Raw genomic sequence first — 42,940 nt, 5'->3', positions numbered from 1 at the left:
CTCGGCAGTGGGTTCCGCAGTCGGGATTGGTGTTTCGGTCGGTTCCGCCGTCGGTTCGGCAGTAGGTTCCGAAGTCGGCTCGGCAGTAGGCTCAGCGGTCGGTTCGGCAGTGGGCTCGGCGGTCGGCTCTACGGTGGGTTCGGCAGTGGGCTCGGCGGTTGGTTCCACGGTTGCCTCGGCAGTCGGTTCTGCCGTCGTATCCGGAGTCGGTGCCTCAACCGGGGCGGTCGGCGCCGTTGACGTATCGCCCTCCTGTTCGTCAAGCACACCCCACAGACCGGGATCGCGGCATGTCACAAATGATATGAGTGAAATGATGACAAATAAACAAAAAACAGTCTTTTTCTTCATTGCTTTTATTTCATATCACATATTTTAAAACGCTTTTTACGCTTGATTAATTCTTTTACGCTTCCGCTTTGCTTCTGTTTATAATATAACATCAAAAAATGCGATTGTCAATTTCTTTGTTTCTATTTTTCACTTCCCTTTTTTACCGCTTTTCTGGTATAATAAACCATGAAACATACCGTGGCCGCCTGTTTTTTTCTTGTCGTATCCGTGTTTCCCCTCTTCTCTTCCGAAGAAGGGCTGCGGATTGCGGGAGATATCGAGGCGTCTCCCATGGTCTATGATCCTGTTTACGCTATCATCGGTCTGACCCTGAGAACATCCTGCATGGTCGGTTACATGTCGGGTTCATACACGGCGGGTGTCGAAGGGGCGTTCGATTATTCCTTCTTCGAAGGAGAGGTCGAAAGCGGCGGTTCTGTGGGCGGAAACTGGACGACATTACGGGTGTTGTTCGACCAGTACTTCGAACCGGATTCCTTCTACTCGATAAAATGGGGTACGGGATTTATCTGGCTCAACAATTCCCTCGAGACATCCGGTACCGGGTCCGAAACCCTGGATTGTTACGGTATTACCTTTCAATTCCACCTCAAGATTATACCGCCCTGGGATTTCATCGATATCGAAACAATCCATCGAATCGATCTTCTCTATTCGTTTAATGACCGGGGCGGGATAACGTCCATGGCCCCGCATTATTACGGCGGACTCAGAATCAACGCCCACCCCGGCCTGCCGTGGCTTACCGTCTATCTCGATTCCTATATTAAGTACTGGAGTTATTCCGGCGGCACACAGGATATCGATACCGGTATCGTGAACGCTGGAATCGGCGTCGCCTTCGATCTGCCCCTTGGCGGATCGCAAACCGAACAAACCGTTGTTCACGAAGGCGGAATCGAAACCGCTGCGGTCAATGAAGAAACGACCCCGCCCGCTCTGCTGCCTCTCAAAAACGGGAAAAAGGGGGATAAAATCCATATTCATAATATCCGGTTCAAGACAAATACCGACACCCTCATGGCAGAATCGATCCCGGTTCTGGAAGATATTATAAAAATTCTGGAAGAAAACCCTCACCTTGCCGTCTCCATATCGGCTTACACGGAATACATGGAAAATCCCGCCGAAGAATACAAATTATATACAAGCAGAGCGAAACGAATAAAGGATTTTTTTGTCGAGAGGGGTATCGGCGAACACCGATTAAAAATCAGTTCTATCGGCCAGATCGTTCTTTCGAATGAAGATAAATCCCCGACGGTCGTGTTCGAGATTATCGATAACGGGACACGGTAGCCCATTATTTTGGAAAAACCGATTGACCTCTTTATCGGTGTGTTATATCGTATTATAACGTGAAAACTTCCATAATTAGCGTAATAATTAAAAAATGGGTATTAATGTCCGGCTTTTTTCTGTCGATTCAGAAAGAAGGGGCTCATAAAAGGGTTCCTGTAATATGAGAAGTATAAGTCTAAAATTAAGCATACTCTACATTTTCCTTGCCATCGTCAACATCTCATTTTTTACCATCATCATATTCGAAAATCAGATTGACCTTATCACCGAAACCTCGAAATATCAGACACAGGAGTTCGCCAATACCATCTATTCCCAGATAGAATCGCTCCGTTGGGAGATCCTTCGAAGCGAGGAGGTTCTCACGGAAGACCGTGTTCTGGATAACATTATGGAAATTTGCGATAATATGCTTTCAGACTATATAATTTTTACGGAAACGGGAAGAATCCTCCACCAATCACGCAGCGATGTTACCCTTGACCAATCCAATATGATCGACGCGCAAAAGGCGCTCGCTAAAAAGGAGTTTATGGGACAGCTTTATTATTCGCGAATAGAAGAAGAAAAATACGAAATTCTTTTCTATATTCCTTTATATCTGGGCATTCAATATATCGAGGAACCGATACTTCTCTTCAAGCTCGAAATGAAAGATATTAAAAAACGGCTCAACACCCTCTACTCTCTCGTTATTCTTATCATCGTAACGATAGCGGTCTTTCATTTCCTTTTTGGTATTTTTCTCAACAGGATTATTATCGCACCGATAAAAACCTTGTCGAAAAAAAGCGAGGAAATATCAAACGGGAATCTGGCCGCGCGAGTATCGCTGAAAAGCCGGGATGAAATCGGCCGGCTTGGTCTGGCATTCAACACAATGGCGGATTCCATTCAGGATACCATTACAAAACTCGATGAACAAAACAAACAAATGCGATTCGAACTTGTCATGGCGAATGCGGTGCAAAAGTCCATCTACCCCAATCTGCGCCAGACTAAATATTTTGATATTGCGGTATATCATCAGCCTTATATGGAAGTCAGCGGGGATTACCATAATATTATCCCCCTCGGAAAAGATAAATACGGCGTTCTTGTCGCCGATGTTTCGGGGCATGGTGTGGCCGCGGCGCTGATTACAATGGTAATCAAAGACAAGTTTGTCGAGATAGCCCCCAAATACGCGGATCCGTCACAGCTTTTGACACGGATCAACCTCCTTTTCAAGGATCTCATGATCGAGTTCGAGAAATATTTTACCGCATTTTATTTCATCATCGACAGGAACAAGCAGGCGATATTTTCGAACGCCGCCCATCCGAAGGGCTATCTCCTCAGGTCTGGAAAAGTCTATCCCCTGACGACAAAAGGGGCCCTTATCGGTATGTCGCATGTTATCGAAAATGCATTTAATTCGAGGAGTATTGAAATTTACCCCGGAGATAGGATATTATTATATACGGATGGTATTATCGATTCGGTCAATTCGAAAGACGAAGATTATGGATTCGAGCGGTTGTTGCGGGCGGCACTGAGAAATGTTCATCTTCCATGCACCATGATGTTGAAAAATATCATCGCCGATTTCGAAGCGTTCCGGGACAATGCCGTACACACCGATGATGAGACCCTCATTATCATCGAACTAAAGGAGTAACGATAACCGGGAGTATCGATATACATTGATCGCTTTTTTTAAAAACAACAAATTTATTATTATCATCATCCTTTCGACGATCGTCATTATCGGGGGCATGTTTGTTCTCAACGAGGTCGTTGTCTCGATCAGAATGCATGAACTCAGGGTGTTTTTACGGGAAATCAACAAGGAAACCATGGAAATGGATGAACTCGGCATGGTGACAAAGTTTAAACTCCATAGAGGACTCTACGAAAACAGGATTGATGAAAACGAGTTGAGCATTGAAGAAATGAATATCGCCTACCTTATTACGGCATCGGAAGAACCCGAAGGATTTACGCTTTCACGCTACAGGGAAATAGCCGGGCCGATTCTCTATATCATCAACTTTCTGAGGATGTTCATACAAAAACCCCCGATTCAGTATGTCGCCGGTCCCGTGGAAAACATGGATCTGGCGATCGCATATTACTATGAACGCAGCAAATATTACCGGAAAGCCCTGGAAAAGTATGATGCGATACTCGCGCGGCAGAACATCGACGAAAGTGAGCTTCATATCGTCCTCCTTCACCAGGGATATTGTCTTTCCATTCTCGGTGAATACGAAGAGGCAAAAGAAAAATACCTGACGATAATCAGGAATTTTGAGAATGAGGCTGTGGCGATCACCGCCGCAATGCTGTTCCGGTATTTGGAGGAGATAATGGCGGAGGTAAAGCGCGTCAAGGAATCCGATGAAAGCCCTCTCCTGAAATCGGAAAAGCTGTATAAACTGATCGCTTTCGAAGAGGCAATCGACATACTCGACAAGGTAACGACAGAGGACAAGACGAGTTCTGAAAAAGTGGAATATCTCAAGGCCAGGTGTTATGAAGAATCGGGAAGGAAAGAGGAATCGGTAAAATTATATCAATCGATCATCCAGGATAATCATGAATCGGAAACCGCCAAGCTGGCAAACAGAAGAATCCTCGCGGTATCGGTATCGGAGGAAGAATCGGAAAAGCTGAGAGAATTGTCGATCAAGAACAACGCGTTGATCGGGGACGACTCGTTCGGCGACCTCCTCGATACGGCCGCGCGCATCTCGGAATATACGGAAAATGAACTGCAGGAAATATCGGAAACGCAAACCGGCACAACGGACCTACCGGAAGCGACCGAGATTGTCACGGCTGTGAGTATACAGCAGACACCGGAGCCGGATCTTGAGAAAAGCGATGTTGAAGCGGAGGAAAAATCCTTCGGGCAGTTTATCGAGGATTCGATCAAGATCATTGATACTGAAATCGAAAAAAAGGAAGAGGAGATCTCGAAAAAGGAAACAGAGGTAAGAACACCGGTACCGACGGCCGGACCGACACCGAAAAAACCGAGTGTGACAATGAACCCCGAGGAAGAAAAAAGGCCGTTTACCCGTTCGGTCAGGGACGCAGACGGCGATGTCGTACGAATCGAGTATTACAACGCAAGCGGGACGATCACCGGCATCAAACACAAAGATGCCGAAGGCAGGACGTACAAGGTGGAACAATACGATGAAAAAGGAAGCCTGTCGGGCTATTTTATCTATGAGTTTGACGAAAACGGCAATCCCGAAAAGGTCTATGCCTACGACTCAGACGGCAATCTTCTTTCAAGCGAATGAGAAGTCCCCTGTTAATCGACGACTTTGAACAGCTTCTCAAAGAGTGTATCCTGAAAAACCTTCCCGATTGTTTCCTTTATCGATTTGAGCGTTAAGGATCTTCCCGTCTTTTTCAACTGGTTTTTCAAGATAATAAGCATGCAGATTCCGGAGGAATCGATGGTTTTGGCTTCCGACATATCCAAAACAACCGATTTTACGTCATCGGTGAGGGATGCGAGTATTTCATTCTTGATACTTTTTTCGTTATAAATGTCAATGGCACCATTGATGACAAATGTGACTTCATTACCATTTTTATCCATCCGCACGGGAATTGCGTCCGCCATATCACGTATATGATAAGACAAATTATAAATATCTGCAAGTCTCCTTTTCAATTATTTTTTAAAAAGTGGACCATTCATCTAAAAAAACCCGGCTTAATTCACACGACACGAATATTTTGGTATATTTAAAGAAGGGTAATCATGAATACCAGATACTTTTTATACAAACTTCACTTTCCCGCCCGGGTTCGTGTTTCCGAATTCGGTGAAGAATCGATACGCTATTCGGATGAAACTGTTCTTGTCTATGATTTCGCCTGTTACTCCCTTGTTCTCAGACATTTTGTTTTTTACGACAAATGGTTCGATATCCACTGTTTTCTTTCAAGCCACGGATCACTCAGAACCCTTCCGGGACCGATCGATTTCTGTTTCGTCTGTGATATAAGCACCCCCGTCTTCAAGGTTAAAAATAAATTCTACAATATCGATTTGGCATATGATATTCTGGTCGGCTCGGACGGCAAAACCCATCTGATCAAGGATGAAGATGACTTTTTACGTGCGCTTACAAGGCACTGGATAACCGAAGATGAAAAAGAGGGGGCCCTGAAAGGGCTTTCGGAGATGACCTCAATCATTAATAATGAAGGAATAACCAGCTATTGTAATGCCATTGTTCCTTTTAACGGACATGCCAAAGGTCCGGAATCGCATAAATTTTATCACCTGCCGCTGAATGATGTCGCCGTTCTCAAAAAGGACCGGCGGCAAAAATACATTTTCGGAAAAGGATAATTCGGGTCTGCCATGGAAACGATAAACCGGCTCCCCCCCTATCCCGCCGACGCCCCGTTGGCCATGATAATTACCGATCTTGACGGCACATTACTGAATAAAGAAAGAAAATGTGCACCCGATGATTACGAAACGCTGACGGTCCTTGAAAAACGCGGGATTATCCGTGTCATCGCGACCGGACGCAACTTCTATTCGCTGTGCAAGGTTATCAAGCCGCCGTTTCCCGTCGATTATGTGATTTTTTCATCAGGCGCCGGTGTCTGGCATTTAGGCGATAACGCAATCATCAGAAAAATATCGTTTGATAAGGACGAGGTCGAGAAGGCGGCATCGACATTCACCTCCCTGAACCTTGATTTCTTTATTCATCATCCGATACCGGAGAATCATTTTTTTACCTATTACGGGATGACGAATGACAACCCGGATTTTAATAGGAGAATCTCGAATTACCGTGAATTCGCCGAAGCCGGCGATCCCGGCAATATCGCGAGCTGCCGGGCCGCCCAGCTTCTTGCGATTATCCCCACCCCCGATAATGAAACATGCCGCCGCATTTACATGAATGTTAAAGCCCGTCTCCCCGATTTCACGGTAATCCGGACCACATCCCCGCTTGACGGGGCTTCTTGCTGGATTGAGGTCTTTCCCGGTCATGTTTCAAAGGGCAAGACCGCCCAATGGCTGTGCCTGAAAACGGGCATTAAGCGCGAAAACGTCTGTGCGCTGGGCAATGATTATAACGATACGGATCTTCTCGCCTGGGCGGGAAGATCTTTTGTTGTCGGTAATGCCGCGGACGAATTGAAACGTCAATTCCCGCAGGTTTTGTCGCATAATGAATGCGGTTTTTCCGATGCCGTCTCGAAGTGGCTTTCCGGCGGAAACAAAAGCGTTTGAACAATACAACAAAACAATACATAATGAAAGACATACTGATCATCCTGAGCCGGGGGTAGGGTTGAAGTGAAAGAAAAACAGTATTATCTAATCTATCTCGATAAAAAAATGAAACTTGAAAAAAACCGGTCGTATACGATCGGAAGAAATGTCGATATGGACATATACCTCCCCCATACATCGGTTTCACGGCATCATTGCATTATTGAATGGACGGGCGAGGAGTTTTCACTCCGCGATTGCGATAGCACGAACGGAACCGAAGTGAACAGTAAAAAAATCGATACTATCCGGCTGCAGGATCATGACAAGATCAAAGCCGGTATTTTCAATCTGCTTTTCCGGTGCATCGACCGGATACATAAAAAGGAAGAAGAATATGTGTTGACGCCGGGAGATACCATGATTCTCGAAAGCAAGGTTGCCCAGATCGTTGAAGAAATTAATGAGCCGCAACTCAAGGAAAAAGTGCTCGGTCTCAAATATTATATCGATAAAAAAAAGATAAAACTCACCAATCTCGCCTACAGGGACCCCCTTACGGGCCTCTACAACAGACGGTTCCTCGATGAAAAAATTTTCGACGAAGTCGAACGGGCAAAACGATACAACCGCCATCTTTCAGTCATTCTTGCCGATCTCGACCACTTCAAACGGATCAACGACCGCCACGGCCATCAAAAGGGCGATCTCGTTTTACAGTCGGTCGCAGAGATTATCAAAAAAACATTGAGACACAATGACGTTGCGGCACGGTACGGGGGAGAGGAGTTCTGTATCATTCTTCCCGAAACATCGCTTGAAACGGCAAAACAGGTGGCTGAAAAACTGAAGGAGAATGTGGAAAATCAGGTAAAGAAAAAATGCGGGATCCCGATCACGATCAGCCTCGGCGTTGCGAGTATTAATAACAAGAACAATACCCCGATGAAACTCGTCCAGGCGGCGGATCATGCAATGTATTGCGCGAAAAACGCGGGAAGAAACAGGGTGGCGATCGATATTTCGGATTAGGCGATTCACGCGTATGAAAAACAAACACCGGCGGAATTTTAATAATTGATTTACATATCAATACAGTATATGATGAGAATGAGGAGGATGCATGATGGACGAAACACTTCATGCTGAAAGTAATATCGGGAAAAGGCTTAATAAATTGCGAAAACTTGAAAAAAGATGCCTGTTATTCAAGGGCAACGTCATCCCGATCGTTACGGAAATTACCATCGGCAGGGACCGGTCGAACTGTATCGTTGTCGAAGACAACATGGTGTCGCGTTTTCACGCGGTTATACAAAAAATAAAAAACGCTTATTTTATTAAAGACCTTAAGAGCACAAACGGAACAAAAGTGAACGGAGTCGACGTTCCAAAGGACAAGTATATCAAATTAAAAAAGTGTGACGTCATCCAGATCGGTCGTACGGATTTTACGTTTGAATAAAGCGGGATTCCGTAAGACGATCACCGTCACGGAGAAAGAGAAAGGAACAATGTTATGGATGAACGAGTAAAAAATCTGCCAGGAAATATACAGACCCATCTTCGAAGCGTGACCGCCTCTTCCGGTCTCCCCGACACGGATGAATCCTATGAGAAAATAGCGCTCAACTGGATTGAAAAGAAGAAGATGTTCGAGGACCAGATCAAATCCCTCGATATGATCGCGGCGGACTCGCTCGACAGGGATGATGAACACGCCGCACTCCTCTACACATACTCGGGGAGTCTTATCACCCTCGGCGGAAATACCGGAAAGGGCCGCTGGGTCGAGTACGCGAGCATCAAGCTGCGAAGCGACGTTCCCGATGTCGTCGCGGTCCCCGTAACGGAGCTTTCCGATAATATCAGAGTGGATGAGGAAATCTCATTTACCGGCGGTCCGATAAAAAAAACATCGGCATTGTTCCGTATCGCGATATGCAGGGAACCCCTGCCGATAGAAGAACAGGAAAAAAGGGTGAGGGAAGCGACGATATTTCTCACTTCCCGCTTTACAAAGGCAAACAGAAAGGTGATGGCACCGGAGGCCGGCGCCCCCCGCCACTTCACCATGAAATCCATTATCAGATACCTGGCATCCAAAAGCAATATCACTCAGAAACAGGCGGCACAGATTATCGAGGATTATCTCTATATTCTTGAATCCGGCATGCTGATCGGTGAGCGTATTCCCCTCGGACGTATCGGAAAACTCTCGATCAGAAAACGGGCCGCGCAAAAAGCCCGGGTGGGAATGAATCCGCATACCGGCAAGAAAATAACGATTCCGGCCAAACCGGAAATGTATGTACCGAAAATGTCATTCGGCAAGGGATTGAGGGAAAGGGTTTCGGAAATAACGATTCATGTTCCCGACCTTCCATGAAAATGTGTAGATTTTGTCGAATCGCATCTACATGCTTGCCGCATGTAAGGAATCCGGGCTCAGCCCCTCTTCATTCGGTCCCCGGGCCCGGTACCGTATACGAAAATGATTGGAAAAATCGAGTGGTATCTTCTTCTTCGAGTTTTTTAACGGAAGTGGCAACCACTTCGAGCTGAAAAAGCCTGTCCGCAATTACGGTAAAAAGTACATCGACATAACTTTTCATACCTTCGTAATCCTGACAAAGCCGGAGTGTGAGTGCGGCGAAACCGTCGATCTCTGTCTCGCCTTTGAAAAGAACCTCGCCGTTTGCCGCAAGGTCTTCCCTCGACTCGTGAACAAGAGCCGACTTCTGCTCGTTATCAAGGACCATACCCAGTTCGATCACACCGATGATGAATGCCTTGTCTTTGAGTGAAGCGATATAGCCCCGCATTTTTCTAGCCCCGCTGTCCGTCTGGATTTCCCGGGTTTGTTGTTCCATTTCACCGCTTTTTACCGGCAGGTCGACTGAAAAAGAATCTTCACTGTTTTGATATGTCCTGTATTGCTGATTTTGAGAATTATCGGATGTTTCCATAGAAACAACATGACAGATATTTCCCGTTCGGTCAAGACAGTGTATTGTTGCAGCTTTTCATTGACAACCCGGCTTATGACGTAGTATGATGTAAGATAAGTAATTAATCGTACGTATGAAGGAAAATTAAAAAGCGACGTTGAAATTCAGGCGGTCTCTCATTCGAAAAGCAAATGAATACGAAAATAATTATAAACGAAAAGGAAGATAGGCTATGGAAAAAACACTTCTCACGCTTTTCAAGGAACGGGCGAACCGTTATTCCGAACGGCCCGCGTTATACGCGAAAGACAAAGAAGGGAAATTTCAAGCGATTTCATTCACGTCCCTTTTTACCCGTTCGAGTTGTTTCGGACTCGGTCTGCTTGATATCGGTATAAAGCGCGGCGACCATATCGGCATCATTTCAAATAACCGGAAGGAATGGATCATCGCCGGCTTTGGAATCCTCGGAATCGGGGCGCTCGATATTCCCCGTGGATCGGACTCGATGGCGGAGGAGATTCTCTATATTCTCTCTCACGCCGATTGTCCCGCCTGTCTGGTCGAGGATAACGAGCAATTCGAAAAAGTGCTTTCCATAAGACGTAAACTGCCGCAATTAACCCGCCTTATCGTTATGGATGAAGGGTTTACGAAAACCGGAAATGTCGAAGAAGGGATAACGGTGTACACCTTTAATGAAATTTGCGCAATGGGAGAGGGACGACTGAAACGGGACGCCGGGGCATTCGACAGGGAGATCGCAAAAGGCAAAGGCGAAGACCTGGCGACAATCATCTATACGTCGGGGACGACCGGAGAACCGAAAGGCGTGATGCTTACCCATAATAATTTTCTCCATCAGTTGAGTGCGCCCCTGGAACATCTCGACGTTGTGGCGGGCGATATTTTCCTGTCTGTCCTCCCCGTATGGCATGCCTTTGAACGTTCCGCCGAGTACGTGGCGCTTTTCACCGGGTGTTCGCTCGCTTATTCAAAACTGATCGGAAAGGTCATTCTCGAAGACATGGAAGCGATACGCCCCACCATTTTCCCCTCCGTCCCCAGAATATGGGAATCGGTCCGGTCGGGCATTTATAAGAAAATACGGGAAGAAGGGGGAATAAAGAAGGTTCTCTTCGATTTTTTTGTGAAGGTGGGAACCGCCCATTCATACTTTCTCACGATGACAAGGGGATTGCTTCCCGGGTTCAAACGGCGCATCCTGTTGTTCGATATCCTGATCGGAATTATTCCGCTTATCCTCATCACCCCGTTGAAATTGCTGGGAGATCTTCTTGTTTTCGGCAAGATAAAGAAAAAGCTGGGGGGCAGGTTCAAGTTCGGAATCTCCGGGGCGGGCGCCCTCCCCCCGTATGTGGATAAATTTTTCGCGGCAACCGGCATCCTGCTCCTCGAGGGGTACGGCCTTACCGAAGCGGCGCCGATCGTCTCGGTTCGAAAAGACAAGGCCCCCGTTCCGAATACCATCGGTCCGCCCCTTCCGCAGGTGGAAGCCGAAATCAGGGATCCCGAAGGGAAAAAACTCGGGCCGGGAAAGAAGGGAATCCTCTTTGTCAGGGGGCCGAATGTCATGAAAGGGTATTATAAACGGCCGGAAGAAACGGAGAAGGTACTTTCCCCGGACGGATGGCTCAACACGGGCGACCTTGCCATGCAAACCTATAAGGGCGAACTGCGAATCATGGGAAGGGTCAAGGAAACGATCGTTCTGCGCGGAGGAGAAAATATCGAACCCGGCCCGATCGAGGATGTCATTCTGCAGTCGGAATATATCGATCAGGTGATGATCGTCGGCCAGGACCAGAAATACCTCGGGGCACTTGTCGTTCCCAATATCGAATCTCTTTCGCGGTATGCGGAAACCCATGGTATTTATTATTCGCAGGAACAAGAACTCCTTGAGGACAAAGCCGTTATCGGCCTCATAAAGAATGAAATAAACGAACGGGTGAACATAAAAAAGGGATTCAAGGTATTCGAGCAGGTATTCAGAATTTTACTGCTTAAAACCCCGTTCGAAACGGGCACGGAAGTAACCCACACCCTCAAGCTGAAAAGGGACGTCATTGTCGAAAGGTATGAAAAAGAGATTCAATCACTGTTTTCTTGAGGTATCGATCACGGCATCACGAAAGCGATGTTTGCTTTGCCATAAATATTATGATTATCGTCAACGATACGGCCGGATATACGAAAGGGGCTTTTTCAAGCCCCTTTTGTTTTTAATAGTTTTTGGAGCCTTTAGAGCCGCCTATTTTTCTCATCTTCTTAAGCTGTTTTCGTTTAAGCGACTTTTTCCTTCTGCTTCGTATGGTCGAGGGTTTTTCATAAAACTCCCTTCGCTTCCATTCGCGAATTATTCCCTCTTTCTCTACCTGCCGCTTAAATCGTTTGATCGCCCTTTCAAGTTCTTCCTCACTCTGTACAATAACGTAAGCGATGAAAATCACCTCCTTTCACAATCGTGGTCTCCTCTATAGAAATTGTTCTATTCTCGATCTTTATTGATCATAGAATATCAAGAATATACTATATTTGTCAAGCGCCGGTAGAGAGGAAGGAAAACACTTTATTGTCCGGCTGCTTGACTTTTAGTAATACATATGATACATTTGTATCATGGCAACGATCAATCTGCGTAATATTCCCGATAATATAAAAAACCGGTTCAAGGCAATCTGTGATTTGAAGAACAGCAACATGACCCAGGAATTGATCTCCCTGATGAAAAAGACGATCGATGAGGAGGTGAACGGCAGGCCGAAGGGAGGAAAATCTTGAGTCAACGGGAGATGTACCGGTAACGAACGGCCGTTTTGCCGCTCGATTATCAAGGTAATGTAAAATACCGATGCATCCGGCCGGCCTTCTCAATAATTACATAAGAAAGGAGGAAATGATGAATATCATCGACAGAGACGGATCGACATTGGAAGATATGCAAAAAAAACAGCCGGATAAGCGTCTTCTAAAAAACCTCGAAGAGAACGAAAAAGAAAAAAAGGGTATCGGCGCGCTGCTTAAAAAGATTTTCTCAAGGGATTCTTTAAAAAAGTAGAGAAAATCTCATGTGATTTCTTCCGAATGAGGGTGTATCGCATAAGCGAGAAGATCGAGGGTGTATCGGCTGAAGGCCTCTTCGTTTAATCCGAGATGGGCGGTAAAACTTTGTCCTGTCTCGGAGAGTTCATGGAAAAATCCGGTCAGGATAAACGCGATCGAATAGGCGGTTTTCAGCGGTTCGATATCGCCGCGTATGCTTCCGTCACGTATTCCCTGCCCGATTATCGCCGAGAGTTCCTGAAACATATAATTGTCAAACTGCCTGAATTCATCAAAACCGGGTCCGGCTTTTTTCCTGATTTGTCCGATACGATTCATAAGACGGAATAATTCCGGAAAATCGGTATAAAAATGAAAATATGCCATAAATGCATGCCTTATTTTATCGAATCCGTTTCCGCCTTTTTCAATGGCCTTTCCGCAATACGCAAAGAGGGTCCTGAAGCCTTTGAGTGTTACGGCAAAATAAAGGTCTTCCTTGCCGGAAAAGTATTGATACAGCGTTCGCTTAGTAAACTCGGCCTCCGCGGCAATCTGATCCATCGATACCCTGGAGAAGCCATACGTACAGAAGAGTTTTTCGGCGGCGTTAATGATTCCTTCTTTGCGTGCCTGTCTTTCTATATCACGTCGTGATTTTTTTTTCATAAAAAGCGCTTTACCCCCTTGACATTTAAGTATACCTTGAGTATACTTTATATACATAGGGTATACTTGTTATACATACAGTATACATTATCTTTTCATAAACGTCAAGAATGGAGTTGTCTCTATGCAAAGCAGGAAACGACATGGAATATTGTTTGGTATTTCACTTGTTCTGTCGGCCATTTTTGCAGGGTTCGTACTATCGGATCTTTCCGTATTCACAAAAATCGGTAATGGAGTGCCCGTCCCGGACATGCAGTTTTACTACACTCCCTCTCATGTCACATCCCTGTTTGAAAAGATCGGGGATGCAGGCCGCCGGTTCTATATGATATTTCTTCTCAAAGATTACGGATTTATCATTTTTTCCGCACTCATGCAATCTTCTATCATTGCAAGGCTTCTTGACAGGAATAACGCCCGGTATCACCGCCTGATAGCGGTCATGCTTCCCTGGGTGAAGGGTATATTCGACGGCCTTGAAAATCTGTTCCTTCTGGTTTTACTTTCGTCTTTTACATATTCGAATCCCGGCATTATCGCCATTGCATCCTTCATGACGACGGCAAAGTGGATATCGTTCGCCGCCGTAATGGCCGTCATAATCGGCAACACGATGCAGTGTGCCCTGAGACATATCATATCAACAACAAGGAGGAAACCCATGAATAAACCGATAAAAGTGACCGGCATTATCAGCAGCCCGAGAAAAAACGGGAACACGGCCGTCCTGGTACGCGAAGCACTGAAAGGCGCCGAAGCATCCGGTGCGGAAACGGAAGAAATTTTTCTCAACGAATACGACATCGAATTCTGCCGGGGTTGTATGGCCTGTCTGGCCGGTGGTTCGTGCATTATCGACGACGATTTCATACAGCTGAGAAACAGGCTTGCCTTATCCGACGGCATCATTTTCGGATCGCCAAATTACGGTAACACCTATAATGCAATCATGAAGCGGTTTCTCGAACGGCTGGGGCTTTTCGAATTCATGACCTTCTCCGTACTGGGAGATAAATATATTGCCGGTATATCGACGGCGGGAGGGGGAAATGCGGAGCATGTCGCAAAGGAACTGACAAACCTCATAAAAAACGGGATATTCAAAAGGGGCTATGTTTCCGGTGCATGCGGCGTCAACTTGCACGGCAGACAAATATCCGGAATACCCGGGGCCCTCGACCGTGCACGCGGACTGGGGAGAAAAATGTGTCTGGATATCCAAAGGGGCAGAAACTATCCCCTTCAGCATATCATACGAAGAATAATCATAACCCTGTTCGTAAAACCCGGTTTCGAAAAATTTATCGTCACAGCCGGAAAAACAACCATGAAAGCGGTATACGAACATCTCAAGACTCAGGAATTGATATAGCCGCCCTGTCTTTACCATATCCGCTTTTCATTACCCGTATCAATTGATGACGAAGCCGTCGAAAACGGCCTGGCATTAAAAAAATCTTGATTTATTCCCCGCAGTAATGTAGAATGGACCTGAATATAAAATAAAATGCAATGATATAAAAGGAGAAAATGATGAACAGAAGGTTTTTGATCGTATGGACGGTCGTATTTTTCTTCCTGTTTCTATCCTGCCAGGCCTTTTCTCAGACAATCGAGATATACTGGGACGAGGCAAGACAGGAAATCGACGGTTTCGGCGCGTCAGCCGCGTTCAAACAGGCGGACAACCTGAAAAAGTTTCCCGAAGCGGCCCGAAACGAGATTCTCGATCTTCTCTTCTCACAGACCTCGGGCATCGGGCTTTCGATGGTTCGGAACATGGTCGGTGACGGGAGCATGAGCGAATGGGGAAACGATATCGACGGCCCCATCGAGACCATAGAACCCCAGCAGGGCACGTGGAATTTCAACGCCGTCGACGAACAGATCTGGTTCATGCAGGAGGCGAAAAAGCGGGGATGCACCATATTCTACAGTACGGTCTGGAGCCCGCCCCGGTGGATGAAGGACAACAACAGCTGTATCAACGGCGGGTCGGTCCTGACGAGCATGTATGACGATTACGCGGAATACCTTTACCAGTACGTGACCGAATACATGAAAAACAGAAACGGCATCGACATTTACGCCATCTCCGTCGCCAATGAACCGAATCTGGGAACGAGCTACTCGTCATGCAGATGGACCGGAGAACAATTCAGAACATTTGTCAGGGACAATCTCGGCCCCAAATTCAGGGACGAACACTCGATCGCAACAAAAATAATCATAGGCGAGGATTCCAACTGGACGGAAGAACCCGCGCGGGCGACATTGAACGATTCGACCGCGGCCGGGTACCTCGATATCGTCGCGGCCCACAACTACAACAATTCGAATTACAATGACTTTACGAACGCGAAAAGCAAGAACAAACGGGTGTGGGAGACAGAGGTATCGAACCTCAATGACAACGACGCCTCCATGACGGACGGGATGAAGTGGGCCAAACAGATACACGATTTCCTCACCAACGCCGAGGGCAACTCGTGGTGCTACTGGTGGACGATCTGTTACAAAGTCAATCCCGCGAAGGGGGAGGCATTGATCAACATCAATACCCAGAATAACAGCTGGTTTACCAACAAACGCCTCTATACCATGGGCAATTACAGCAGGTTCGTCAGGCCGGGATGGTACCGGTTGTCGACGTCGACGGCCTCCTCGAACGGCGTCCTGGTGACGGCATTCAAGAACACACAGACAAACGAATTCGCAATTGTCGCGATCAATGAAAGCGGGAGTTCCCAGTCGAGGAGTTTCCATCTGAACGGGTATTCCGCGGGTTCCGTCACCCCCTACGTGACATCCTCGAGCAGCGATCTCGCGCAGTCGCCGGCGATATCGGTCTCGAACGGGACATTCAGCGCGACGCTTGCGGCAAACAGCGTCACGACCTTTTCGGCGGGCGGCGGGTCCTCACCGGGAACGACCGGGGACGTCAATGGGGACGACAGGGTCACGATCGCGGACGCCCTTCTCATCGCGCAGTATTACGTGGGATTGAACCCCTCGCCGTTCAACGCCTCCCTGGCGGACGCCAATTGCGACGGGAACATCAATATCACGGACGCGCTTCAGGTCGCCCGTTATTACGTGGGTATCATTACGCAGCTGTGCTGATACCCGGGGTATCCGCGTAACGGAAAACGAAATAAATGCCGGAACCGGCCCGGGGAAAGTCCCGAAGGCCGGTTCCGGTTTCTATATCTCCCCTTCCCCGTTTCCTAACCAAAACCTAACACAACACTAATAAACCCCTTACATAACGATGGTAATTTTTTATCATGATGACGATAATCGCAATTATTATCACGCTGATTTTAGCCATGATGACCGGATTCGCGTACTTCCGGCATTCGGAAGATTCGGCGGAACATTTCATGCGTGATTGGTACAGCCATCCCGGACACGAATGCTGAGTCGTCCGTATCGTTCCGTTCCGTCACGGATTTCTCGCAAATATAGGGGAAATGGGGTTACTACGGATTTCACGGTAAGAAGCGGATTACGCGGTGAGGGGAGTGTCCGTGCAAGACGTAAAAGCGGTATGTCTTGAATGATTAGTTTTTTATTTTTATTGTTATAATTCGTATAACGTCTAATGTCAAAAATATCATTAATTTCCTCTTTTAGCTGTAATCATAATTTCTTAAATTCTCATTCTCCATATCCATCCGCGTAATCCGTCTTTCTTCCGCTAAATCCGTCGTTCCTCTTATCTTCCACCTAACACCTCCTTAATGACTCGTTTTTGATTATAATCTCATTTCCGGGCCCCGTCAAGGTCATGCACTTGCGTGTTGCTTCGCAAACCTTGACAGGCCCCGGAAATGAGATTGACGGGTTTCTAAAATTAATTAAGGAGGTGTCGCCCATGACATCGAAACTCATTTTCAAAGATCTCTCGGATAACATCATTCGTATGGCGTTTACCATTCACGCCCATTTCGGCCCCGGTCTGCTTGAATCCGTCTACGAAAGCGCTTTCTGCGTCGAACTTGCCCGTGCCGGTATTCCATTTGAACGGCAAAAAGTATTTTCACTCACCTATAAAAACGAATATGTCGGTGCATATATCGCGGACCTTGTTGTCGACAACACGATCATCCTCGAACTCAAGGCGGTCGCCCGGCTTGCAAAGGTAATGGAAGCCCAGCTTATCAGCTATCTCAAACTCTCAGGACTACCTGTCGGTTATCTCATCAACTTCAACTCTTTCAGTCTTGAATGGAAGCGGTTTGTCAATCAACGTGAAGGATAGCCTTCGGGCTGTCTTTTCTCATCTTCATTTCGTGCCTTTTCGTGATTTTAGTGGTTAATTATTAATACCGTTCTAAACATCGTTTTCGGGTTACCGTTTGCGTCCCTTTTGATGCTATTATATAATCCGCCTTCATACAAGCCGTTCGGCCTGTTGTAATGTTTCTCCCGTCATATATTTTCACCTCCCCTCACCCCGCCGCGAAATCCGTCTTCATCCGCGTCATCCGTGGTTCATTCCCTTTTTTAAACGCGGGTCTTGCCATTACCGTCAAAAGTATGTATCTTGCTACACACAGGAGAAGTGACATGACAGAGATAACAAGAAAAAGCATCATTCGCGACAGGCTCAGCGGCGGGAAGGTCCTCGTTTCCGACGGCGCGTGGGGGACCTTTCTTCACGCCAAGGGACTCGGTATCGGTGAGGCCCCGGAAGCATGGAATCTGACCCATCGCGGGGATGTGCTGGATGTCGCGGCACAGTATGTCCGGGCGGGCTCTGATATCATCGAGACCAACAGCTTCGGGGGGAGCAGATTCAAACTGGCGCATTACAAGCTTGACGGCAAGGTCCACGAGATAAATAAAGAGGCCGCGGCCATATCTAAAGAAGCCGCGGGCGCCGACCGCCTCGTGATCGGGTCCGTCGGGCCCACGGGGAAAATGCTCATGATGCGGGACGTCACGGAAGATGAACTTTACGAGGCGTTCGCCGAGCAGGCGAAGGCCCTTTATGAGGGCGGGTGCGACGCGATCTGCATCGAAACCATGTCCGCACTCGATGAAGCGGGCCTGGCGGTCAGGGCGGCGCTCGACAACACCCCCCTCGAAGTAATCTGCACCTTCACCTTTGAAAAAACCCCGGCCGGCGAATTCCGGACCATGATGGGCGTATCGCCTTCCGGCATGGCTGAAAAAATGATCGAAGCGGGCGCCCACATCATCGGCACCAACTGCGGAAACGGCATCGCGTTGATGATACCGATCGTGCGTGAAATTCGGACAATCGACGCCGCGATTCCCGTTCTGGTCCACGCGAACGCCGGGTCCCCCGTTTTTGAAAACGGGAAAACCGTTTTCCCCGAAACCCCAAGCGAGACCGCCTCATATGTCGCCGAGCTGGTTTCCTCCGGTGCGAATATCGTCGGCGGCTGCTGCGGAACGACGCCGGATCATATCAGGGCGATCAAAAAGGTCGTCGACGGCCTTTGAAAGGACGGGTCGTCACCTTCTCCCGCTTCCGCTTTCAGTGACGCCGGCCGCTGTCTATGCATATGGCCTTGAGGAGACATCCTTCACGGAGACGTATTTTTTTTGATATCCAAAATATTGAGTCTGATGGTTTCGGTCTGCTGGTAATAATTCTTTGAAATATTGTAGACGATATCGACTGAATCCCCTTCGGAGAAATCCCTGCCCACCCTGTCGGCACTGTTCCAGAACACGGCCGGCCATTTGTATTTCCCGGCCTCGAAAAGGAGTTTCAGATGAACCTGTTCCCGCCTGCCGATGACTTCACAACTCCGTATGGCGACCTCACGTGTAAGAAAAACGAGCGGCGGGTTTCCCTCGCCATACGGTTTGAAGAACTCGATCACACTCCAGATATCGGGGGTGAGGTACCCCGTGGGTAGTTCGGCGTCCACGGTGACGACATCTTCCCTGCGCCGTACCGGTTCCATCTCCTTCACCACTTCCTGAAACCTGCTCTCAAAGCGTTCCATTTTATCCAGACCCATGGTGAATCCGCCCGCCAGATCGTGGCCCCCGAAATCGGTCAAAAGATCGCCGAATGAATGAAGAAACTCCTTGGCGTTCACGTTCAGGGTACTCCGGATGGAGCCCACGGCGCGTTTTTCGAGAAGGGCGACGACAAGGGCGGGAACCTTGAAGAACTTTGAAAGCCTGGAGGCGATAATACCGGTAATGCCCCGATGAATCGATGTGCCCGAAACATAGATGAACTTCTCCTCCGTTTCCTCGAAGCACCGCTTTGCACCGGGAATCACCTTGCCCCATACTTCTTCGCCCAGGTTTTTCCTTTTATCATTCAGTTTAATGATATAGGCGGCGAGTTCTTCGCTTTCCTTCTCATCATCGGTTAAAAGCATCTGCGCCGCTTTCTCCGGTTCTCCCATTCTCCCGGACGCGTTGATTACCGGCGTCACGTACCAGCTGACATCCTTCGAGTCGAGTTCTTTTCCGCAAAGGGAATTCCTGAAGAGTATTTCCCGGAGTCCCCTCCGTTTCGTCTTGTTCAATACGGAAAGACCCAGTTTCACGAATATTCTGTTCTCGTCGACAAGCGGCATGATATCGCCGAGGGTGCCCAGAGCGACGAGATCCATATCGTTACAGTAGTCGACCGAAAGCGTTTTTTCGCTTTTAATGACATATGATATGAAAAGACTGGCAAATACGTCGATTTCTTCGCTTTGACGATCGGCATAAAAAGCGATCCTGCTTTTCTCCTGTATTTTATAGAGGCTGTTATCCTTTAACGCGGGAAAGATTTTCGTTATCAACGGTTCGATATCAAAGATATTCGGGGTAAACGTATCGCCGAAAACTACGGCAAGTTGCTTTTTCTGATTTTCTTCCCGATACACATAGACATCGTTTCCCTCGCAAAATCGAAACAGCCTCGTCTTTTCGAACGAAACGACGCCCGGTACGACATTCTCCCGTATCCTGTCCCGCTCGACCAGATTGACGAGACGGACCATATCGATCACATAAGATTCATTGGCAGGCTTGATATGGAGAAGGAAGATCGGTATACCGTAGTAACGGGTGCGGGAAAAATGCAGGGCCCAGACCACTTTGGAGGTAACCGCGCACCCGCACAGGTCCTTGAAGGGATACCCCGATTCTTCGACCTTCGGATTGATGACCGCGCACGCCTCGGGCAGGTACTCGTGGGGATTATGGTGATCGACGACAATCGTATCGATTCCCTTTTCACCCGCGTACTCGATTTCATCGATGTTCGATATGCCGCAGTCAACGGAAACGAGCAGCGAGACATTCTTTTCCGCGATCGAATCGATCAGCTCCCTGGAGAGTCCGTAGCTGTCATCGCCTTCCGGAAGCCCCCATAAAACCTTCGCACCCCTCTCTCTCAATAATCTCACCAGTAGAACCGTCGCGGTAATACCGTCCACGTCCCTGTCACCGAAAACAAAAATCGCCTCCCCGTTCAAGACGGCCAGATTGATCCGCTCGACCGCTTCTTCCATTTCGGAGAAGAGAAAGGGATTATGAAGAAAGCGGATATCGTTCTCGAGAAAAAAACAAAGCGATTGTCCCTTGTTCAGATTTCTTCGCATAACGATCGAAGCGACCAGCAGGTCGATATTGTATTTTTTCGCGAGGGCTTTTACCTGCTTCCCTTCAATCTCCTTTTTTTCCCAGATCATGCTCCACCTATTACTTTCAGCATCCTCATACCGGCTGAGACCGGATCCTTTGAAACCGTTACCGCCGCAGAAAGCAGCGGCCCCGCTTCCTTCATGGCTGCCTCGCTGTTGCTCATCAGCATCGCTATCTCTTCTCCTTTACTCACCGTATCCCCCCTTTTCTTCCGAAAGACTATACCGCAAGCGGGGTCGACGTCATCGTCCTTTTTAAGCCTCCCCGCGCCGAGCATACAGGCCGCGAGGCCCGTTTTGTAGGCATCGATGCGTCCGATATACCCCTCATCCGGGCACAAGAGCGGGCGTGAATACACGGCGGCGGGTCCTTTTTCCGGATCTTCGATGACGCGGACATCACCACCCTGAAAAGCCACATGCTTTAAAAAAGCGGCCCATGCGGCGCCGTTTTCGAGCTTTTCCCTGCACCTCGCTTCAGCCTCTTCGAGAGATGAACAGACGCCTCCCATTACAAGCATATGCGAAGTAAGACCGATGGCAAGCTCAGTGACATCATCAGGTCCTCTGCCCTGAAGGCATTCACAGGTCTCCCGCACCTCACAGAAATTCCCCACCGTATATCCGAGTGGTTCGTCCATGTCCGTTATCACGGCGGTCACCTTTTTCCCGAGTCCGCGCCCCGTTTCACAGAGACTGCCGGCAAGAATTTCCGCCTCTTCCATCGTTTTCATGAACGCGCCGGAACCCGTCTTTACGTCGAAAACAAAGCCGTCGGAGCCTTCCGCGCACTTCTTCGAAAGGATGCTCGCCGTGATAAGGGGAACGGATTCGACCGTTGCCGTCACATCGCGCAACGCGTACATCAGTCTGTCCGCGGGAACCATATCCTCACTCTGTCCGATAATGGCATACCCCACCTCGGCGAGGGCTTTCTTAAGCCGTTCCGGCTGCATCCTCACGGAAAATCCCGGGATCGACGAACACTTGTCGAGGGTACCGCCCGTGTGCCCGAGTCCCCTTCCGGCCATCATCGGGACCTTCAGGCCACAGGATGCGGCCAGCGGCGCGAGGACGAGCGACACCTTGTCGCCGACCCCCCCCGTCGAATGTTTATCGATTTTCGTACCCCGTACCGCAGAAAGATCGATCACCTCACCCGAATCACGCATAATGCGGGTAAGGGACGCCGTCTCCTCCGGACTCATGCCCCTGAAATAAACCGCCATAAGCAGCGCCGACATCTGGTAATCGGGTATCTCGCCCGCGAGGTAGCCATTGACAAAAAAGACAAGTTCATCGCGGCCCAGACGTTCCCCTTCCCTTTTTTTCATAATAATATCCACTGCACGCATGCGAACCCCGTTATCCGAAAAGTATCGTTTTAAGCGGCATATATTCGGCACCGGCGGAAGATAATACCGATTGATACAGCACGCACCGGTCGATGATAAATCCATCCCCCGGCCGTGGAATCGAGAAGAGAAATTCCTCATCGAGCCGTCCCCCTTTGTTCCGCGCGAGGGTGATGTGTGGGACAAATTCCTTGTATTTGTCCCGGCTGCCGAAACCGGCGTTCCCGATAAAACGGCAATACGTCTCGTAATATGAGGTGATTTCCCCGCTTCCTTCCCCGATGCCGATGTAGATGACACGGGGATTCCCCTTTTCAGGGAACTGCCCGATTTCCCCGAAGCGGGCCGCTATCTTTTTCCCCTTGAGGACCCCGTCATCCATTGTCCGGATGAGTCCGTCGACCTTTTCCTGCCGCAATTCCCCGAAGAAAAAGAGGGTAATATGCAGCCCCGCGGGCTTGACGGCGCGTAAATAACGGCTGCCCGCCGATATGAAGTCAACCGTTTTTTTCAATTCCGTTATTTTTTCCGGTGGTAAGGGCAATCCTGCAAAGACCCTCATGCGAACGACTCCTTTTCCCGCATCGACACATTTCGACCGATAAATGTTATGCCGCTTCGGAAGCTCCGTTCCTCCCCGTTATCATATCATCGCTTCCCCGCTTTTGACCGTTTTTAGGGAGACCTCCAGCAGCGTCTCAATAATCCGGACGATAATTGTCTTTAACGTCCGGGCGGAAGATGCATCGATACTCACATCCATGGCTTTCCGGAAGGGAATCGCCATGGTCGCGGAAAGATACTTTCTCATTCCCGGATGACATATCTCGTTTCCGGCCCCCCGGCAGCGATGACAGAGAAAACCGGTGCGTCCGATTTCATGGAAAGCTGTTTCGCCGGGCGCGATGTCCGCCCCGCATCCGGCGCATAGATCAATTCGCATACCGTGACCGGTAATTATCAAAAACCTGAAAAGGAACTGGATAGTGATAAAGATCACGCTCTCTTCGCCGGCGCCCGCAAGGCATGTCAACGATTCCAGGAAAAGACTGAATATGTCATCAGCGCTGACGCCGCCGCCGTATGACTTGAGAATAACCTCAGCACAAAGCGACGCGCAATAAAATTTCCTTACGCTGCCGGAAATCTCATGGAAAGAATCGTAATGTTCCATATCAGTAATTTTGAATGTATTTGAAACCGGATTATGATAAAGATATACTTTTACATGGCTGAATAGCTGCGTGTACGCCCTTAGCCTGCTTTTCATCTTACACGCGCCATAGGCGACGGTGTTGATTATGCCGCTTGTGCGTGTAAGAAGAACGACACCCTTGTTTATTTCACCAATCCGGTTCGTTTTCAGGATAATCGCCTGCTGTATAGTGTTTCTTGACATTATCGTCGAACGCAAAACCAAGGGTAGCATAAAGTAGAAAATTTGTCAAAATAAAAATTAGTACAGAGGCGATACAGCGGGACACCGTTCCACCGGACGGTCTGTCAACCTGACGACGTTGACTCGAGGGCGGAATCGGGCGAGAACTCGATTTTCATCACGTATTTAAAATCCTTGAATCCATGTTTGCGCCAGAAGGAGTTTCCGACCATATTGTGGGAAAAAACCTGCAGTTCGATCCGATGGATATGCTTCGACTTGAACCATTTTATGATACCGGTAAGCATCATGTCTCCGAGGTTCCTGTTCTGATATTCCGTCTTTACCGCCATATCCGCGATATAACCATAGGTATATTGCTGAAACACGGGCGGATACATTTTTATCTGGGCCAGCGAATATGCGGCGATATTTTCATTATCAAGGCCGACCAGAACAAGGGATTTGCTCAAATGTATCTGTTCGATGATATATTTCATATAACGGGCTTCACCGTCACGTTTTCTGACAAAAAACGGATCAAGCTGTGCATGAAAATCGATATAGTCTTTCCATAATGAAACAATACCGGGTACGTGGGTTTCATTGGCTATTTTGACATTCATGGCCCCTCCTTGATCGTTTTTTATTTCTCTTTCCATATCCCGTTTACCCATATACGGACATGTTTGTTGACAACATCGATGGAAATTCGATCATGGTATAAGCATAACCATTTCGGGCTTTGATGTAAAGTACTTTCATTACCGGCCCGTTCGATCGGCGTACCGGAATTTTTTTAGAAGACTTATGTAGTAAAAATCAGGGAAATCAATCTTGACACTTACGCATACTCTTTATACCTTGATAAAAAAGATATAAAGAGGTAGCACATGTCAAATGGGCAAATCATTCCGGCGGATTTAGTATTGCCGAATAAACTGCATATTCTTCCCCTGAAAGGTCAGCCGATCTTTCCCGGACTCATCACACCGCTTGTTCTTCACGATCAGGAGGATATCGAGGTCGTCAATGCCTCGTTTTCAGCCCATCAGATTCTGGGTTTTGTTCTCATCAAATCGCCCGATGAGGAACACCCGGAAAGCGGCGATCTGTACCGCGTCGGAACGGCCGCAAAAATAATCAAGCGGTTGAACCTCCCGGACGGTGGTATGAACATTTTCGTGACGACACTCAAACGATTTACCGTCAAGAAATTCATCAATACCACCGTCCCGATTACCGCCGCCGTGGAATATGGGAATGAGGAACTCGCCGATTCTGTCGAAGTCAAGGCGCTGACAAGGGCGCTTCTTTCGGAAATGAAACAGATATCGGAAAACAATCCCCTCTTTTCGGAGGAAATGCGGCTGAACATGGTGAATATCGATCATCCCGGGAAAATCGCCGATTTTATCACCTCCATCCTGAATATCGACCGCAAGGAACAACAGAAAATTCTCGAGACCTTCGACGTCCGTAAACGAATGGAAAGCGTTTTAGTCTTCATAAAAAAGGAGCAGGAACTCCTCAAAATACAAAAGAAAATTCAGGGCCAGATCGAAGAAAAAATTACGAAGAGTCAACGGGAATATTTTCTCAAGGAGGAACTGAAAGCCATAAAATCCGAACTCGGTATGCCGGTCGATGCAAAAACCCAGGAGTACGCGAGACTGAAGGAACTCATCGAAAAGCTGAAGTTCAAGGGTGAGGTAAAAGATCAGGTTGAAAGCGAGCTGGAAAAGTTCGCCCTCATGGATCCCAATTCATCTGAGTTCGTCGTTACGAGAAATTACCTCGAAACGATCGTCTCCCTCCCGTGGAACGAACCGAAACAGGCAAAGATCGATATGAGCAGGGCGAAAAAAATTCTAGACGCCGATCACTACGGACTCGATGACGTGAAAGACCGGATTCTCGAATATATCGCGATCGGAATCCTGAAAAACGACACAAAAGGTTCGATCCTCTGCCTCGTCGGACCGCCGGGGGTGGGAAAAACGTCCGTCGGAAAATCCATCGCGCGCGCTCTCGGGAAAAAGTTCTTCAGGTTTTCCGTGGGCGGTATGCGGGACGAAGCCGAGATCAAGGGACACCGCCGGACATATGTCGGCGCCATGCCCGGCAAAATCATACAGGGACTCAAAATCGTAAAAACACTCGATCCGGTGTTCATGATCGACGAGATAGACAAACTCGGTGTTTCGTTCCAGGGCGACCCCTCATCGGCGCTCCTCGAAGTCCTCGATCCCGAACAGAATGTCGCATTCAGGGACCATTACCTCGATCTTCCCTTTGATGTCTCCCATATCCTCTTTATTACGACGGCAAACACCCTCGATACCATCCCGTCGCCGCTCAGGGACAGAATGGAGATAATCAGGCTTTCAGGCTATATCAATGAAGAAAAGGTGATGATCGCACGGAAATACCTCATTCCGAAATCTCTCGAACGAAGCGGCCTCGGCAAAAAGGACGTCGTCTACGATAAAAAAACGCTTTTCGCCATAGCGGAAGGGTACGCGCGTGAGGCGGGCTTGCGTCTGTACGAAAAACAACTCGACAAGATCCACCGGAAAATCGCCAAACTTTCCGTACTCGATAAAATCAAACTTCCCGTCGTCATTGATGAAAACGATCTCGTCACGTACCTGAAACAACCGCCGTTCGACGAACACGAATCGATCGAGGTGACAAAACCGGGCATGGCCGTCGGCCTTGCCTGGACGGCTCTCGGCGGAGCCACCCTCATTATCGAGGCGGTCGCCAACAAGGGCAAAGAGGGTTTCAAACTGACGGGCCAGATGGGTGATGTGATGCAGGAATCCGCGAATATCGCCTACACCTTTATCCGGCAGATATCCGAACGCTTCGGCGTTTCAAAAGAATTCTTCGAGGAACACCGGATCCACCTCCACATACCCGCGGGTGCGACGCCGAAAGACGGGCCTTCCGCCGGTATTACCATGGCCTCATGTCTTCTTTCGCTCATCAGGGATAAAAAAATAAAAAGCAGGCTCGCCATGACCGGTGAACTTTCCTTAGTCGGCCGCGTTCTTCCGATCGGCGGACTCAAGGAAAAGACGATCGCGGCAAAAAGGAATAAAATAAAGGAAATTATCATCCCCTATGAAAACCTGAAAGACCTCGACGAGATACCTGAAAACGTGAAAAAGGGAATCACCTTCCATCCCGTGAAAACAATGGAAGAGGTGATCGAAAGGCTTTTCTGACATGTATTTCCCCGCTTTTTTCACATGGCCGGTGGTATTCGTTGCGCTTTGTATGTGCGCCGGGTGCGGCGGAAGCACACTGCATCCGGAATTCAATCTGACACGAAGCGATATCGAAGAAACGACAAAGGATTTGCCCGCTGAAATCGGGGAGGCGATTCGCGGCCGGCCCGTTCGTTTCTGCGAACTTATGGCCGTGATTCTGGATGAACCGCAGGAGTTGATGCTTCTCGTGGATAAAACACATTCACTGCCCCCGGATTATGAACCAGCGGATCTTGTTTCCGTGGTGGAATATTCCATTTCCGCGGCAAAACCGGGATTGAGGCTTCGAAAGATCGCGATCGACAACCTCATCAGGATGAGTGACGATGCAGCAGGGGACGGCGCGGTGCTGACCATCGCATCGGCCTACCGCTCATACGCTTACCAGGAACAAGTACACCGGCACTGGATCAGGGTATTGGGAAAGGAACGGGCGCAGAGGGAATCGGCCGAGCCGGGCCATTCACAACATCAGCTGGGAACGACGATCGATTTCGAACCGATCGGGCCCGAGTTTGCAGGAACACCGGCATCGGCGTGGCTGACACGACATGCCCCGCACTACGGCTTCTCGCTTTCCTATCCGGAAGGCCGTGAAGAGATTACCGGTTATATCTACGAACCGTGGCATTACCGGTACATCGGCGGACCGGCCTGCCTTATGATAGGCGAGTTTTTCTCGAACAGTCAGCATTATTTTCTCCGTTTCTACAACGACAACGCGGCATTCTTCAGGGAAAAACGAAAACAGAGAAACGGCTGACACGCGCCTGCCGCCATTAGTATCCTATTCGCCCATCACTCTGACGAATATCCTCCTCGTCCGCGGCCTGTTGTCGTGGTCGATCACGATAATCTGCTGCCATGTCCCCAGAACGATTCTTTTCCCGGCTACGGGCAGCGTAACGGAAGGCCCCATGAGCGTTGCCCGGATATGTGAAAAACCGTTATCGTCCCCCCACGTGGCCGAATGGCGCGAATGGATGGTATGCGGAACGAGCCGTTCAAGCTGCTCCTTCACATCCGCAACAAGGGCCGGTTCATACTCCACCGTCGAAACCGAAGCGGTGGAACCGATGACCGATATTGTCACGATCCCCTCCGCGATACCTGAATCACCGACGATGTCCTGCACCTGGTGCGTGACGTCCTTTATATCCGAAAAACCTTTTGTCTGAAACGATACTTCCTTTCCGTAAACCATGGTACTCTCCTGTTTTTTCTGAGACACAAGGGCCCTATTCGATACGCTTTGAATCCATGATAATGGTTACCGGACCGTCATTAATAAGACCGACATCCATCATCGCACCGAACTCCCCCGTCCGGATTGTCTTTCCGGTTTCATCTTCGAGCTTCTTGATAAAAGCATGATACAACGGGACCGCCTTTTCGGGGAGTGCCGATCTTCCGTAATACGGCCTGTTTCCTTTTTTGATGCTCGCGTGAAGGGTGAACTGGCTTACGGCAAGGATGTCCCCGCCCGCCTCCGTCACGGAACGGTTCATGATACCATTGCCGTCCGGAAAGATCCGCAGACGCGCGATTTTGCCGGCAAGCCACGCGATATCGTCATCCGTATCCGCGTCTTCGATCCCCAATAGAATCAGGAGTCCCTTGTCGATCGAACCCGAGACCTTTCCGCCGATGGTAACCGATGCTTCCTTCACCCGCTGTACGACCGCTCTCATGGGCGTACTATACACCATGAGGGCCTTCCGTGTCAGGTATTTTTTCGGCCTTGTTCCCTTTTGAAATTCTTTTTATAATGGATGAATCATGGAACTTGTGGCGCCCGCGGGCAACCTCGAAAAACTGATATGCGCCTATCAATACGGCGCCGATGCCGTCTATATCGGCATAAGGGATTTTTCCCTCAGGGCAAAGGCTGACAACTTTTCCGGAAGCGAATATGAGGCGATCGGGCTCATGAAAGGACCAGGCAAAAAACTCTTCTGCGCCCTGAATATCTATTTTCACGAGAAGGACATCGGGAGGCTCGAAGCGTCACTCGATTATATCGGGCAATATCCGTTCGACGCCTTTATCGTAAGCGATATCGGCGTCCTTCCCGTCCTCAAGAAACACTTTCCCCGCACCCCGCTTCATTTGAGCACACAGGCGAATTGTATCAATTCGGAATCCGCCCGCCTTTATTGCGACATGGGATTTTCGCGAATCATCCTTGGACGCGAACTCAGCCTCCGGGAAATCGGTGAGATCAGAAAACGGTGCGGCTGCGAACTCGAAGTCTTTGTTCACGGTGCGATGTGCCTGGCGTACGCGGGCAGGTGTTTTCTGAGCGCGTACATGGCCGGCCGTTCCGCGAACAGCGGAGACTGCGCGCATTCGTGCAGGTGGAGCTATATGCTGCTCGAGGAAGCCGAACGGCCGGGGGAATACTTTCCCGTCTGTGAAGCCGACGGCCATACCACCATTCTTTCTTCAAAGGATATCTGCATGATCGATCATCTGAAATCCATAAAAGAAGCCGGGATCGATGCGATAAAAATCGAAGGACGGATGAAATCCCTCTATTACACGGCCGTCACAACCAGGGCTTACCGGAAAGCCCTCGATGAGTTATCCGGCAACGGCACCTCCGATCTCCACCGTTACAGGGAAGAACTCTTCAAGGTTAGCCGTCGCGAGTTTTCAACCGGTTTTTACTTTGGCAGAAACGAGATCGAAACCCCGGCACGCACCTCATATATCAGGCCGTATTCCTATTTGGGCTGTATCGGGAAAGAGGTAACACCGGGCTTTTTCGAACTAAAGGCAAAAAACAGTATTCTGAAAGGGGACACACTCGAATACATCGGCCCCGACATCCTCTATATCGAAGACGACTCGTTCATCCTGTATGATGAGGAAAAAAATGAAGTCGCAAAAGCCGATCATGGAAAACCTTTTTTTATCCGGACGGGAAAAGCGGTCAAAGAGGGATATATTGTAAGGAAAAAAAGCGAAGATGAGAACTCCCCGCAGGATAAGCGTGTCACCGCACCCCATACAAAATAAGGAGAAAAAATTATGGCAGAACGTGAAGAATATCAAAGAAAGTCAAGCCCGGTCCGCCGGCTTTGCCGCATCGTTATCTTTCTGGGGGTATTCTTCAGGTTATGCTGTTGTACCTCTTTTTCGTACGCCGGTGAACGGGAAGGATGGACGGTCGGATTCGGTATCGGAGTCGGCGGGGCCCTTCTTGTATATGAAGATCCCTCCGAAAACGATACATCAATATTGAAACCATATATCTCTCTTCCTATTGAAGTAAAACTGGGGTACGGAATCAATAATATGCTGAATATCGGTCTCCTGTGTGTGATCGCCCCCACGGATATTGATGCCATTACCGAGGGATACGAATGGTTTTTCAGTCTGGATGAATGGATGGCGCTTGCCTGGCCGCTTTTCCCGTTTTTAATCATAGCGGGAAGCCAGATTTTCTCCGGTGTCGAGGCAGTCTGGTATCTTGAACCCTCCGCCCCTTCATGGTTCATATCGGGCGGAATCGGTATGTACCTTTTCGTCACGAAAGAATTATACGATGCGGGGTATGCGAAAGTGCCCGGTGTCGGCGGCGCCGGGGCGCGAATGGGAATAGGTTATGAATTCGAATCCCATTTCTCATGGTTGTTTACCTGCACGACGCTTGTCGTTCCACACCCCAATTCTCCCCCGGGTTATGCTGTTTCATGCGGAATAAGCATTAGCGCTACGGTGTATTAATTCCCGCCTGTGCAACATGCGATATCGCGTTGAAGATGAAACGGGTTTGTCCGAATATGATCCCGGATAATGATGTGAAGCGAGATAGTGCCTGTACGCCTCATATTGGTCGAAGAACTCGTCGTTCGAAAGCGACAATTCCCTTGACAGAACGACCCTGTATTTTTGCAGGTAACCTTCCCTTTCCCCGGCATCCCAATCAATGGCGCCGATTCTTCTTTCAATGATGTCTTCGAGATTCACGGCCATTTCATTCCTGCAGATATAGCGCAATCTGACGATTTCCGGATCATGACAGGTGCTTCCGGAAATACCCCCGAGATACGCTTCAAAGAAATCGACGAACGATGCACCGTAATCCCGGCACATGGAACGTATGTCGCGCGCGTGGTACGGATGGCCGTTTACCCATTTCACGACGTTTTCGGGATAGTCCGGTATATCGCCGCCGATCGGAGACATGTGGGTACGGCACGGCGGTGCCTTTTTCTCAAGCCCTTTGTACACGATGGCGAGTGTTTTATCCGCCATCAGCCTGGCGGTCGAAAGCTTTCCGCCCGTCACGGTAATGAGTCCCGATGCCGATACCTCGTAGTGGTCTTCCCTGCTCGTACCTGATGGGCTGGTCCCCGTATTCTTTCTCATAACCAGGGGTCTGAAACCGCTGTAGGCATAACGGACCTTTTCTTTTGACAGCCCGATGCCGGGGAAGCCGAGGTTGATCGATGCAAGCAGGTAATCGACATCGCATTCCTCAGGGACCGAGGCCGCCGGATCGCCCGAATACCATGTATCGGTGGTGCCGTATAAGAAACAATCCTCATGACTGATGAGAAAAAGCACCCTGCCGTCGATCGGCGAAAAAAAGGTGACGGTCATATGAAAGGGGATGTCCCCCCTGTCGAAAACAAGGTGTGTTCCACGGGACAGCTTGATCGCCGGCGTGCAGTCGCCGTCATCGAGGCGGCGGATAACATCGGTGAACGCGCCGGTCGCGTTCACCACCGAACGGGCCCGCACATGACGGGCCGTTCCGCCTACGGTATCGAGAATGGAAACCCCGCATATTTTCCCTTCGGATTTCACGAAGCCGGTCACTTTCGTGTAGTTGCATGCGCACCCCCCGTTATATATCCCGTCCTTGATCGTTTCCAGGGTGTACCGGAAATCGGAAACGAGTGCATCGTAGTAGATGTAACTTCCCAGAAGCCCGGAACGCGAAAGCCCGGGGGCCATCCTGAGTGTTTCTTCGGGCGGCAGGAACCGGTGGTTGTCGTAATTGCCGTATCCCGAAAGAAAATCGTATGCGTGAAGCAAAGCCCCGAAGGCGAGGCGCCGACGGCGCTTCCCGTATACGGGGATCATGAACGGTATCGGCTTTACCAGCCGGTGATTGAGATTCACCGCAAGGTTCCGTTCACCGCATGCTTCCTTTGTCAGTCTGAAATCTCCTGATGTGATATAGCGAAGACCGCCGTGGAACAATTTCGAGCTTTTACTCGACGTTCCGGAAGCATAATCCCCGGCATCCAAGAGGGCCGTTTTCAGCCCGCGAAGGACCGCGTCCCTGAAAATACTCGCACCCGTAATGCCGCCCCCGATAACAAGGAGGTCGAAGGTCTTACTGTCCAGTCTCCCGGCAAGCTGTGAACGTATTGTTTTATTCGGCGTTTCCTTAATCATTGTGCTTCCGCCTCCTAACAAACGGCCCGTTCATTGTTTTTTATACGGCCGTATGTAGCCGTTTCATAACCGGATACGGCGAAGCTGCGTTTCCGCCTTGGACGTACCACGATCAAGTGATTAATCCCGTCCCTTCCCGATTCAACGGTCGCATACTGCCCATTGAATCCGGCGTAATCGAGCATCGCCCTGTATATTTCGGGCTCGTAATAATTCCCCCTGAAACCGGCATAATAGCCGGAAAACGAATATGCGGCGGCGGTAAAGGTATCGGTCAGACAGACCCCGTCCGGTTTTATCGCCGTCACGAGAAACCGCATATGACCGACAATGGCCGGTTTGGGAAGCCATCCGGACAGACCGATAAACAATTCGATATCGAAGGGGCCGAACGACCGGATGAGTTTCCTGACGGCCGCTTTTCGTATATCGCCTTTGATAAAATCGAAGGTGATGTCGAGTTCCCTCGCCTTTGCCGCCAAAGCCGGTTCTATGTCACCGTACGGATCGAGGTCGGACGCGACAAATCTTACCCGTTGTAAAAGGCGGGGGGACTCTTTCTTCAATCGGTTCAGTGCACCCAGCATATCATAGGCGAATCCGCATGGAGCGGAGAAAACGGTTACCTCTTTCCCCGGTACAAGTTTTTCCCGTAACACCCAGTACAGCCAGCCGACCAGCATCTCGAGCCTGTCATACACCGCCCTGTTCAGGGGGTAACCTAAAAAAATTCTGTTGAACGGGTTCTTTTCCGTGTCTGTATTCTCATAGATGATCTTCATCACATTCGCCGAATACCCCTCCTTGAGGAAAACCCTTCCGTGGGGTGAACAGACAAAAAAGGGTTCACGCCACGCCCCGTCAAAACACTTCGCGCAGAGGTAATTGAAGATATATTTCCTGTTCAGTATTTTGGACCAGAAGCTTTTATCTTCGATATTGTCTTCCGACTTTCCCAGCGGTGCGGAGGATCCCTGCAGTGCCACGGTTTTTGCCCTGATCCCGGCTTTCATGCGCCCAACGATTTTCCGCAACACCTCACCGGGGGTTGAACCGTCCGTCCGAATGATTTCTACCAGAGCTTCCGGACGGTAGATTGAAAATGCCTCGAGTGTTTTCAGGTACATTTCACGCGCCTGATTGAGATCCTTTTCGTTTTCATGCCCGTCGATTTTTCTTCCGCGCGCCGCGATCCTCTTCATGGCGGAAGATGGCCTCACATCAAGGAAAAAAACAATGTCCGGAAGCCAGAACCCTTTGATCCCGCAGGCATCACAAATCCTTTTGAGTTTTTTGATCGCCACGGCTTTCGGCATCCGGCCGATAGTCCGGGGATCCGGAATCCTGCCGTCAAGAACATACCCGAATAATCGGGCAAGCTCGGCCGGTTCCGGCGTGCGGCTCCCCGGTGTTTTCCTGTAATTCACCTCCCTGCCGCAGGCGGACAGAATCGCGTTGCCGTCACTGACCACAATCGCTGGCTCGTATCGCTTTTCCAGTTTTTTTGCCGAGGCATCCTGGAAAAGCATATGGGCGACCTTGAATACCTGATATAATCTTCTGTTTTCAACGTTTTTTTTCGCTTTTCGTTTAAAAAAACGGGAAAGATGAAACTCGAGGGGAAGCCGTTCTGGCTGAAAACCGGGCCCCAGATGATCTTCCGTCGGCGTGGTCATCCGAAATTTTTCTCCGGCGGACGCGACGGGCACACCCAGGGCGGCCGAAAGCAATGCCGGAAGGCTCGCCGAAATGGTACTTTTACCGCTTCCGTCTATTCCCAGAATGCAAACATGAATACTCATCGCATAACCTCCTTATCACTCCGTGTCCTCAGGGGTGATGCATTAATGAATTCGATCATTCCGGCAACCGAAACATGCAAGGCACCCCGGACAAAATACGGATCTTCGTCGATAAAAATCTCTGCCGGTTTTACGGATCTTTTTTTCATACACCTTTTGTTTTTCATTTCAGGATGAAAATTTATATCGACCCCGCACTCCCTTGTGACGGAAAAGGAAATCGACGGCAGGTGCTGCGGCTTTCCGACAAGTTCGAGAAGATCCAGCCGGTAATGGTAGGGAACGGCATGGAAATAAAGGGCCTCGTCGCTTATGACGATACCCGGATCCAAAGGAATCGAGGAAACGGGAAAGTTCATAATCAGCCCGGCGATAATCCGCTTGATAACGGTTTTTCCGTTGTAACCGATTCCGATCTTCGCCGGACGATCGGGAAAGAACAATCCGGCCGCCGATCGTACGCCAAGCAGAACGCCGTATTCGACCGGTGTGAGGGATTCGATCCCGACAATGCCCGCGAGCAGCCGGTGTATGAAGGGGTGACGTTTATGAAACCTGCCGATCGCGCCGGGAATACCTCCAAACGCGCCGAATCCCATGAGGGTGACACCGAAAATCGTGCGCCGCAGAAAATCCCGATCCGTAAAATCGAACCTGCCGACACATACCTTTCTGATCTGATTGTACCTGATGCCCTCGAATATTTGCTGCAGGCCTTTGTACGGATCTTTTTCGATGCCCAGTGTCTTCGCCAGCACATTACCCGAACCCATTCTCAAAGCGGCGACAACAGGGGGATCCTGTGTGTCCCCCCGCTTTTCCCGTGTATTATAAATACCGGTGATGACGGCCCGTAATGTCCCTCCCCCTCCCCCCGCAATGATAATTTTGCGGCCGCCCTTTCTTTGCAGAAAAGCTTCGGTGATTTTCGTCACCGTTTCATGATTATCGGTTTCTTCAACACGGATTGTCGAAGCGGATCCGCATTGGGAGACAGCAAAGGAAACCAGACACGCGATATCATCCGGTGTACGTCCTGTTCCGGCCGCTTCATTGATGATGAAAAGGATTGACGGCATACCGCCGTTTCCGCTTACACTGCGCACCGAAGATTTTTTCTCTTTCATTGCCGTCGTCATAATACCCCCCCCAAATAAATGCAAAAATCATACCATCTCACTAAATCTCTCTTAATTCATTACAGGATAAGGACAAGCGTCAAATCATCACGGGGACGGAGCCGCTTTCCGGCTATGCAATATGCATAATTCATGCATGATGCATAAATTATGTATCATGTATAACGGGTAGGGTGGCCGGCAGGGTATATAGAGGTATATTTCACCCATTAATGTCACCTTTTTCATCCGGCCGTTCTCCTGTATATTGTAAGCATATGGAAACACTCGTACAATTAATAGAAAATGCAATTCGACAAAAAACGGCCCGCTCCCCTCATCAGGAGGCCTTTACGGAAATAGTCGGCGGATTTCAGGATATTATTTTCGGGTATGTCTTTGGTATGGTGAAAGACGCAGCACTCGCCCAGGATATTACCCAGGATGTTTTTATCATCTGCTATAAAAAACTCGAAACCCTGCGTAACTATGCCGCTTTTCCCGGCTGGATTCGTAAAATCGCATCACGGGAAGCCGCAAAAAAAATAAAATACCGGGTGGGCAAGGAGGTTTTGATGGATACAATGGAACATCATCAATCTGCAGGGAGTGATCCGGCGCACTCCCTCATAAAAAAAGAGACGGAGGAAAAAATCCGGGAAGAGATCGAAAAATTGCCGGAAACCCAGCGGATACCGACAATCCTCTATTATATAGACGGATATTCCCAGCAGGAGGTTGCGGATTTCCTGAACATCAAACTCAACACGGTAAAGAAGCGGCTGCAACGCGCCAGGGAATCGTTACGAAAGGAGTGCTTCCACTTTATCAGGGATAACCTGGATGAGATAAAGCCTTCCCGTCACAATACACTGCTGGAAAAGATCAGTCTTTATACCACCTTTGATGCCGTCGCCAAATCCGGCCAGAAGAGTATTCTCGAACAGATGATCGTCGATGGAATCGATGTCAATGAAATCGACGCAAAAGGAAGAACGCTCATCCATTGGGCTGTTGAAAGCAATCATGCGGAAGCGGTCGGTCTTTTACTGAAGAACGGAGCGGATATCCGGATCAAAGATCGAAGCGGCAAAGACGCCCTCGCATTGGCTAAGGATAGAAATTACCGCGCGATCATGGAATTACTCCTCGAGAAGGGGAGAAAACTTGAAAAGGAAAATGAAGATGAAAGAAAAGAAAAATAACGAAGATATCAGACTGGATCTGGGTTTCAGTCTTCTCTGGCCAAAAGGCCGAAAAGTATCAACGACACCATTGCGAAAAGAGACGGTGGAGGATCTCGACATCCCGGCGCTCATCCGGTTTTTTACCGAAACGGGAAAAAGCAGGGATTCTCTCGAGAGTATGTATACGGTTGTCTGCAATGACGAGGAAACCCTCAATTACAGGCTCGATATCCTCGAGGATCTTTTACGGTCTCCGGATCTGGCCGGCTGCTGGGAGGAAATTCTGCCCGATATCAGGTCCCTTACCTATTTCACCCTCCACTTCGGCGCCCGGGAGATAACTCCTTTTCAGGAAGTGGTATGGCGTCTGAGAGAACTCGAGTTCTATTCCCGCTGTGTCCGGCGGCTGGGAAAGGCATTCGGAGAAGCATTGATTCGATCCCGCGGACTTACATTATTTTCCGCCTTGATCGGGCAGATAGAAGAGGATCCCGTCTTCGTGCGGCTTTTATCCGTCCTGCCGGAACTTCTTGCAACGATAAACAATCTCGGCAGTATTACCATAGGCGTCAATCTGAACGCGGGGCTCATCCCCTGCGGCGTCACATTGCTTTCGATAAACAAGGACCTCTATACGGATAAAACACTCTACCGGCGCATATTCGGGGCAGGCGGTACCCAGGGGATAGCGCCGCTTCATACCGCCCCGGAAGGCACGACGGATCCCCTGCTCGATCCGGTCATAAAAGACGTGGCAAAAATCATGGAAGAGGCGGCCGCCCCCCTGGCCAGATCGCTCAAAAAGTTCATAAGCATCAACAGCCGTCTCCTTGTCAGGCTTCATGACGAATTCATTTTTTTTCTGGGGGCGGTAAAAGGAATCAAAAAACTCGAACGTTACGGACTGCCGATGGTACGCCCGCGCGTATTGAAAAAGGAAGCACGCTCCCTCCATTACGAAGGACTCTATAATATAAATCTAGCCATACAAAAAAGCGATGATTCGGAACAAAGCGGGGCGATAGAAGGAATCGTACCCAACGATTTCGAGATGAATGAGACGGGGAGGATCGTCATACTCACCGGGCCCAACCGGGGAGGAAAAACGACGTTTACCCAGGCGGTCGGTCTGTCACAGGTACTCATGCAGGCCGGACTCTACGTCCCCGCGCAGCGGGCGGAAATCAGTATCACCGATCAGCTATTGACCCATTTCCCGGTCAAAGAATCCCTCTCACGCGGAACGGGTCGTTTCGGTGAAGAAGCGAGGCGACTCCATACAATCTTTGACACCGCCACCCGGTTCTCCCTCATCCTTCTCAATGAATCGCTTTCGAGCACAAACGCCGGTGAAAGCATCTATCTTGCACAGGATATCATGCGGGTATTCCGCATGCTCGGAACACGGGTTATTTTTACCACACATTTTCATCAACTCGCCGCCATGACGGATGACATTAATGCGGATACGGATGGGGAAAGCGCGCTGATCAGCCTGGTGGCCGGCGTGTATGAAAGCGACCCGGAACCGTCAAAAGGCGGCGGGGAAGAGCCCGGTATACGGCCGACCTTTAAAATCCTTCCCGGTCAACCAAAAGGAAGAAGCTATGCCATCGAACTGGCGGCCAGATTCGGCATTACAAAGAACCAGCTGGTCGACGTGCTGAAAAAACGTGGCGCCGTTTAGCGCGTATATATACTCCTCTGTTTTGAGTTTGTCAGTTTCTTACACTTGGCTGTTCCATCTAATTCGTTATAATAAAAGAAACTGACAAACTCATTACAATCGGAAATACTGACAATTTAATTAATTGTCAGTATAAACACGCACCCGGATCATCCCCTTTGAACCTTTTTCCGAACAATGATAATTTTTCTATTGAACGGAAGCGAATGGTAACCTATACTATAAATACATGACAGCCAGGGGAAAAATCATTTTCACGTTCGATCAATTTTATTCCGCTTTTGGTTCAAAAACAATAACAGTGTAGGCTGACACAAACAGAAAATTCAAAGAGGTTTTAATTTTTCCTATCGGTTGAAAAGAAGGATGAAATGGCGTACGGGGTGTATTTTAAAGAAAAGAGAATGATATGAACCGTTTTTTTATACTTATCGGCTTCGGCTGCCTTGTTTGTTTGATCCAATGCCTTTCATCCGTTCCTCAAACGGATGCCTCACGCCAGGCCGCGATCCTGCGCGGCGAGGGCGTACCCGGCTATAATGACCCCAATGCCGCGCTCCACAGGGAACAGGGCATGAGCCTGCTCGAACGCTTTGCGCCCGCCTGCCATCAATTAATGAAGACCCATTACGCGTCGGAGAAAAAAATCCGTTACCAGGGCCACCTCTGGAATCTGGAATCCTTGAACGACCCCTTTATATTCATAGCGAATTGCAGGGACGATCGGGAACGGGTCATCAGCCTCCCCACGGTGATCCACGAAACGACCCACTCCATCATAGATGACCTGGGTATCGAGATGGCGATAAAGGCCGGTTTGGATTTCAAACACGGCAAAACCTATTACGCCTTCTATCTGGATGAAGGCGATATCCATTTCATGCCGCTTACCGCCGCCTTCCCGGCCCGTGAGATGGCCGAATCCATTCCTTTAGAGATCAGGAGCCTTCAGTGCTATGATTACTATGTACTCAGCGTGAAGGCAGGGGACGACCAAACCACCCAGCAGGAAGGGGTGTACGGGCTGCTCAACGAATTTTGCGCCTTTTACTGGACCGCGCGGACAGAGCAAGAGCTTATAGCGTTTTACCGGCAGTTGGAGCCGCTTTTCGTGAAAGACGTGAACTCCGTTTTTAATAACGCCGATCGATCGTACCACTACTACCTGGCAATCAAATACTTCATCCTTCACTACATACTCTTCGCACAAGAGCACGATCCCGGCGTCCATGACCTCATCATGGGCAACAGGGCTTTTCGTTCGAGCTTCACCCTGATCGACCGGACATACGCCCGGTTGTGCGCCGAATTCAACGACGAGGTTCTGGCGTTTGCTCTTGAGCTTCCAGCCAGGGGAATCGCGATGGAGCAAACCGGCCCTTTGAGTTTCATCGGCCGTGAAAAAGGCGGTCCCGTTTTACTCCTCGAACTGCGGAACGACTACTGGAAACACGAACTGTTTGAGTGGGAATTGAGCAAACCAGCGTACGTGAATCTCGCGGCAGAACTTGCCGTTTTTTAATCTATCGAGTTGGCATACTGATTTTCAGGTGAACGCCTCTTGTTTGTCCCGGAGAACGGTGGAAACGCGGGCAGGCCTTTGTCCCTTTCCGCCGGTATCTTCCCTGCGGCGGCTTTATGCACACTGACAATGTTTGTTTATCTCGCCTGAGTGCACAAAAGTCCTGTTCAGTACCGTATACGTATCGTTTTCCGCTATTCAGGGCTTTCATGATCAGCCGAATTTCCAGAAAAAATCTCCGTCCCCGTACCTCCTGTGCTGTATCGCTTCGAGAATGTGTTCTTCACCTATCCTTTCCGACCCTTCGAGGTCGGAGACGGTTCGTGCGATCTTGATGATCGAATGTATTGCCCTGGATGACAGAGAGATCTTTTTCATCGAATCGATTAAAAGCCCCCTGCTCAACCGGTCCAGCGGACAGAATTTATCGAGATACCCCGGCGGTATCCGCGAGTTCCGCGAAAACCCGTGCCCCTTGAATCGTTCGTGCTGACGTGAAACAGCCGCTTCGACCCGCCGCCTCACCTCCCCGCCGTCCGGCCCCCCATCACCGACAAGCTCTTCCGATGAGACGGGAGAAAGGGGGACCCGAATATCGATCCGGTCCAGAAGCGCCCCGCCGAGTTTTTTCCAGTACCGGTACACCTCCTGCGTACTGCAAAGACAGACCTTTTCCTTTCTTCCCAGATTGCCGCACGGGCAGGGATTTGCCGCGAGTACGAGCTGAAAGGATGCGGGAAACCGGACATTGCTTTCCGCCCTCGCGATCGTGATCCGTTCTTCCTCGATCGGTTCACGCAATGCCTGAAGCAGGTCCTTTCTGAACTCCGGCGCCTCATCCAGAAAGAGGATCCCCTCATGGGCGAGGGACACCTCCCCCGGTTTGGGCAGTTTTCCTCCCCCGATAATCCCTTCCGTCGAGGCCGAATGGTGGGGCATGCGGAAGGGCGGCCTGGTGATGAGTCCGCAATGCGGGGGCAGTTTCCCCGCAATGGAATGAATCCCGGTCACCTCAAGCGATTCCTCCCTGCTCAACGGCGGCAGGATCGATGGAAGCCTCCGTGCCCCCATCGTTTTACCGCTTCCGGGCGGCCCAAAAAGAAAAAGATGATGCCGCCCGGCGGCGGCGACCTCGAGGGCCCGCTTGAGAATCCAGTGGCCCCTGATATCTTCGAAATCGCCGTAATGTGCGGCATCATACATCGTTTCATCCGGACCATCCGGTTCATCGTCATGATTATCCGGACTCCCGATATTCGCAGAACCGGAAAGCACCCCGGCGGCTTCTCCGAGTGAGTCAATGCCCGATATCCTTCCGGTTCCCGCAACGCGCGCCTCGCGGAGGTTTCCCCGCGGGACTAGAAACCCGGTGATCCCCTTCCCGAGTCCGGCATGGACGGCCGATAAAACACCGTGAACAGGCCTGACATTCCCGGACAGATTCAGCTCCCCCAGCACCATCGTCTTCCGCACCCCTTCCGGGGGTATCTGTCCCGACGCCGCGAGGATACCGATCGCGATCGGCAGATCGTAGGACGCCCCCGCTTTGCGGATACCCGCCGGCGCGAGATTGACGAGGATACGCCTTGCAGGGAACTCGTAACCGCTATTGCGTATCGCCACCCGCACCCGTTCCTTCGCTTCCTTTACCGCGCCGTCGGGAAGACCGACAATATCTATTCCGGGTATCCCCGTTCGAATGTCCACCTCGACAGAGACGAGTTTCCCGTCGATCCCCAGCGGGGCGTGCGATATCACCGTTGCAAACATTGTTAACCTCCGTATGTAATAACGGGGTAAAAGTGACGCCTGCATTGATTTTTCCTGTTTTTTTTAAAAAAAACCTGTGAAATCCTGCGGGGGCCTTGTTACGGCGATAAAAGACGGCACCGGATGTTCCGCTCATCGCATAAAAAACCCCGCGCCGCTTTTAAAAAGCGGCGCGGGGTGGTTGTCAGGTTTAGTCCTTAAGCCGACATTAAACGGAGTTCATTGTCGGGCCGTTTACCACCAGTACACTTGTGACCAGTTTTCACCGCCTGAACTGGCTACGAATACATAGTAATCATTTGCACCCTTGGGAGGCAGTGCCGCACCTGGAGTTGTCACCGCAGTTCCCGATCCGTTTACCGTAACGGAAATTGTTCTGTTTCCATTTCTGCTGCTGGCGAAGTTGGATACACCCCAGCCCTGAATATTTCTTGTCGTTTTAAAGCTATATGCATTAATAGTTCCAAAATCGCCTGAAATGCATACCGAAGGATCGATAATTCTACAGCTCTCCGTGGTGGTAGTAGTAGTTGTAGTTGTTGTTGTAGTTGTTGTAGAAGTAGTTGTTGTTGTGGGTGGATTTGTTACCTCAGGTGGTGTTGTTGGCGCATCTGTTGGTGTAGGATTACTGCTTGAACTGACTGAAGCAGGCTTTGCAGTATCAAGCTGCTGTTTCACAAACCAGCCGCTCTGCGTAAGGTCTGAATTGCTGTCTGTATTGGTTGTAAGTGTCCATGGACCGGTAATCCATACTCCCTCTTTAAGGGCGGATGATGCTTCCGGTTTCCATGTAAAGGCCCAGTTGGTCCAGCTGATATTGTTATCATGCAACAATGTCATCCACTGCTGTGACTGACCGATGTCCGGGCTCGAGTTTGCAGGATCATAGCCGCAAACACCCCATTCAGTGACAAACAAGGGCAGGTCTGCATTAAGGGCTGTCTGAACGTTTGCCCTGTATGAATCTGTGTGCTGTGCTGCATAAAAATGGACCGAATACATAATATTAGTGCCTGAAAGCTGGTTGCCTATCACTGCTTCCGGGTTCTGGCACCAGTTCGGGGTTCCGCAAATTATGACACCATCGGAATCAAAACCTCTTATTGTACTAATGAGATCGGTGGCAAAGCTTTTAATGGTGTTCCAGTCGTTGAAAATCGGCTCATTATAGAGTTCCCAGATAATGTTGTTGGGAATGCCG

Annotated in this window: 39 protein-coding genes; 23 read left to right on the top strand and 16 right to left on the bottom strand. The window is 49.4% G+C overall.

Annotated features, from left to right (window positions below; all coding sequences use genetic code 11):
* From JW881_16700 to JW881_16685, 4 genes are all read left to right on the top strand, one after another.
* A partial coding sequence (locus tag JW881_16700; protein ID MBN1699161.1) for a hypothetical protein occupies nt 1-379 on the top strand: 379 nt, incomplete at its 5' end.
* A 140-nt stretch (nt 380-519) separates the two neighbouring features.
* The gene (locus tag JW881_16695) at nt 520-1,653 is read left to right on the top strand and encodes a hypothetical protein (protein MBN1699160.1); all 1,134 of its coding nucleotides are present in this window, start codon (nt 520-522) and stop codon (nt 1,651-1,653) included.
* Between the two features lie 163 nt (nt 1,654-1,816).
* Entirely contained in the window at nt 1,817-3,316 is a 1,500-nt protein-coding gene (locus JW881_16690) for a SpoIIE family protein phosphatase (protein MBN1699159.1), read from the top strand.
* Between the two features lie 25 nt (nt 3,317-3,341).
* Nucleotides 3,342-4,952 carry a tetratricopeptide repeat protein gene (locus tag JW881_16685; protein MBN1699158.1) on the top strand — a complete coding sequence of 537 codons (1,611 nt, stop codon included), beginning with the start codon at nt 3,342-3,344 and terminating at the stop codon, nt 4,950-4,952.
* Nucleotides 4,953-4,963: 11 nt separating this feature from the next.
* On the opposite strand, the gene JW881_16680 is transcribed toward JW881_16685, so the two are convergent.
* Nucleotides 4,964-5,257: an STAS domain-containing protein gene (locus JW881_16680; GenBank protein ID MBN1699157.1), complete on the bottom strand. Its 294-nt coding sequence runs from the start codon at nt 5,255-5,257 to the stop codon at nt 4,964-4,966.
* Between the two features lie 165 nt (nt 5,258-5,422).
* Here JW881_16680 and JW881_16675 point away from each other — a divergent pair, with 165 nt between their 5' ends.
* From JW881_16675 to JW881_16655, 5 genes are all read left to right on the top strand, one after another.
* Nucleotides 5,423-6,019 (top strand): DUF402 domain-containing protein, encoded by a 597-nt coding sequence (locus JW881_16675; GenBank protein ID MBN1699156.1) that lies wholly within the window; start codon nt 5,423-5,425, stop codon nt 6,017-6,019.
* 12 nt (nt 6,020-6,031) lie between these two features.
* On the top strand, nt 6,032-6,922 hold the full coding sequence (locus JW881_16670; protein MBN1699155.1) for an HAD family phosphatase: 891 nt from the start codon (nt 6,032-6,034) through the stop codon (nt 6,920-6,922).
* A gap of 66 nt (nt 6,923-6,988) precedes the next feature.
* Complete coding sequence (locus JW881_16665) at nt 6,989-7,936, top strand: GGDEF domain-containing protein (protein ID MBN1699154.1); 948 nt, start codon at nt 6,989-6,991, stop codon at nt 7,934-7,936.
* A gap of 91 nt (nt 7,937-8,027) precedes the next feature.
* Complete coding sequence (locus tag JW881_16660; protein ID MBN1699153.1) at nt 8,028-8,369, top strand: FHA domain-containing protein; 342 nt, start codon at nt 8,028-8,030, stop codon at nt 8,367-8,369.
* 54 nt (nt 8,370-8,423) lie between these two features.
* Nucleotides 8,424-9,293: an HU family DNA-binding protein gene (locus tag JW881_16655; protein MBN1699152.1), complete on the top strand. Its 870-nt coding sequence runs from the start codon at nt 8,424-8,426 to the stop codon at nt 9,291-9,293.
* 70 nt (nt 9,294-9,363) lie between these two features.
* Here the strand turns inward: JW881_16655 and JW881_16650 are convergent, their stop codons facing one another.
* Entirely contained in the window at nt 9,364-9,873 is a 510-nt protein-coding gene (locus JW881_16650) for a hypothetical protein (protein MBN1699151.1), read from the bottom strand.
* A gap of 214 nt (nt 9,874-10,087) precedes the next feature.
* Here JW881_16650 and JW881_16645 point away from each other — a divergent pair, with 214 nt between their 5' ends.
* Complete coding sequence (locus tag JW881_16645; protein ID MBN1699150.1) at nt 10,088-11,989, top strand: long-chain fatty acid--CoA ligase; 1,902 nt, start codon at nt 10,088-10,090, stop codon at nt 11,987-11,989.
* Between the two features lie 112 nt (nt 11,990-12,101).
* Here JW881_16645 and JW881_16640 read toward each other — a convergent pair whose 3' ends face one another.
* Entirely contained in the window at nt 12,102-12,320 is a 219-nt protein-coding gene (locus tag JW881_16640; GenBank protein ID MBN1699149.1) for a 30S ribosomal protein S21, read from the bottom strand.
* A 178-nt stretch (nt 12,321-12,498) separates the two neighbouring features.
* Between JW881_16640 and JW881_16635 the strand changes: the two genes are divergently transcribed.
* The gene (locus JW881_16635) at nt 12,499-12,660 is read left to right on the top strand and encodes a hypothetical protein (GenBank protein MBN1699148.1); all 162 of its coding nucleotides are present in this window, start codon (nt 12,499-12,501) and stop codon (nt 12,658-12,660) included.
* Between the two features lie 115 nt (nt 12,661-12,775).
* Nucleotides 12,776-12,937, top strand: coding sequence for a hypothetical protein (locus JW881_16630; GenBank protein ID MBN1699147.1), 162 nt, complete (start codon nt 12,776-12,778; stop codon nt 12,935-12,937).
* A gap of 8 nt (nt 12,938-12,945) precedes the next feature.
* Here the strand turns inward: JW881_16630 and JW881_16625 are convergent, their stop codons facing one another.
* Nucleotides 12,946-13,590 (bottom strand): TetR/AcrR family transcriptional regulator, encoded by a 645-nt coding sequence (locus JW881_16625; protein ID MBN1699146.1) that lies wholly within the window; start codon nt 13,588-13,590, stop codon nt 12,946-12,948.
* A 124-nt stretch (nt 13,591-13,714) separates the two neighbouring features.
* Here JW881_16625 and JW881_16620 point away from each other — a divergent pair, with 124 nt between their 5' ends.
* The 4 genes from JW881_16620 (at nt 13,715) to JW881_16605 (ending at nt 19,068) form a co-directional block, all read left to right on the top strand.
* Nucleotides 13,715-14,965 carry a flavodoxin family protein gene (locus tag JW881_16620; GenBank protein MBN1699145.1) on the top strand — a complete coding sequence of 417 codons (1,251 nt, stop codon included), beginning with the start codon at nt 13,715-13,717 and terminating at the stop codon, nt 14,963-14,965.
* Between the two features lie 158 nt (nt 14,966-15,123).
* Entirely contained in the window at nt 15,124-16,716 is a 1,593-nt protein-coding gene (locus JW881_16615) for a hypothetical protein (GenBank protein ID MBN1699144.1), read from the top strand.
* Nucleotides 16,717-17,470: 754 nt separating this feature from the next.
* Nucleotides 17,471-17,857: a GxxExxY protein gene (locus JW881_16610; GenBank protein MBN1699143.1), complete on the top strand. Its 387-nt coding sequence runs from the start codon at nt 17,471-17,473 to the stop codon at nt 17,855-17,857.
* 308 nt (nt 17,858-18,165) lie between these two features.
* A complete protein-coding gene (locus JW881_16605) occupies nt 18,166-19,068 on the top strand; it encodes a homocysteine S-methyltransferase family protein (GenBank protein MBN1699142.1) in 903 nt (300 codons plus the stop codon).
* 83 nt (nt 19,069-19,151) lie between these two features.
* On the opposite strand, the gene recJ is transcribed toward JW881_16605, so the two are convergent.
* The 5 genes from recJ to JW881_16580 all read right to left on the bottom strand — a co-directional run bounded on the left by recJ (nt 19,152) and on the right by JW881_16580 (nt 24,586).
* On the bottom strand, nt 19,152-21,275 hold the full coding sequence (gene recJ / locus JW881_16600) for a single-stranded-DNA-specific exonuclease RecJ (GenBank protein MBN1699141.1): 2,124 nt from the start codon (nt 21,273-21,275) through the stop codon (nt 19,152-19,154).
* On the bottom strand, nt 21,272-22,582 hold the full coding sequence (locus JW881_16595; GenBank protein ID MBN1699140.1) for a thymidine phosphorylase: 1,311 nt from the start codon (nt 22,580-22,582) through the stop codon (nt 21,272-21,274). Before JW881_16595 ends, recJ begins: the two co-directional genes overlap by 4 nt.
* 10 nt (nt 22,583-22,592) lie before the next feature.
* Nucleotides 22,593-23,144, bottom strand: a complete 552-nt coding sequence (thpR, locus tag JW881_16590) for an RNA 2',3'-cyclic phosphodiesterase (GenBank protein MBN1699139.1) — start codon at nt 23,142-23,144, stop codon at nt 22,593-22,595.
* 81 nt (nt 23,145-23,225) lie between these two features.
* Nucleotides 23,226-23,981, bottom strand: a complete 756-nt coding sequence (recO, locus tag JW881_16585) for a DNA repair protein RecO (protein ID MBN1699138.1) — start codon at nt 23,979-23,981, stop codon at nt 23,226-23,228.
* Between the two features lie 104 nt (nt 23,982-24,085).
* Nucleotides 24,086-24,586, bottom strand: a complete 501-nt coding sequence (locus JW881_16580) for a GNAT family N-acetyltransferase (GenBank protein ID MBN1699137.1) — start codon at nt 24,584-24,586, stop codon at nt 24,086-24,088.
* A gap of 267 nt (nt 24,587-24,853) precedes the next feature.
* Between JW881_16580 and lon the strand changes: the two genes are divergently transcribed.
* Both lon and JW881_16570 read left to right on the top strand, forming a co-directional pair.
* Nucleotides 24,854-27,193: an endopeptidase La gene (lon, locus tag JW881_16575; GenBank protein MBN1699136.1), complete on the top strand. Its 2,340-nt coding sequence runs from the start codon at nt 24,854-24,856 to the stop codon at nt 27,191-27,193.
* A gap of 1 nt (nt 27,194) precedes the next feature.
* Nucleotides 27,195-28,001, top strand: coding sequence for a M15 family metallopeptidase (locus JW881_16570; GenBank protein ID MBN1699135.1), 807 nt, complete (start codon nt 27,195-27,197; stop codon nt 27,999-28,001).
* Between the two features lie 24 nt (nt 28,002-28,025).
* Here JW881_16570 and JW881_16565 read toward each other — a convergent pair whose 3' ends face one another.
* Together JW881_16565 and JW881_16560 are read right to left on the bottom strand one after the other, a co-directional pair.
* Nucleotides 28,026-28,442, bottom strand: coding sequence for a YjbQ family protein (locus JW881_16565; protein MBN1699134.1), 417 nt, complete (start codon nt 28,440-28,442; stop codon nt 28,026-28,028).
* A gap of 34 nt (nt 28,443-28,476) precedes the next feature.
* A complete protein-coding gene (locus JW881_16560; GenBank protein MBN1699133.1) occupies nt 28,477-28,929 on the bottom strand; it encodes a D-tyrosyl-tRNA(Tyr) deacylase in 453 nt (150 codons plus the stop codon).
* A gap of 88 nt (nt 28,930-29,017) precedes the next feature.
* Between JW881_16560 and JW881_16555 the strand changes: the two genes are divergently transcribed.
* Nucleotides 29,018-30,259 carry a U32 family peptidase gene (locus tag JW881_16555; GenBank protein MBN1699132.1) on the top strand — a complete coding sequence of 414 codons (1,242 nt, stop codon included), beginning with the start codon at nt 29,018-29,020 and terminating at the stop codon, nt 30,257-30,259.
* A gap of 12 nt (nt 30,260-30,271) precedes the next feature.
* Nucleotides 30,272-30,970 carry a hypothetical protein gene (locus JW881_16550; protein ID MBN1699131.1) on the top strand — a complete coding sequence of 233 codons (699 nt, stop codon included), beginning with the start codon at nt 30,272-30,274 and terminating at the stop codon, nt 30,968-30,970.
* Here the strand turns inward: JW881_16550 and JW881_16545 are convergent.
* From JW881_16545 to JW881_16535, 3 genes are read right to left on the bottom strand one after another with little or no spacing between them, the layout of a single operon-like run.
* Nucleotides 30,935-32,653, bottom strand: a complete 1,719-nt coding sequence (locus tag JW881_16545) for a glycerol-3-phosphate dehydrogenase/oxidase (GenBank protein ID MBN1699130.1) — start codon at nt 32,651-32,653, stop codon at nt 30,935-30,937. The two genes, JW881_16550 and JW881_16545, sit on opposite strands and share 36 nt — an antisense overlap.
* Nucleotides 32,654-32,667: 14 nt before the next feature.
* Complete coding sequence (locus JW881_16540; protein MBN1699129.1) at nt 32,668-34,455, bottom strand: hypothetical protein; 1,788 nt, start codon at nt 34,453-34,455, stop codon at nt 32,668-32,670.
* On the bottom strand, nt 34,452-35,594 hold the full coding sequence (locus tag JW881_16535; protein MBN1699128.1) for a hypothetical protein: 1,143 nt from the start codon (nt 35,592-35,594) through the stop codon (nt 34,452-34,454). Before JW881_16535 ends, JW881_16540 begins: the two co-directional genes overlap by 4 nt.
* Before the next feature lie 257 nt (nt 35,595-35,851).
* On the opposite strand from JW881_16535, the gene JW881_16530 reads away from it, so the two are divergent.
* The 3 genes from JW881_16530 (at nt 35,852) to JW881_16520 (ending at nt 39,969) form a co-directional block, all read left to right on the top strand.
* A complete protein-coding gene (locus JW881_16530) occupies nt 35,852-36,778 on the top strand; it encodes a sigma-70 family RNA polymerase sigma factor (GenBank protein MBN1699127.1) in 927 nt (308 codons plus the stop codon).
* A complete protein-coding gene (locus tag JW881_16525; GenBank protein ID MBN1699126.1) occupies nt 36,759-38,447 on the top strand; it encodes a hypothetical protein in 1,689 nt (562 codons plus the stop codon). Before JW881_16530 ends, JW881_16525 begins: the two co-directional genes overlap by 20 nt.
* A 409-nt stretch (nt 38,448-38,856) precedes the next feature.
* Complete coding sequence (locus JW881_16520; protein MBN1699125.1) at nt 38,857-39,969, top strand: hypothetical protein; 1,113 nt, start codon at nt 38,857-38,859, stop codon at nt 39,967-39,969.
* 213 nt (nt 39,970-40,182) lie between these two features.
* Here the strand turns inward: JW881_16520 and JW881_16515 are convergent, their stop codons facing one another.
* The gene (locus tag JW881_16515) at nt 40,183-41,739 is read right to left on the bottom strand and encodes a YifB family Mg chelatase-like AAA ATPase (GenBank protein MBN1699124.1); all 1,557 of its coding nucleotides are present in this window, start codon (nt 41,737-41,739) and stop codon (nt 40,183-40,185) included.
* Nucleotides 41,740-41,973: 234 nt separating this feature from the next.
* Nucleotides 41,974-42,940: cellulase family glycosylhydrolase (locus JW881_16510; GenBank protein ID MBN1699123.1), on the bottom strand; the 967-nt coding region annotated here is incomplete at its 5' end.

Source organism: Spirochaetales bacterium, from assembly GCA_016930085.1.
GTDB lineage: Bacteria > Spirochaetota > Spirochaetia > SZUA-6 > JAFGRV01 > JAFGHO01.
This window is presented reverse-complemented; position numbering and strand designations above follow the sequence as displayed.

What these genes read in the sequence shown, in the direction of transcription:
- JW881_16695 (MBN1699160.1), top strand. Translation starts at nt 520, where the DNA reads ATGAAACATACCGTGGCCGCCTGTTTTTTTCTTGTCGTATCCGTGTTT.
- JW881_16690 (MBN1699159.1), top strand. Translation starts at nt 1,817, where the DNA reads ATGAGAAGTATAAGTCTAAAATTAAGCATACTCTACATTTTCCTTGCC.
- JW881_16680 (MBN1699157.1), bottom strand. Translation starts at nt 5,257, where the DNA reads ATGGATAAAAATGGTAATGAAGTCACATTTGTCATCAATGGTGCCATT.
- JW881_16675 (MBN1699156.1), top strand. Translation starts at nt 5,423, where the DNA reads ATGAATACCAGATACTTTTTATACAAACTTCACTTTCCCGCCCGGGTT.
- JW881_16670 (MBN1699155.1), top strand. Translation starts at nt 6,032, where the DNA reads ATGGAAACGATAAACCGGCTCCCCCCCTATCCCGCCGACGCCCCGTTG.
- JW881_16660 (MBN1699153.1), top strand. Translation starts at nt 8,028, where the DNA reads ATGATGGACGAAACACTTCATGCTGAAAGTAATATCGGGAAAAGGCTT.
- JW881_16655 (MBN1699152.1), top strand. Translation starts at nt 8,424, where the DNA reads ATGGATGAACGAGTAAAAAATCTGCCAGGAAATATACAGACCCATCTT.
- JW881_16650 (MBN1699151.1), bottom strand. Translation starts at nt 9,873, where the DNA reads ATGGAAACATCCGATAATTCTCAAAATCAGCAATACAGGACATATCAA.
- JW881_16645 (MBN1699150.1), top strand. Translation starts at nt 10,088, where the DNA reads ATGGAAAAAACACTTCTCACGCTTTTCAAGGAACGGGCGAACCGTTAT.
- JW881_16635 (MBN1699148.1), top strand. Translation starts at nt 12,499, where the DNA reads ATGGCAACGATCAATCTGCGTAATATTCCCGATAATATAAAAAACCGG.
- JW881_16630 (MBN1699147.1), top strand. Translation starts at nt 12,776, where the DNA reads ATGATGAATATCATCGACAGAGACGGATCGACATTGGAAGATATGCAA.
- JW881_16625 (MBN1699146.1), bottom strand. Translation starts at nt 13,590, where the DNA reads ATGAAAAAAAAATCACGACGTGATATAGAAAGACAGGCACGCAAAGAA.
- JW881_16620 (MBN1699145.1), top strand. Translation starts at nt 13,715, where the DNA reads ATGCAAAGCAGGAAACGACATGGAATATTGTTTGGTATTTCACTTGTT.
- JW881_16615 (MBN1699144.1), top strand. Translation starts at nt 15,124, where the DNA reads ATGATGAACAGAAGGTTTTTGATCGTATGGACGGTCGTATTTTTCTTC.
- JW881_16610 (MBN1699143.1), top strand. Translation starts at nt 17,471, where the DNA reads ATGACATCGAAACTCATTTTCAAAGATCTCTCGGATAACATCATTCGT.
- JW881_16605 (MBN1699142.1), top strand. Translation starts at nt 18,166, where the DNA reads ATGACAGAGATAACAAGAAAAAGCATCATTCGCGACAGGCTCAGCGGC.
- recJ (MBN1699141.1), bottom strand. Translation starts at nt 21,275, where the DNA reads ATGATCTGGGAAAAAAAGGAGATTGAAGGGAAGCAGGTAAAAGCCCTC.
- JW881_16595 (MBN1699140.1), bottom strand. Translation starts at nt 22,582, where the DNA reads ATGCGTGCAGTGGATATTATTATGAAAAAAAGGGAAGGGGAACGTCTG.
- thpR (MBN1699139.1), bottom strand. Translation starts at nt 23,144, where the DNA reads ATGAGGGTCTTTGCAGGATTGCCCTTACCACCGGAAAAAATAACGGAA.
- recO (MBN1699138.1), bottom strand. Translation starts at nt 23,981, where the DNA reads ATGTCAAGAAACACTATACAGCAGGCGATTATCCTGAAAACGAACCGG.
- JW881_16580 (MBN1699137.1), bottom strand. Translation starts at nt 24,586, where the DNA reads ATGAATGTCAAAATAGCCAATGAAACCCACGTACCCGGTATTGTTTCA.
- lon (MBN1699136.1), top strand. Translation starts at nt 24,854, where the DNA reads ATGTCAAATGGGCAAATCATTCCGGCGGATTTAGTATTGCCGAATAAA.
- JW881_16570 (MBN1699135.1), top strand. Translation starts at nt 27,195, where the DNA reads ATGTATTTCCCCGCTTTTTTCACATGGCCGGTGGTATTCGTTGCGCTT.
- JW881_16565 (MBN1699134.1), bottom strand. Translation starts at nt 28,442, where the DNA reads ATGGTTTACGGAAAGGAAGTATCGTTTCAGACAAAAGGTTTTTCGGAT.
- JW881_16560 (MBN1699133.1), bottom strand. Translation starts at nt 28,929, where the DNA reads ATGAGAGCGGTCGTACAGCGGGTGAAGGAAGCATCGGTTACCATCGGC.
- JW881_16555 (MBN1699132.1), top strand. Translation starts at nt 29,018, where the DNA reads ATGGAACTTGTGGCGCCCGCGGGCAACCTCGAAAAACTGATATGCGCC.
- JW881_16550 (MBN1699131.1), top strand. Translation starts at nt 30,272, where the DNA reads ATGGCAGAACGTGAAGAATATCAAAGAAAGTCAAGCCCGGTCCGCCGG.
- JW881_16545 (MBN1699130.1), bottom strand. Translation starts at nt 32,653, where the DNA reads ATGATTAAGGAAACGCCGAATAAAACAATACGTTCACAGCTTGCCGGG.
- JW881_16540 (MBN1699129.1), bottom strand. Translation starts at nt 34,455, where the DNA reads ATGAGTATTCATGTTTGCATTCTGGGAATAGACGGAAGCGGTAAAAGT.
- JW881_16535 (MBN1699128.1), bottom strand. Translation starts at nt 35,594, where the DNA reads ATGACGACGGCAATGAAAGAGAAAAAATCTTCGGTGCGCAGTGTAAGC.
- JW881_16530 (MBN1699127.1), top strand. Translation starts at nt 35,852, where the DNA reads ATGGAAACACTCGTACAATTAATAGAAAATGCAATTCGACAAAAAACG.
- JW881_16525 (MBN1699126.1), top strand. Translation starts at nt 36,759, where the DNA reads ATGAAAGAAAAGAAAAATAACGAAGATATCAGACTGGATCTGGGTTTC.
- JW881_16520 (MBN1699125.1), top strand. Translation starts at nt 38,857, where the DNA reads ATGAACCGTTTTTTTATACTTATCGGCTTCGGCTGCCTTGTTTGTTTG.
- JW881_16515 (MBN1699124.1), bottom strand. Translation starts at nt 41,739, where the DNA reads ATGTTTGCAACGGTGATATCGCACGCCCCGCTGGGGATCGACGGGAAA.